Origin of the sequence: Burkholderia sp. MSMB2157WGS, assembly GCF_001532755.1 — a bacterium.
Classification (GTDB): domain Bacteria; phylum Pseudomonadota; class Gammaproteobacteria; order Burkholderiales; family Burkholderiaceae; genus Burkholderia.
In genome coordinates this window covers 1-42,145 of record NZ_LPJG01000031.1, presented here as the reverse complement: position 1 = coordinate 42,145, position 42,145 = coordinate 1, and the positions used below count along the sequence as shown (strand labels likewise).

Annotated in this window: 28 protein-coding genes; 19 read left to right on the top strand and 9 right to left on the bottom strand. The window is 66.3% G+C overall.

Annotated elements, in window-relative coordinates:
* Positions 1–86 (top strand): DUF3400 domain-containing protein (locus tag WT53_RS34450; RefSeq protein ID WP_156447904.1); only part of this gene is annotated, 86 nt, incomplete at its 5' end.
* Between the two features lie 50 nt (positions 87–136).
* Here the strand turns inward: WT53_RS34450 and WT53_RS32950 are convergent.
* Complete coding sequence (locus WT53_RS32950; RefSeq protein WP_179949048.1) at positions 137–1,057, bottom strand: thioesterase II family protein; 921 nt, start codon at positions 1,055–1,057, stop codon at positions 137–139.
* A gap of 136 nt (positions 1,058–1,193) precedes the next feature.
* Between WT53_RS32950 and WT53_RS25255 the strand changes: the two genes are divergently transcribed.
* From WT53_RS25255 to WT53_RS25225, 7 genes are all read left to right on the top strand, one after another.
* Positions 1,194–1,904, top strand: a complete 711-nt coding sequence (locus tag WT53_RS25255; RefSeq protein ID WP_034208808.1) for an ABC transporter ATP-binding protein — start codon at positions 1,194–1,196, stop codon at positions 1,902–1,904.
* On the top strand, positions 1,901–3,292 hold the full coding sequence (locus tag WT53_RS25250; protein WP_034208807.1) for an ABC transporter permease: 1,392 nt from the start codon (positions 1,901–1,903) through the stop codon (positions 3,290–3,292). Before WT53_RS25255 ends, WT53_RS25250 begins: the two co-directional genes overlap by 4 nt.
* A gap of 61 nt (positions 3,293–3,353) precedes the next feature.
* Entirely contained in the window at positions 3,354–3,788 is a 435-nt protein-coding gene (locus WT53_RS25245) for a FixH family protein (RefSeq protein ID WP_230624945.1), read from the top strand.
* A 59-nt stretch (positions 3,789–3,847) separates the two neighbouring features.
* Positions 3,848–4,990 (top strand): DJ-1/PfpI family protein, encoded by a 1,143-nt coding sequence (locus WT53_RS25240; protein ID WP_034208805.1) that lies wholly within the window; start codon positions 3,848–3,850, stop codon positions 4,988–4,990.
* A gap of 112 nt (positions 4,991–5,102) precedes the next feature.
* The gene (locus tag WT53_RS25235; RefSeq protein ID WP_034208804.1) at positions 5,103–5,885 is read left to right on the top strand and encodes an outer membrane lipoprotein-sorting protein; all 783 of its coding nucleotides are present in this window, start codon (positions 5,103–5,105) and stop codon (positions 5,883–5,885) included.
* A complete protein-coding gene (locus tag WT53_RS25230; protein ID WP_034208803.1) occupies positions 5,885–7,153 on the top strand; it encodes a hypothetical protein in 1,269 nt (422 codons plus the stop codon). The genes WT53_RS25235 and WT53_RS25230 overlap by 1 nt, the downstream gene beginning before the upstream one ends.
* Positions 7,154–7,220: 67 nt before the next feature.
* Positions 7,221–7,613 carry a RidA family protein gene (locus tag WT53_RS25225; RefSeq protein ID WP_034209439.1) on the top strand — a complete coding sequence of 131 codons (393 nt, stop codon included), beginning with the start codon at positions 7,221–7,223 and terminating at the stop codon, positions 7,611–7,613.
* A gap of 19 nt (positions 7,614–7,632) precedes the next feature.
* Here the strand turns inward: WT53_RS25225 and WT53_RS25220 are convergent, their stop codons facing one another.
* The 6 genes from WT53_RS25220 to WT53_RS25195 form a co-directional block, all read right to left on the bottom strand.
* Complete coding sequence (locus WT53_RS25220) at positions 7,633–8,856, bottom strand: cytochrome-c peroxidase (protein WP_230624943.1); 1,224 nt, start codon at positions 8,854–8,856, stop codon at positions 7,633–7,635.
* Positions 8,857–8,914: 58 nt separating this feature from the next.
* Positions 8,915–9,877 (bottom strand): amidohydrolase family protein, encoded by a 963-nt coding sequence (locus WT53_RS25215; protein ID WP_052100380.1) that lies wholly within the window; start codon positions 9,875–9,877, stop codon positions 8,915–8,917.
* Entirely contained in the window at positions 9,874–10,539 is a 666-nt protein-coding gene (locus WT53_RS25210; RefSeq protein ID WP_052100379.1) for a GNAT family N-acetyltransferase, read from the bottom strand. The genes WT53_RS25215 and WT53_RS25210 overlap by 4 nt, the downstream gene beginning before the upstream one ends.
* Before the next feature lie 13 nt (positions 10,540–10,552).
* Positions 10,553–11,578: a PLP-dependent cysteine synthase family protein gene (locus WT53_RS25205; RefSeq protein ID WP_052100376.1), complete on the bottom strand. Its 1,026-nt coding sequence runs from the start codon at positions 11,576–11,578 to the stop codon at positions 10,553–10,555.
* Positions 11,579–11,737: 159 nt separating this feature from the next.
* Positions 11,738–13,603 carry an alpha/beta hydrolase gene (locus WT53_RS25200; RefSeq protein ID WP_034208801.1) on the bottom strand — a complete coding sequence of 622 codons (1,866 nt, stop codon included), beginning with the start codon at positions 13,601–13,603 and terminating at the stop codon, positions 11,738–11,740.
* A 4-nt stretch (positions 13,604–13,607) separates the two neighbouring features.
* Positions 13,608–13,874: an acyl carrier protein gene (locus WT53_RS25195; protein ID WP_034208800.1), complete on the bottom strand. Its 267-nt coding sequence runs from the start codon at positions 13,872–13,874 to the stop codon at positions 13,608–13,610.
* A 173-nt stretch (positions 13,875–14,047) separates the two neighbouring features.
* On the opposite strand from WT53_RS25195, the gene WT53_RS25190 reads away from it, so the two are divergent.
* The 6 genes from WT53_RS25190 (at position 14,048) to WT53_RS25165 (ending at position 33,387) form a co-directional block, all read left to right on the top strand.
* Positions 14,048–14,794: a TenA family transcriptional regulator gene (locus WT53_RS25190; RefSeq protein WP_034208799.1), complete on the top strand. Its 747-nt coding sequence runs from the start codon at positions 14,048–14,050 to the stop codon at positions 14,792–14,794.
* Positions 14,795–14,807: 13 nt separating this feature from the next.
* A complete protein-coding gene (locus tag WT53_RS25185; RefSeq protein WP_034208798.1) occupies positions 14,808–16,316 on the top strand; it encodes an AMP-binding protein in 1,509 nt (502 codons plus the stop codon).
* A gap of 67 nt (positions 16,317–16,383) precedes the next feature.
* Positions 16,384–18,645, top strand: a complete 2,262-nt coding sequence (locus WT53_RS25180) for an AMP-binding protein (RefSeq protein ID WP_034208797.1) — start codon at positions 16,384–16,386, stop codon at positions 18,643–18,645.
* Positions 18,646–18,691: 46 nt separating this feature from the next.
* Positions 18,692–24,304 (top strand): type I polyketide synthase, encoded by a 5,613-nt coding sequence (locus WT53_RS25175; protein ID WP_080747840.1) that lies wholly within the window; start codon positions 18,692–18,694, stop codon positions 24,302–24,304.
* The gene (locus WT53_RS25170; protein WP_034208796.1) at positions 24,301–28,968 is read left to right on the top strand and encodes a condensation domain-containing protein; all 4,668 of its coding nucleotides are present in this window, start codon (positions 24,301–24,303) and stop codon (positions 28,966–28,968) included. Before WT53_RS25175 ends, WT53_RS25170 begins: the two co-directional genes overlap by 4 nt.
* A gap of 57 nt (positions 28,969–29,025) precedes the next feature.
* On the top strand, positions 29,026–33,387 hold the full coding sequence (locus tag WT53_RS25165; RefSeq protein ID WP_082727529.1) for a thioester reductase domain-containing protein: 4,362 nt from the start codon (positions 29,026–29,028) through the stop codon (positions 33,385–33,387).
* Here the strand turns inward: WT53_RS25165 and WT53_RS33660 are convergent.
* The gene (locus WT53_RS33660; RefSeq protein WP_155294491.1) at positions 33,377–33,694 is read right to left on the bottom strand and encodes a hypothetical protein; all 318 of its coding nucleotides are present in this window, start codon (positions 33,692–33,694) and stop codon (positions 33,377–33,379) included. The two genes, WT53_RS25165 and WT53_RS33660, sit on opposite strands and share 11 nt — an antisense overlap.
* Positions 33,695–33,885: 191 nt before the next feature.
* On the opposite strand from WT53_RS33660, the gene WT53_RS25160 reads away from it, so the two are divergent.
* The 5 genes from WT53_RS25160 (at position 33,886) to WT53_RS25140 (ending at position 41,149) form a co-directional block, all read left to right on the top strand.
* Positions 33,886–34,656 carry a hypothetical protein gene (locus WT53_RS25160; protein WP_034208794.1) on the top strand — a complete coding sequence of 257 codons (771 nt, stop codon included), beginning with the start codon at positions 33,886–33,888 and terminating at the stop codon, positions 34,654–34,656.
* A 421-nt stretch (positions 34,657–35,077) separates the two neighbouring features.
* Positions 35,078–36,328, top strand: coding sequence for a DNA repair exonuclease (locus WT53_RS25155; RefSeq protein ID WP_034208793.1), 1,251 nt, complete (start codon positions 35,078–35,080; stop codon positions 36,326–36,328).
* Positions 36,329–36,331: 3 nt separating this feature from the next.
* Positions 36,332–39,802, top strand: coding sequence for a YhaN family protein (locus WT53_RS25150; RefSeq protein WP_060262156.1), 3,471 nt, complete (start codon positions 36,332–36,334; stop codon positions 39,800–39,802).
* Between the two features lie 135 nt (positions 39,803–39,937).
* Positions 39,938–40,462, top strand: coding sequence for an HD domain-containing protein (locus WT53_RS25145; RefSeq protein WP_027786250.1), 525 nt, complete (start codon positions 39,938–39,940; stop codon positions 40,460–40,462).
* A 9-nt stretch (positions 40,463–40,471) separates the two neighbouring features.
* Entirely contained in the window at positions 40,472–41,149 is a 678-nt protein-coding gene (locus WT53_RS25140; RefSeq protein ID WP_060262152.1) for a DUF429 domain-containing protein, read from the top strand.
* 146 nt (positions 41,150–41,295) lie between these two features.
* Here the strand turns inward: WT53_RS25140 and WT53_RS25135 are convergent, their stop codons facing one another.
* Positions 41,296–41,733 (bottom strand): ATPase, encoded by a 438-nt coding sequence (locus tag WT53_RS25135; protein ID WP_236872850.1) that lies wholly within the window; start codon positions 41,731–41,733, stop codon positions 41,296–41,298.
* Positions 41,734–42,145 lie beyond the last annotated feature (412 nt).

Sequence of the window (42,145 nt, the reverse complement as noted above, 5' to 3'; positions counted from 1 at the left end):
TCGCCCGCCAGGTGCTCGGCGAGAACTGGATGGCCGACTACGTCGCACACGCGAACAATGGCGGGATCGAGCGCGTGATGCTGTGAGGAAACGACCTCGCAAGCCACGCGGGCGCGACGGGTGCCCTGTATCGCGACTATGCGTGTGCGGCCAGCGTCGCGACAACGTGATCCTGGAGTTCGCGCTCCCTGGCATGGATAAAGAAATGATCGCCGTCGAAACGATGAAGCGAGAACGGTCCGTCGCTGTAGCGGCGCCATTCGTGCAATGCGTCGATATCGACATGCGGATCGTGCAAGCCGCCAAATACGGTCAACCCGCAGCGCAACGCGAAAGGCGTATCGGCGCAATATCCTTCGGCGAGCGCCAGATCGGCTCGCAGCGCGCGCAGGAAATGCCGAAGCCAGTCCGGCTCCGACAGCAACGCATCCGGTGTGCCGCCCATCGTTTTCAGCCAATCGATGAGGTCCGCGTCCGACAACCGATGAATCGATAACGGACGAGGGGCAACATGCGGTGCGCGGTGCGCTGCGCAGAATGCGTGAATGGGCCCGCGAAGCCGTCGTCGATCGAGTTCCCTCAGCCATTCGATACCGACGACACTGCCGAAACTGTATCCGAAGGTGCCGAACGGCTTGTCGAGGAGCCCGTTCGTGGCGGTGGCCAACGCATCCGTCATCGCATCCAGCGACGTGGGCGGCGCTTCCGAGAAGCGCGTCTGGCGTCCCGGCAGTTCGACCGCAACGACTTCGATCCAGTCGGGCAGATCGAGCGCCCAGCGCCGATAGAGCAGCGAGCCGGCACCGGCGTACGGGAAGCAGAACAGCCTGTGCGTGGCCGCGGGTCGCGGGCGATGCAGGATGAACCAGGGCGTTATTTTGACTGGCATGCCGATTGAGAGCGGAAGTCGTGACGCGTCGCGGCCGCGATCCGTTCCGAGGCGGCGCGCCGATGACGGTGCAGCGTAATGGCAAGGGCCGGCGACGGGTGCCGTCCGACGGTACAGGTTGACGATCCGCCCCCGGCCGTGATTGTTCGCGAACGCGGGTCGCGACATGCCATCCCGGTAGCGGATGCGCGCCCGGATGCTGCCCCAACGAACAGGTTTTTCCCTACACGCAAGTTGGTATTCTGCGCTGCGCGATCGTCCTGCACCGTGCTGTCGCGGCCTGCCAACTTCGTATATCGAAACCATGAACGCCGTAATACTCGAAGCCGTTGAAAAGTCGTATCTGATGGGTTCCGTCAACGTGACCGCGCTGCGCGACGTCACGCTCGACATTCGCGACGGAAAACTGACCGTCATTGCCGGTGCTTCCGGCAGCGGGAAGTCGACGTTGCTGAATCTCGTCGGATGCGTGGACCGGCCCGACCGCGGCCGCATCGTCGTGGCGGGCGAAGAGGTCGGTCGTTTGTCGGACGACGCGCTGTCCGATTTTCGTGCTCGACGGCTCGGTTTCGTTTTCCAGAACTTCAATCTGCTGCCGGTGCTCACGGCGCACGAAAACGTCGAATATCCGCTGCTTCTCGCGGGCACGCGATTGACGGAGTCCGAACGTGCGCTGAGGGTGCGGGACATGCTCGATGCGGTCGGCCTCGCGGACAAAGCGCATCATCGTCCGGGACAGATGTCGGGCGGGCAGCGGCAACGCGTCGCGATCGCGCGTGCGCTCGTCGCGTCGCCTAACCTCGTGCTGGCGGACGAGCCGACCGCCAATCTGGACAGCAAGACCGGCCAGCAGATCATCGCGCTGATGCGGCGGTTGCAACGGGAGCGGCGCGTGTCGTTCGTGATTTCATCGCACGATCCGCAGGTCATCGCGGCAGGCGACGATGTCGTGCACATTGCCGACGGGATCGTGTCCGGCGTGACGCGCACCGACGACCAGGAGGCGTTCGCATGAAGACCTTTTTGCTCGCGCTCCGCAATCTGCTGCGCAACCGTCGCCGCTCGATCACGACCTTGCTCGCGATGATCGTCGGCGCGCACGCGGTGCTGCTGTTCGGCGGCTATACGCGCAACATCACGTACGGACTGCAAACCGATTACGTGAAGTACGGCGGCCATCTGCAGATCGAACGCAAGGGGTTCTACGAGTTCGGCAGCGGTAATCCTTCCGAGTACGGGATCGACAACTACGAGGCGATCATCGATGCGGTGAAGGCCGATCCGGAGCTGGCGAACATGGTGCTCGTCGCGACGCCCACGCTGCAGTTGCAGGGTATCGCGGGCAACTTCGACGCGGGGTTGTCGCGTACCGCGCTCGCGCTCGGCGTGCGCGTCGACGACCAGAACCGGATGCGCGCCTGGAACGACTACCACTTCCCCGTGACGATCCCGCCGATGGCGCTGACCGGCACGACCGGCGACGCAGCCGTGATCGGGACCGGCCTCGCGCGCGTGCTCGAACTGTGCGGGCCGCTCAAGGTACCCGACTGCAACCCGCCCAGGAAGTCCGCGGACACCACGCCTGCTTCGCCGCTTCCGGGCGACATCGCGGCCCTTGCCGAGGGTACGCGCGTCGCGCCGGCTGCCGGGACGGGCGGCCGGCGGATCGAACTGCTTGCGGCGACCGCGCGCGGGGCGCCGAACGTGGCGGAACTGCAGGTCGTGAAGGCGGAGCGACAGGGCATCAAGGAATACGACGACATGTACGTCGGCCTGCATCTCGCGCAAGCGCAACGACTCGTCTACGGCACCGAGCGGCCGAAAGCGACGGCGATCGTCGTCCAGTTGCGCCATACGTCCGATTTGCCGGCCGCGAAGGCCAGGATCGAGACGCTGCTGAAAACGAAATTCGCGGGTACCGATACGGAAGTCGTCGATTACACGGCGCTGAACCCGTTCTATGGTCAAGCGCTTGCGATGTTCGCGACGCTGTTCGGTTTTGTCGCGCTACTGATCGCTGCGATCGTGTTGTTCACTGTCGGCAACACAATGAGTACGGCGGTGTTCGAACGCACGGTCGAAATCGGCACGCTGCGCGCAATGGGATTGCGCCGGGCGGGCGTACGTCGCCTGTTCCTGTGCGAAGGGTTGCTGCTCGGCGTGATTGGCGCGGTGCTCGGCGTTGCCAGCGCGGCGTTACTCGCCGGCATCATCAACGTCAGCGGTCTGACGTGGACGCCGCCGGGCCGCTCTCCGGTGCCGCTGATCATTCGTGTGTGGGGCGAGAACGACCTGATCGTGGGTACCGCGATCGGCCTGCTCGTCGTGGCGATGCTTTCCGCGTTGCTGCCCGCGCGCCGCGCGTCGCGAATGGAGATTGTCGATGCGCTTCGCTATGCGTGATCGAGCGATCGGATCGGGCGTCGATGAAATGTCGATGAAATCTATTCGTCGGCGGATCGTCATGTTAGCCTTCGCCGGGAGTTGCATCGTCATGCTCGGCGCATGTGGCGCACCGGCCGAGCAGCCGGCACCCGCGGGTCTGAATCTGTCGCTGACGCAAACGACGGCGTCGGGCGCTTACGTCGTGACGCTCGAACCGCCGACGACACCGCCGCCGCTGAACCGGATCCACGCGTGGACCGTTATCGTGAAGCGTGCGTCGGGGGAGCCGGTGCGCGGTGCGCGCATCGATGTCGGCGGCGGGATGCCTCAGCACGGGCATGGTCTGCCGACGCGCCCTCGCGTGGTCGACGGCAACGGAAACGGGACGTATCGACTGCAAGGGATGAAGTTCAGCATGCCCGGCTGGTGGACGATCACGCTGAAGGTCCGGGACGCGCAGCGCGACGACGACGTGACGTTCAACGTCGTGCTGCCGCCGGCAGTGGCGTCGTGACGATCGACACGGGCGCCATGCCTGATTACTGGATGAGTTCCATACACGGAGAGGCTTCAATGCGAAAAGTCATGCTGTACTGGATGCTGTTGCTGCTCGCGCCGTTTGCATCGGGTATCGCGAACCTTGCCCACGCGGGGCCGGCGAGCGAAGCGTCGGCGCCGGGCGTCGCGGCGCCCGCGGCGGCACGCGCGGACCGGCTGCCCGCCTATCAGCCGCGCTTCGGGCGCACGCGCCCGATCGTCGCCGTCGTTGGCGAAAACTACTATACCGAGCTGACCGATTACGTCGTTCCCTATGGCATCGTGGCCGAATCGGGCGCGGCGGATCTCGTCGCGCTTGCGACGAAACCGGGCCCCATCCGGATGTTTCCGGCGCCGATGAACGTCATTCCGGACGAAACCACCGCCCAGTTCGATCAGCGCGTGCCCGAAGGGGCCGACTATGTGATCGTGCCGGCCGTGCATCGCGACAGCGATCCGGCGCTGCTGGCATGGGTGGCCGAGCAGGCGAAGAAGGGTGCGACGATCATCGGCGTGTGCGATGGCGTCTGGGTGGTCGCCCGTGCGGGGTTGCTGGAAGGCCGCCGTGCAACGGGGCACTGGTATTCGATGAACGATCTCCGCAAGAAGTTTGCCGATACGCGCTGGGTCGACGGCAAGCGTTACGTTGCCGATGGCAAGGTCGTCACGACGACCGGCGTCACCGCGACGATTCCGGTATCGCTTGCGCTCGTCGAGGCGCTCGCCGGGCGCGAACGTGCGCTGCAGGTCGCCGAGCGGCTCGGACGCCCTGCATGGTCGTCCGAGATCGCGAGCGACCGCTTCAGCCTCGGTTTGCCGGCGATGGCGACGATTGCAACCAACTACGTGTCGTTCTGGTCGCACGAGGATTTCGGTATCCCGATCGCGCCGGGTGTCGACGAAATCGCGCTCGTGCTCGAGGCCGATGCCTATTCCACGACGTTCCGCTCGACCGCCTACACGGTGGCCGCGAACCGCGAACCCGTGCGCACCCGGCGCGGGTTGACGATCGTTCCCGACCGCGTGGCCGGCGTCGACGCGCCGGCGCGGATGTTGTCTCCGCCGATCACGCGCTATCCGTTGCATGCGCTCGACGCATCGCTGAAGGCGATCTCGTCCGAGTTCGGCAAGCGCACGGCCGCATGGGTCGCACTGCAGATGCAGTATCCAGGCTACTGAGCTGCACCCCGCAGCGTCGCCCCGTTTCTCCCCAAGCTTGCCGGTTCTCCACCCGTTTTCGGGTGGGAGCCGAACTCGTCCCTGTCATTCCGTATTTGCCCCGGAGATTCCGATGCAGACGCATTCGATGGCGCGCCTGTGCGCCGCTGCGATCCTCGCACTTGCCTGCTGTACCGCACACGCTGCGCCCGATCCGCAACGCATCCTCGCCGCGAGCGATGCCGTTCGCAACCCGAGCGAACCGTTTACGCTGAACGTCACGCTGACCCAATACACCGATGGCAAGCAAACGGATTCGAATGCACTGACCGCTTATTCGCGGATCAACCCGACGAGCGGTCAGTTTCGCAGCCTGATTCGATTCGCCGCGCCGGCACGCGATGCGAACAAGCTGATGCTCAAGAGCGGCAACGATCTGTGGTTCTTCGATCCGGCGAGCAAGGCGACGATCCGCATTTCGCCGCAGCAACGGCTGCTCGGGCAAGCATCGAACGGCGATGTGGTCACCGTCAATTTCGCCCAGGGGTATCGTGCCCAGGTCGAGGCGGAAGAGGACGTGCAGGACGGCGAGCGCCAGATGCGCCGTGCCTACCGGTTGAAGCTGGTCCAGAGCGTATCCGACATGACGTATCACTCGATCGAAATGTGGATCGACACGACGGACTCGCGCCCCGTGAAGGCACGTTTCTTCAGCGAGAGCGGCAAGCTTCTCAAGACGGCATTCTATCGACGCTTTCAACAGCAGCTCGGTGCGTTGCGGCCCACCGAGATCGTGATCATCGACGGGCTCAATCCGAATCTCGTGACCGTGATGCGATATGCGGACTACGTGGCGCGGGAGATTCCGGATGCCTGGTTCCAGTCCGATTTCATGGCGCGTTTTCAGCCCGAATGATGACGCGCATCGGCATCGCCTGTATCGCGTTGGCCAGCATGGCGGGCGTATGCCATGCCAACGACGCGGAAGAGGCCGGGCTGGCGCTGGCCGACGCGACGCCGGTGCAGAAGGTCGACGACGGCAAGTACCAGTTCAGTCTGGAACCGGGCCTGCGTTTCGCCACCTTGCGCCCGGGCGGGACGCGGACGGCCACGCGCCTGTCGCTCGACCTCACTGCGCGTCATGCATTCTCGAACGGCTGGGGCATCAGTCTTGCAGACCGGCTCGACCTGAACGGTCCGTGGCGCTTCGATGGCGACTCGGGCGCGATCAACACGCTGAAGGAACTGTATGTGGACGGCCGCGTAGGCGGCGGCAGCACGCTGCTGCAGGCCGGCCGCGTCAATGTGCGGCTCGGCGTCGCGACCGGCTACAACCCCACCGACTTTTTCCGCGACAACGCGGTCCGTTCCGTGACCTCGGTGGATCCCGCGAGCCTGCGCGAGAACCGGCTCGGTACGGTGATGCTGCGCGGCCAGCAATTGTGGGCCGACGGTTCCGTCAGCGTGCTCATCGCTCCACGGATTGCGGATCGCGCAACCGACGCATCGTTCTCGCCGGACTTCGGCGCAACGAATCAGCGCACGCGCTGGATGCTTCAGTTCAGCCAGCGCGTCATCTCGGATCTGTCGCCGCAGATCGTGATCTACGATGACGGGAAGCCCGGCAGTTCGCCGCAATTCGGCGTCAACCTGGTCCATCTCGTCAACAACGCGTGCGTCGGATACGTCGAGTGGTCGGGCGGCCGAGGGCCGTCGATGCTCGCGCGTGCGCTTGGGCAGCCGTACAGCGATGTCGCGTTTCGTTGGAAACTCGCAACCGGCGCGACCTGCACGACGTCGCGCAATCTTTCCTTCACGCTGGAGTATGACCGGGACGGCGCCGCGCTCGATCGTGCGGGATGGCAGGCGCTGCGCAATGGTCCGCCGGCCGGTTACGCAGCGTATCGAACGCTGGCGGCCGCCCAGCAGGAACCCACGACCCGCGACGGGCTCTTCGCGATGGTCAGGTGGCAGGACGCCTGGATCCAGCGTCTGGATCTCTCCGGTTTCGTCAGGTTGAACCTCGCCGATCGCAGCCGGCTCACCTGGCTCGAGGCGCGTTATCGCTTCGCCAGAACCGATGTCGCGCTGCAATGGCAGATCAACGCGGGCACATCGGGAACCGAATACGGCGCGCTGCCGCAGTCGAATCTCTTCCAGTTGCTCGTCAAACACTATTTGTAACGCGGGAACGGATGCCGATCCGTTGCGCGTGACGGGCCGCGTCACCTGCATCAAGGAGAAGAACCGCATGAAACACTTTGTGACCTCGGGCAACGAATTGCCGCAGTGGCCGTCGCCGATCAGCCATGCGGTGGTCGCGAACGACACCTGCTATCTCAGCGGCCAGCTTTCGCTGGATGCCGACGGCCGCTATGTGCCCGGTACGCCGGCCGAAGAAGCGCGGCGCGCGTTCGCGAACCTGTTCCGTGCGATCGAAGCCGCGGGATTCACTCCACGGGATCTCGTGTTCGTCGACATCGCGTTTTCCGACATCGGCGCGCTCGCGGAGGTGAACGGTGTTTATGCCGACCTGTTTCCCGCGGATCGTCGGCCTGCGCGAACCGTCTATCAGGCGGCTGCGTTGCCGTTCGGCGGCCAGGTCAAGGTGATGGGCGTCGCCGTTCGCGACGCGTCGCGCTGACGAACGACGGCGCGGACGGTCAGCGCTCGACGACGGGGCCGGAAAACGCACCGAGCAGCGCTGCGAGTTGCCGTTGCTCCTCGTCCGACAACGCGATCCGCTTCAGTTCGCTATGCCCGATCGCGGCCGCGGGCGCGTCCGCGTAGTGGCGCATCACGGCCTCCAGCGACGCGAATTGCCCCGCGTGCATGTACGGCGGCCGTAGCGCGACGTTGCGCAGGCTCGGCGTCTTGAACGCGCCGAGCATTTGCGGGTCGTCGGTCGAGATGAATTGCAACTCCTCGCACTGTTCGGGCTTCGCGTCGCTGAACGGCCCCATGCAGTTGAATTCGTCGTGCAACACCTTGGCGAGCGCCGCCGCGCGGCCGGGATCGGCAGCCGTCCCGCTGCGCGGCGGTACGCCGATGTTGTGGAATTGCCGGTCGCTCAGCATGGGCCCGGTGTGGCACGTCATGCATTGCCCTTTTCTCACGAACAGGTGAAGCCCCGCTTTTTCGGTCGGCGTCAGCGCGGCGAGCTTGACCGGGTCGCCGGTCCGGACGCCGTCGACATAGGTATCGAAGCGCGAAGGCCCGTACTGCAGCGTCGCTTCGTACGCTGCGATCGCCTTGCCGAGATTCGCGAACACGCGCGACACGTCGGCGCGGGTGCGTTCGTCGAGCCCCTGCCAGACAGCCTTCTCCGTGTCGGTGCCGAGCGGGCCCCCGTCACGGGGCAGCGCGCTCAGGTCGGGCAGCGGTCCGAACAGCGGCTCGTAAGCATCGCGGTAGTGCTCGGCAAGCACATGGGCGGCGCGCAGCCGGGTGCCGCCGTGTTCGTTGTGATCCTCGATCGGCCCGATCGCCTGCGACCACACACTATCTTTGCGGCCGTCCCAGAACAGCCACGGCGCATCGGTCGTGCCGACGACGGGCATCGTGCGACGCATGCCGGTGCCCAGGCCGATCGCCAGCGGTCGTCCGTCTTCGAACTGGCGATCGGGCGTGTGGCAGCTCGCACAGGCGATCGCGCCGTTTCGGCTGAACCGCGGATCGGAGAACAGACGCTTGCCGAGTTGAGCCGCCGCCGCGGACGCGGCCACGCGATTCGACGGGTCGATTTTGACGACGTTCGCGGGCAGGCGCATCGATTCGAGCTGCGCCCGTTCGTCGGCGCGCCATTGGTCCGCCGCGTCGGCGGTTTCCGCCATCGCGTCGGCCCGATGCCCCGGCCATGCGGTCCAGACGAGCAGGGCGCCGATCATCGAGACAGCCGCGAGCCCGCAGTGCGTGCGGGACGGCCGTCGCACGCGACGGCCGGAATCACGCGATCGCATCGATCGTGCGCGATGCCGGCAGCAGCGCGCGCGTATTGCCCGACATCAACCACTTGCGTTGCAGCGGCGCGACCGCGGCGAGCGGGCCATCGGCGGCGAGGAACTGCTCCATGACCTTGCGGTGGCCGCCCGAGTTGCGAAAGACCGGCCAGTCGGTGCCGAACAGTATCTTGTGATTGATGTTCATGCGGAACAGCTCCGCGAGCGCGACCGACCACCCCTGCGGATGCTGGGAGCCGAGAAACGCGCTGACGTCGAGATACACGTTGGGTCGATACGCGCACTGTCTCGCGCACGCGTCGACGTGATGCACGGCGCCGTGCGCGAGGATGAAGTTCACGTCGGGAAAATCGAATGCCGCGCGGTCGAGCAGATCGGGGTGCGAGTACGCAAACTCGAGCGCCGGGCTGGTCGGCCCCACGTGCAGAAGAACCGGCAACCGGTGGGCGCGACAGATTTCGTACAGCGGGTACAGGCGCTTGTCGCTCGGGCTGTAGCCGCACGGCGGATAGAGTTTCAATCCGGAGAAGCCGTACTCGACGACGCCTTTCTCGAACAACGCGACACCATCCGCGCCCCAGCGCGGATCCATGCCGCCGAAGACGTGAAAGCGCTCGCCGTGACGCTGCAGAATCGCATGATGCTCGGCATACATCTCGGCGATCGTGAGATCGCTTTTCATCACGTACGTGAAATCGGGCAGCAACACCACGGCCTGTTCGATGCCGGCCGACGTCATGTCGGCCGCCAGTGCATCGCCGAAGTGGTCCTGGCTTTGCGCGAGGTAGGTATCGAGCAGTTCCGATCGCGATTTCCGTACGCCATTGGCGACGAGGCGGACATGAACGTTGGCGCAGAATCCCTCGAGGAACGCAGTGGGGATGAAGCGCGTCGACGCAATGTGGCAGTGCGAGTCGATGATCGGTCCGTCGTAGATGGCGTGGCTCATACCGATGCTTTGACGGGGACGGTGCGGCCGGCGTCGCGACCCATCAGCATGCCGAGCGCACGTTCCTTGAGATCCGCCACGCGCTGCATCATGAAGTGGCCGGCATGTATCTTCCCGTTCGCGCGGGCGTAGTCCGGCAACGTGCCCCACGTCTGAAAACCGTAGTGTTCCCATACGCGGTGAGCGGGCGTGCCGTCTCGCACGTCGAGCGTCAACAGTTCGACGTTGTCCCGATCGCATTGCAGCGCGATCTCGACGAAAGCGGCAGGCAGCACGCCACCGCCGCGACAGGCGTCGTGAATCATGCCTTTCGCGAGATCGGTGATATGGCGATTGTTTGGGTTCAGGTTGCGGCGCAACGTGCACAGGCCGATCAATTGCCCGGTGTTCGCGAAGATCGTCAGCAGGCGAACCTTTTCCGCGGCGAGATTCGAGCGAAGTTCCTCGAGATAGCGGCTCGCTTCCGCGTCCGTGATCGTTTCGGCGAAGCCGATGATCGGCGTGCTTTCGCTCGTGCGCCGCATCAGTTCGACGATCTGCGCGCCCAACGCGTCGTCGACGCCGTTCGTCCAGCGATAGGTGACGTGCGTGGCGTTGGCCTTCGGCAACGCGATCGGATACTGTGCGCCGTCGGCAAGCAAGGTACGGATGGAGTCGTTCATGGGTGTCCCTGGATCACGTGGTTTCGAGGGCCACGGCGCTTTCGGCGCGTGGCGGGGTCGGGGAGGTGTACAGATCGTCGAGCACGGCCTGGAGGCCATGATCGACCAGCCACTGATCGTCGTAGATCGTGTCGAGATACTTGGTGCCGCTGTCGGGCAGCACGAGCACGATGTTGGCCGGGCCTTGCAAGGTGGCGACGTAGCGGCGTGCGGCCTGCGCGATGGCGCCGGACGAACCGCCGAGCAGCAACCCTTCGTCGAGCGCGAGACGACGGCAGCCGGCGAATGCATCGCGATCGACGATGCGCATCGTTTCGTCGACGAGATGAATCAGGATGTTTCCGGGCTGAAAGCTGAGCCCCGCGCCATTCTGCAGATGCGGCCGGTACGTGCCGCCGAACACGACCGAGCCGTCGGGCTCGACACCGATCACGCGGGTGGCCGGATCGCGCTCCTTCACATAGCGTGCGATTCCGCTCAGATGGCTGCCCGTGCTGGCGGACACGATCACGGCGTCGAGACGATCGGCGAGCTGGGAGACGATTTCGGGCCCGGTGGAGTAATAGTGGGCGTCGATCGCGGCCGGATTGTTGTATTGATCGAGGTTCACGCAATTCGGCACGCTCGCGGCGATCGCTTTCGCGACCGCAATGCGCTTGCGCTGATAGCTGCCCGTCTCGTCGGGGTGTTCGACCATCTCGACTTCTCCGCCGAATGCCCGCACGAGATTGGCATTCGTCTTCGGTGTCTTCGGATCGAGCACGCAAATGAAGCGATAGCCGCGCGTGGCGCACAGCATCGCAAGCGCGTGCCCCATGTTGCCCGACGTCGATTCGACGATCGACCAGCCCGGCTTGAGGCCATGGCCGCGCTCGGCCTGGCGGAGTAACTGAAGCGCGCTCCGGTCCTTGACGCTGTTGCCGGGGTTGTAGCACTCGAGCTTTCCATACACGCGGATTCGCCTGTGTTCGTTCGACAGGCTTTTCAGATACAGCAGCGGCGTATCGCCGATCAGTTCGACAAGGCTGTTTGCGTACATTCGAAATCTCCGACCAGCGGGTTGGCGTTGGCTTGTGCGTCGTTCGCGCGTAGCGCGACGCGATCGGCCGCGTGTGATCCGGCTTGCTTCACAGTGCGACTTTAGTGATCGATGCCCCGAGCCTGTAACTGTCCGAACGGGCATCGGAAGGCTCGTGCGTCATAGTTCGCCCGACTCCATCTCCATCTCGCCACGGTCGGCCGCCGGGAGGACTCGCAGTCTCGGATGCGGCAGTGCGTCGGGTGTCAGCGCCCGATCGCGGACGAACGTGCCGACGAGTTGCGCCAGCAGCACCGCATTCTGGTGAACCATGTGATGACTGCCGGCCTGGAGCTCGACCCGGATCGGACGAAGCTGGGCCGACGTAATAGCTCGCGCACGTATCGCGCATGTCATTTCGTCGTATTCCCCGGTCACGAGCAGCGCAGGGATGCCGGCGATCGATCCGTCGCGTTCGGCTTCGATCCGATGGGCGCGAAAATTCAGCAATTGCTGGCTGTATTCGATCATGTTCGCCGCCGACACGAACGGCGCGTGCAGCCAGTGACGAGTTGCCGAATCGGGTAGCGCGAACATCGATGCGTGGCCGCCTTCGCGTACGTCGTTTCGCGCCCGCTTCTCCAGAAGTCCGATCATCGATTTGGCCATGCTGTCCGCTGCCTTCGGCATGCGCGCGACGAGCGAGCACATCGTATTGAGATTGTTCTCGTAGGCGCTGTCGGCGCCGTCGTAGTCCTGCGCGCCGGCAAACGACGGGGCGATCAGGCTCATCGACGCGATGCGGCCGGGCAGTGCGCGGGCCAGCGCCAGCGCATATCGGGCGCCTCCGCACCAGCTCGCGACGTGAATCGCGTCGATTCCCTCGACGTCGAGCAATTCAGCCACGCTTCGCGCGTAGCGGTTCGGTGCATCGGGGCTCGAATAATAGGCGCGTGTCAGCCCTGCATCGCCTGGCGCATCGCTTGCATCGTCCGCCACATAGAGCGAAAAATCCGGTGCCAATCCGGCCGCGAAGTCGTGCCACACGTCATGCGGGATGCCGAATGCGTTGATGAGCAACATGGCCCGCGGGCCGCGCCCGGCAGTGAGATACCCATGCCCGCTGCCGGTCGTGATCCGGCGCGCCGACGGCAGGTCGACCCATCGAGGAGCGTCGCGCCGCTCGTGCCGGGCCGCGTGAGCGGCAACGCGTGAAACGATCCGGGCTCCCCAGTCGAAGCCGTCGCAGTGCAGTCGGTGAGAAGGGATGTCGGCCGGGGGCACGTGCGCGTCATTCGCGTATCCGAGCATGTGCTCGGCATGCTTCAGGTTCGTTTCGAGTAGCGCGAGAACGGCATCGGAGCCGGCTTGGTCAGCATCGCTTCGCGTCGGAATGGGCGCACATCGCGAGACGCATTCAGCGAGTTCGCGCCACGCGATACGCCGATCGCCACGCACCACGTGAAGCCCGGGCGACGCTTCCGTCGCGAGCCAGGCCAGCACCGCTTCAGCCGTCAGCAGGCAGGCCGTGCCGGCAGTTTCGGCAGGCAACGCCAGTGGTTCTTGCTCGAAGTACGTGTCGGCGCGGCGACGTACCTCGAACACGGTTTCGGCGACAGCGTCGGCGAGCGTGTCGAGTGACGCCAGCGAGAGCGTATCGCCTTCGCCAATGGCCCTAGTGCCGTCCGCGAGCGGGTCGCCGAGCACGACGATGCATGCGTTAGCAACGGATGCGAAAGCAACGTCGAGCGCGGCCGACAGGATGCGGGGCAAGGACGCGAATGCGCGCGTGCGACGCATCTCGGGATCGTCGACGACGACGGCGAGTCGCCCGGAACCGGGCGCGTTCAATGCGTCGCGGAGTCGAGCGATGCGCGTATGCGCGTCGAGCGCCGCAGTCGCTACGCCGGCCGATGCCGCATCGCCGGCGGCATCGGCCGCTGCGCGCAGCGCGTCGAGATCGCAGGCATCCAGCAGGCAGACACGGTCGTAGCCGCCGGCCGTCGGCATCCTGCATGTGTCGAGCGGATGATCGTTCGTCGTCATCTCGTTACGCTTTCACCGACAACAGCATTTCCACCAGATCGACCGCATCGCCGATGGTTTCGAGGTTCGCGACCTGTTCCGTGTGAGATGCAAAGCTGATGCCGAGCCGATCCTCGGTCAGTGCCATCAGCGACAGCAGCGAGATCGAATCGAGCATCAGATCCGACGTCAGCGACGTTTTCCGCGTCAGCATGTTCGGCGCAATATCGAGCGCAGCAATCTGCGGAATCAGTTCGGTAAGCGTAGCGAACACGTTCGCGTGGTCGTCCATCGGATTCTCCAAGTGCCGTAGGGGTTCCGCTTTATAGCGTCAAGCCACCGCACTGCCTACCTGCACTCACGTACAGGGTTGGCGCAGCGATGGAAACAGTCGCCCGAACGGACAGGTTTCAGTCTTGAAAGCCGCCATTACATTGCCGGTTACCTCACCGACAGGGAACGATCATGACCCTCACCAAAGAAGCCGTGCTGATGGACAAAGCGACGTTTTCCCGCGCGCTGCGCGAAACGCTGGACGAGCAGCTCACACTCGATCATCCGATCTTCGCGGAGTTGTTCACGCCTCAGAAAAACTGGCGCTTGCTGAAGATCATCACGCTCGAGGGATACCAGATCACCCGGTACTTTCTCGAGTACATCGAGAATCTGTACTTCCGCTGCCCGTTTCCCGACCACAAGCGCCGGCTGCTGTACAACCTGTTCGAAGAGGAAACCGGGCGCTTCTCGAAAACGAAGAACCATGTCGAACTCATGGAAGACTTCATTCGCGCGCAAAACATCGGTGACGAGGAGCGCGATGCATGGACGCCGTCCGAGGCCACGCGCGAATTGATCGACTATCGCCTCGAGAACTGCAAGGGCGAGGGTACCTACCATATCGGCGCCGCCGCGGTGATGATCGCGAGCGAAGGGCAGAGCCTGGAAACCCGTGCGGGCGACGCGCGCCACTCGATTCTGGCGAAGTGCTACGGGCTCACCGAGGAGGACACGCGATTCTTCTCCGTTCACCAGAAAGAGGACGTCGCGCACGTCGCCGAAGGCATCTCGCTCGTGACCGACCTGTGCACGACCGTGGAGATGCAACAGGAAGCGCTGTTCGCGGTGCGCCACACGTGCAAGCTGTTCTGGAACATGTATGAAAGCGCCGCGCAAAAGTACTACGCGTCCGCGGAGGGCGTCGCGCACGCGTGACGGGACAACGCCGATGATGACCTTCGACGATCTCGTCGCGCGCTTGCGCGACAGCAGTCATACCCTGACCTTTGTCGACGACAAGGGTGCCGAAACCGTCCGGACATTCCACGACTTGTTCGAAGACGTGCTCGCCACGGTCGAGCGCGGCAAGGCAATCGGCCTCGTACCCGGAGCGCGCGTCGGCATCGCGGCGCCGAATGGTTATCCGTGGATGGTGTGGGATCTGGCGTGCATCGAGCTCGGCTGCGTATCGGTCGCTTTTCCGAACGATGGCCTGCTCGGCACGTGCGACGCGTTGATCGAGCGCTACCAGCTGAGCGTGCTGGCCGTGGACGCACGATGGCTCGATACCGCCGGCGCGATCGCCGGGCGCGTCGTGGATATCGATCCCGCCAGCCGCGGCGATTCGCACGCGCGTATCGAGCCGGTGCGGGTGGAGCATGTACCCGATACCCATTCCCTGGTGTTCAGTTCGGGCACGACAGGCAGGACCAAAGGGCTCGTGATGAGCCGCAGCGGTACCGCGCACTTGCTCGATCTGTATGGCGACGCATTCGGCGTCGCGCCGGGCGAGCGGTTCCTGACGTTCTTGCCGTTCGCGAACTACCAGCAACGGATGACGTACTACTTCTGTCTGTATCACGGGATCGACCTCGTGTCGGTACCGTTCCACGGACTCTTTCCGGGTCTCAAGCGACACCGTCCGACGTTCGTGATCGCGCCGCCGGTGCTGTACGAAACGCTGCATACGCTGGCGCGAGCGGCTGCCGGACCGGGCAGCGACCCATCGACGCTCGCCGAGCGACTGAGCGCGCTGACCGGCGGCAACATCCGCTACATGGTGACCGGGATGGCGCCGATCAAGCGCACGGCGCTCGATTTCTTCTGGGATTGCGGGATCGAGCTATACGAGGCATTCGGGATCACCGAGGCAGGCATGGTTGCATGGAACAAGCCCGGACGGGTACGCGTCGGGTCGGTCGGCCAGCCGGCGGAGCCGGGCAGCGTCTCGTTGCTGGAGGACGGTGAAGTCGTCGTCACACGGAATGCACTGCTGTCGCTCGGCTACTTCGATGCGCCGGAAGAGGATAGTCGCGCGACATTCATCGCGCCGAATGCGGTAGCGACGGGCGACATTGCCGAATTCGACCGAGACGGCTTTTTGCACGTCGTCGGGCGCAAGAAGGACGCGATCATCACGAGCAACGGCGAGAAATTCCATCCCGAACCGATCGAGGCGCTGCTGTATCGCGATCCGCGTGTCGACGTGGCCGTCGTGATGGCGGGCCCGCAAGCGGGGCTCGGCGTCGTTATCGCGACGCGCCGGCCGGACGATCCCGAAGTCACCGACGCGCTGCGCGAACTCGTCCGTGCGGTCAACGGCACGCTGCCCGCACAACGGCAACTGGTGAAGGTGATTTTCACCGACCGCGCATTCGACGTCGAAAGCGGATTGCGCACGCGCAACCTCAAGCTCAATCGCCGCGCGATCGCGGACGCGTTCCTGCGACACGCATGAGATTCCCCCCGTGTGCGAGCCGCCGCCTTTGCGCGACGGCACGCACCGACCTCATTCTGGACAGACCATGACGACGCATTCGAATCCGAACGTGTTTCAGATGGAAGCCGAACCGACTTCCATCATCGAGACGCTCGCCCATCACACCGAGCGGGACCCCGACCGTATCGCGCTGACCATCCTGCGCGACGGCGAAGCGATCGAAAGCGAAAGCACGTTCGGCGATCTGCATGCCGGCATGACGCGGGTGGCGCGCGGGCTCGCGCAACTGACCGAGCCGGGCGCTCGCGTTCTGCTGCTGTTGCCGACGAGCGCCGAGTTCGTCTGCACGTTCTATGGATGTCTGGCATCGGGGCGCGTCGCCGTGCCGGCCTATCATCCGCAGCAGGTACGCAAGGTCGCGCAATGGGCGAAGCTGCAAGCGATTGCCGACAATTGCGGCGCCGCGTTGATCGTGGCGCCGGCGACCTCGATCGATACCATCGAGACCCTGCGCGCGACGCAGCAGCTGTTCGCCGGCTGCAAGCTCGTCACGTACGAAGCACTCGTCGACGCCGGTGTGGACGACACGTCGGCGTTGCCGCGCATGCCGGCGCCGGATGATCTTGCGTTCCTTCAATACACGTCCGGATCGACGGGCACGCCGAAGGGCGTGATGATCACGCACGGCAACATCATCGACAACCAACGGTCGATCGCGCTGCTGATGCGACACGATCGCGACACCCGCATGCTGTCGTGGCTGCCGCTGTATCACGACATGGGACTGTCGATGCCGTTGCAACTGGCGTCGATCGGGTTGTCGGTAGTGTTGATGTCGCCCGTTGCGTTCGTCCAGCAGCCGGGCCGATGGTTGCGCGCGATTTCCGCACACCGTGCGACGACGTCCGGCGGACCGAATTTCGCCTATGCGCTTGCCGCTGCCGCGCTCGACGGAAGCGACGACGAGGGCCGCCTCGATCTGTCCAACTGGCGTGTCGCATTCTGCGGCGCAGAGCCGATTCATCGTCAGACCGTCACCGATTTTATCGACGCCGCAAGCCCGCACGGCTTCGCTCCGGGGGCGTTCTATCCGTGCTACGGGATGGCCGAGGCGACCCTGATCGTATCGGGTGTCCCTTACGGCGATGGCGCCCATTACCTGGACGTCGATAACGTGAAGCTCGCCGCCGGCCTCGTCGAACCGGTTCAGCCCGGCGCAGCGAACGCGAAGAGTCTCGTGTCGTGCGGCGGCACGGCGCCCGGCACCGAGATCCGGATCGCAGGCCTCGACGGTCGCCCGGTTGCCGACCCGAATGGCGTCGGCGAGATCTGGGTGCGCGGCGGCGCGATCGGCGTGGGCTACTACGGCAACCCGGAAGCGACACGGTCGACGTTCGATGCGCATTTCGACGGCGAACCTGGCGCACGTCCGTTCCTGCGCACCGGCGATCTGGGCGCGATCGTCGACGGCCGCCTGTACGTGACCGGCCGCGTGAAGGACATGCTGATCGTTCGCGGGCGCAACTTGTATCCGCAGGATATCGAGGCATGCGTGCAGGACGCCGTGCCGGCGTTGCGCCGCGGGTGCGGCGCCGCCGTATCGGTGCAAGCGGACGGTGAAGAGAAGCTCGTGATCATCCAGGAAGTCGGCCGCACCGCGCGCCGGACGCTGGACCTCGACGCCACGCTGCGCGCGATGGTGGTCGCGATCGGCGAGGACTTCGGGGTCACGCCGCACGCGATCGTGCTGGTCGAGCCGGCGACCATCGAAAAGACTTCCAGCGGCAAGATCGCGCGCGCGCTGTGTCGTCGTGCGTATCTGCAAGGCGAACTGCGCGCCGTCGCCAGCTGGACCGACGGCGCCTATGCGACGGGTGCGGGCGCTGTGCGGGACGGTGCGGTGGCGCCGGCTGCCGCCGAAGCCGCGACCCATTCCGAACCGATGCTGATCGAGCGCGAGATCGCGGACCGGATCGTACGGATCGTCGCCGAGCGGCTCGAGATCGCCGAGACGCAGGTGTCGCGCACGGCCGCGTGGGTCGAGATGGGTTTCGACTCGATGAGCGCGCTCCAGTTTTCGTTGAAGGTGCAGCACACGATCGGGCTGACGTTCGATGCCGCCGTGCTGTGGGACTGTTCGAACGTCGAGCAGCTTGCGGCGCATCTGGCGCGGATGCAGGGCGCGGCCGATGCGTTGAGATCGAGCGGCGCACCCGCATCGGCCGCCGCGCACGCGCATTCCGCGCCGATCGTCGGCGGCGCCGAGGCGCCGCATACCCGGGAGCAGCTTGCGGCGCTCTCCGACGCGCAGGCCGAAGCGCTGCTGCTGAAAGCGCTGCAGCGCTGAGCCGATCCCCGGCAGTCTCGTTCCGCGAACGTCTGGAGTGGTACACATGATCGAGTCCAATCGCGCGCCCGCCGCGCCCCTTACTCCCGTGAAGCAAGCGTTGCTGAAGATAGACGCGCTGCAACGCGAACTGGCCGAAGCGCGCAGCGCGATGAACGAGCCGATCGCCATCGTCGGCATGGGCTGCCGTCTGCCCGGCGGGGCGGATTCCGCCGACGCGCTCTGGTCGATGCTCGCGGACGGGACCGACGCCGTCGGCCCCGTGCCGGCCGATCGATGGACCGACGCGATCTACGATCCGCGGCCGGGCCGTCGCGATACGAGCTACAGCAGGCATGGCGGCTTCATCGACGATGTCGATCGGTTCGATGCGGGATTCTTCGGCGTGTCGGAGCGCGAGGCGCCGCATATCGATCCGCAGCAGCGGCTGCTGCTCGAATGCACCTGGCGTGCACTCGAAGACGCCGGCTTTTCGCGAGAAGCGATCGCGTCGTACCGAACCGGCGTGTTCGTCGGTTCGTCGGTCGACGACTACGCGCGCGTCAGCGAAGGCGTAGCGGGCGACACGCTCAGCTATGCACAGACGTCGCTCGGGACCGCGCGGCCCTTCGCGGCCGGACGCATTTCCTACTTGTTCGGATTCCATGGCCCGGCGTTGCATCTCGACACCGCGTGCTCGTCGTCGCTCGTCGCGGTCCATCTGGCTTGCCATAGCCTGCGCACCCGCGAGTCGGATGTTGCATTCGCGGGCGGTGTCAACCTGATGCTGTCGCCGGAGATGACGATCGCGCTGAGCGAGCTTCAGGCGCTGTCGCCGAGCGGCCGCTGCCGGACGTTCGACGCGGCCGCCGACGGTTACGTGCGCGGCGAAGGCTGCGGCGTCGTCGCGCTGATGCGGCTGTCCGATGCACGGGCGCAGGGCAGGCCGATCCGGGCGGTGATCCGCGGCTCCGCCGTCAATCACGACGGGCGCAGCAATGGCATGACGGCGCCGAATGGCCGCGCGCAACGCGACGTGATTCGCGAGGCGCTCGAGCACGCCGGCGTGTCGCCGGCCGACGTCGACTACGTCGAGGCGCACGGCACCGGTACGCCGCTCGGCGATCCGATCGAGCTGCGTGCCCTCGAGGACGTGTACTGCCGCGACACGAACCGCACCGGCGACCTGTACGTCGGCAGCATCAAGACGAATATCGGGCACCTCGAATCGGCCGCCGCGGTCGCCGGGCTGATGAAGGTCGTTTGCGCGCTGCAGAAGGGCGAATTGCCGCGACACCTGCATTTCGATACGCCGACCGCGCACGTGGACTGGCATGCAAACGGCATTCGTGTCGCGACCGAGCATGCGGCGTGGCCGTCGTCTCGACCGGGCCGGCGAGTGGCGGCGATCAGCTCGTTCGGCATGAGCGGCACGAACGCACACCTGATCGTCGAGGCGTGGCAAGAAGCGAGCGCGGCGGAACCCGATGCGGACGTCGCGCTGGCCGGTCACGCGCGTCACGACATCTGGCCGTTGTCCGCCCACACGGCGCCGATGTTGAAGCAGGCGATCGAAGACTGCGCGGCGCACCTGCGGGCAGACGTGTCGGTGGCGCCCGAAGCGGTCGCCAGCGCGCTGCGTCTCGCGCGCGACAGCCATCGGCATCGCGTGGCGATCGTCGCGAATTCCCGCGACACGCTGCTCGATGCGCTGTCGGACGCCGCGCGGGCCATGACGGTCCGGAGCGGGCAGCCCGGCAGCGTTCGCGACCGGCTTGCGTTCCTGTTTACCGGACAGGGCGCGCAGCGCGCCGGGATGGCTCGGCAGCTCTATCGGGATTTCGCGCCGTTTCGCGACGTATTCGACGCATGCGACAGCCAACTCGAGGCGCAAGGCGAACTGTCGCTCGTGGACGTGCTGTGGGGCGACCATCAGGACCGCATAAACGAAACGCGTTACACGCAACCTGCGATGTTCGCCCTCGAGGTCGCGCTCGCGCGCTTGTGGGTGCACTGGGGCGTCGTACCCGATGTCGTGATGGGCCACAGCATCGGCGAGTACGCGGCTGCGTGCATCGCCGGCGTGTTCTCGATCGAGGACGGCTGCCGTCTCGTGACGGCGCGCGGGCGTTTGATGGATACGCTCACCGCGCCGGGCCGTGCGCTCGCGGTGTTCGCGAGCGTACGTCACGTGGCCGATGCAGTGCGCGACTACCCCGGACGGGTCGCCATCGCCGCGGACAACGCACCGGAGAGCGTGCTGGTGTCGGGCGACCCCGACGCAATCGAGTCGATCGAGCGGCTGTTCGCGTCGCGCGACATCGCGACGAAGGCGCTGGCGACATCGCGCGCATTCCATTCGCCGCTGATGGAGCCGATGCTTGCCGAATTCGGCGCCGTCGCTGCGACCGTGCGGTATCGCGCGCCTGCGATTCCGATCGTCTCGAATGTGACGGGCCGATTCGAGGCCGAACGCCTGTGCGATCCCGCGTATTGGGTCGAGCATGTCCGGGCCACGGTGGCTTTCCGCGCGGGTGTCGACACCCTGCTCGACGACAAGGTGACGACGGTCGTCGAGATCGGGCCCGGCAAGACGCTTGCAGGCCTCGTCACCGCATGCATGACGGAGCGGGCAGAACAAGGCAACGTGATCGCGCTGCCGTCGATGAACAATGATGGGCGCGAGACCGAGCAGTTGTTGCGTGCATTGGCACATATCTATATGTGCGGACGTCGTGTCGACTGGCATGCATACGAGCGGTCCCGAACCGGTGCGCCGATGCGGCAAGCTGCGCGCCGCGGCGTGCTGCCGCCGTATCCGCTCGAGGCGCACCGCTACTGGGTGCATGCGCGGAAGCCGACGCAGCGGGCGAACGTGCTGACGAGCGCAGTCGTCACGCGTCGGACCGCCGGTCGCGGCGTGCTGGGCCGGCGTCTCGCGATTCCGGCGGCGGACCACCGTCGCTACGAGAGCGAGGTATCCGATCGGCATCTGCCGTTTCTGGACGGACACCGCGTGCACGGGCAACTCGTTTTCCCGGCGGCAGGGTTCGTCGAGGCGCTGCTCGATGCCGCATCGCGACGTGATGGCGCGGAGTCGGAATCCGGGAGCGAGCCGTGGCTGTTCGCGCGTGAAGTGTCGTTCGATAACGCGCTCACGCTGGAGTCCGGCAACGCGGTGACGTTCGGCACGGTCGTGCACGCAGGCGATACCTCGCATCCCGGCGAAGAAGGCGCGCGGATCGACATTCACGCCTGTCACGACACGGCAGCTTCCAAACCCGAATGGACGGTGCAGTGCGCCGCGCGGATCGGGACGACGCACTGCGTTCCCGACGCGCCGGCACTTGACGAATGGCGCACGCAATGCAGCGACACGTTGCCTGTCGACGGTTTCTACGAGCGCTTGCAAGCGACCGGGCTCGAATACGGCGGCGCATTTCGCTCGATTCGCGCGCTGTCGCGGGGCGGCGACGTGGCGCTGGCCCGAATCGAAATGGAGCCGGACGGCACGGACGGCCTCGTACGCATCGTTCATCCGGCGCTGCTCGACAATGTGTTTCAGACCGTCGCGGGTGCGCTATGGGATACGCAGCTGAACACTGCCTTCGTGCCGATCGGCATCGAGCGGATCACCTGCATCCCGATGCCTGACGTGCGGGCGGTGTGGTGCGCAGTGCGGGCCCGGGTGAAGCACAGCCTTGCAACCGCGGATCTCTCGTTATACGACGATGCGGGCACCTGCGTCGCCGTCGTCTCCGGACTGCGGCTGATGGCCGTCGATCCGCGCCGATTTGGCCGGACTGCGGAGCCAGTCGCGCTGAACACGCTCGTCTGGCGACCGTTTGCGGCTACACATGAAGCGGCCGACGCACGCGCGAACTTCGTGCTGATCGGCGACGGTTCCGCGCTGGACGCGATGTTGGCGCACGCATGTGAAGACGCTGGCAACGCGTGTGCAATCGCGGCGCTGACGATGGGGGACATGTTCGACGACGATGCAGGCGCTCGTTGCATTCGTGCTGCGCTCGACGACGATGCACTCGCTGGCCCGAATGCGCGACCTGCCGTGCTGCTCTACGTGTGGCCGTCGATAGGCGATGCAGGATCCGAAGACGAACTCGCTGCAGTCGGCACGGCTTACCGGCGCTTCGCGAACTTCTGGCGCGAAGTGCAGTCGACCCGCTGGCCGCAGGGCGCGCCGACTGTCTGCATCGTGACCCGGGCGGCGCAGCACGTGCCCGGCATCGACGTGCGCGTGTCGCCGTCTCAGGCGGCGGCTTGGGGCGTCGCCCGCAGCCTGATGCACGAGAGCGGCGACATTCCGGTGTGCGTGGTCGATCTGCCGGCGCCGGATGCGACGTCTTGCGCGAGCGCGCTGACCGCACTGGCGGGCGCCGCGGCGACCGGCGAGACGCAGTTCGTGTCATGTGGCGACACCGTATATGTCCCGCGGCTCGTCGCACGCGACGCCGGCGGGGCGCAGCCGCTTGCGCGCGGCGCCTATCTGGTGACGGGCGGACGCGGCGCAATCGGCACGCGGGTGATCGAGCAACTGATCCGGACCGGCGTGCCGAAGATCGTGTCCGCCAGCCGCCAGGTGCCGACTGACAGCGAACGCGCTCGCCTGGCCTCGATCGCCGGTGCGCACGGCACGATCGTCGAATTCGTGGCGGCCGACGTCGCGTCGGCCGCCGACACCGACGCACTCGTCCATGCGCTCGAAGCGGATTCCGCGCATCCGCTCGTGGGTGTCCTGCATGCGGCGGGCACGCTTGACGACGGCCTGCTCGCGACCCAGGCGATGACCGACGTATTGAAGGTGCTCGCGCCGAAAGTCGCGGGGACGTTGAATCTGCATCGTGCGACCGCGCATCTGCCGCTGCGGCACTTCGTATCGTTTTCGTCGATCGTGGCCTGCATCGGCTCCCCGGGGCAATGCGCTTACGCCGCCGCGAACGCCTACGTGGACGCGCTGACGGCCTTGCGCAATCAGGACGGCCTGCCCGGGCACACGATGAACTGGGGCCTGTGGGGCGGCAACGGGATGGTCGACCAGCTCGACGCGCGGCAACTGCGCCGCATCGCATCGTTCGGTCTCGAGCCGATCGAGCCGGACGCCGCATTGCGCCTGTTCGACACGCTGGTAGCCGAACCGGACGGGCAGACGCAGATCTGGAACGTGGAAGTCGATACGCTGATCAAGCGCAGCCCGAGCCGCGCGATGGCGACGTTGTTGTCGGAGCTCGTGCCGCCCGCGTCGCCGGCGAATCGCCCGACCGGTACCGGCCACGGCTTGCGTGAGCGCATCGCGGGGTTGCCGGACGACGAGCGCATGCAATTGTTGCGCGGACACCTGACCGACGCAATCGCCGCGACCCTGCATACGTCGAGCGCGCGGATCGCGCCGGATATCCCGTTGATCGAGCTCGGGCTCGATTCGCTGATGGCCGCGGAATTCCGCAATGCATTGCGTAGCGAGCTGGGCGTCGATGTTCCGTTCGGGCGATTGCTCGAGGGCGCGACCGTCGACGACGTCGTGCGCACGATCGTGGCTACGCTCGACCATAGCGAGTCGCGGTCGCTCGACGGAACACCACCGTCGCGCGTCGCGGACCGGATCGACGTGGTGTCGGGCGAAGCGACGTTCGGCGTGGAAATGGAAGGAGGGGAGCTGTGAGCTCGATCGAATTCATCAACGAACTGGCGGGGCGCGGAATCGAGCTCTGGACCCAGGACGGCAAGTTGCAATACAAGGCGCCGAAGGGCGCGGTGACACCTGCGCTCGTCGACGAGCTGAAGACCCATAAGGCGACGCTCATCGCGTTGCTCGAGCAATTCGCGGGAACGGCGGGCACCTATCCGCTCTCGTTCGCGCAAAAATCGCTCTGGTCGCTACATCAGCTCAATCCCGACAGCGCGGCATACAACGTGACGTACGCGACGTGCATCGACGACGATGTCGACATATCCGTGCTGCGTCGCTGCGTCGACTATCTGATCGCACGCCACCCGATCCTGCGCACCGCGTACCGCGTGATCGATGGCGAGCCGCGTCAGCAGGTAGGGTCGCAAGCGCGCGCGCAGTTCTCGGTCGATCGCGTGTTTGGGGCTGACGAAGCCGCCATCCGCCGATGGATCGACGAAGAGTCGAATCGCCCGTTCGACCTGACGCAATCGCCGATCCGGCTCAAGCTGCTGCTGAACGAGCGGGACGGCGCGGACGCGATTCGCACGGTGCTGCTGTTGAACGTCCACCATATCGCCGCCGACTTCTGGTCGCTCGAGATCCTGCTCAACGAGCTTCGCACGCTCTACCGGCTCGCCTGCGCGGGTGAGCCGCTGAAGTTGCCGCCTCTACCGGTGCAGTACAAGGATTGCGTCGAACACGAGCGCGCACGGCTCGACGGCGCGGACGGCGAGCATCTCGCGGCGTTCTGGCGGCGCGAGCTGGCACACGGATTCCCGGTGTTGAGCCTGGCAACCGACCGGTTGCGCCCGCCGCGCAAAACCGAGCATGGCCGCGTATCCGACCGGTCGCTCGGCGCGACACTGTCGCACCAGGTGCGCGACACGGCCAGACTGCTGCGCGTGACCCCATACATGCTGCTGCTCGCGGTCTACCAGTTGCATCTTCATCTGCATACCGGGCAGGGGCGGTTGATGATCGGCGCACCGACTTCCGGGCGCAACGCGCCGGGCAGCGAGAGCGTGGTCGGTCATTTCGTGAACACCGTCGTGCTCGCGTGCGAAGTCCGACCGGACGATTCGTTCGACGACCTGCTGCGGCGCACGCGCGAGATGATGCTGCGCGTGCTCGATCACCAGGATTATCCGTTTCCGCTGCTGGTCGATGCACTTCGTCCGGCACGCGATCCGAGCCGGTCGCCGATCTACCAGGTGATGTACAACTGGAACCAGGCCCGCGGCGATTTCGCTGCCGAAGGCGGGAGCGGCGTGCCGTTCTATCGCGAGCGTCTCGCCGCATCGAGCACCGGTACGCGCGGTGCGACACACGACCTGACGCTCAACGTACAGGATCTTGGTGACGAATATCTGACCGCCTGGACGTTCAATACGGATCTGTTCGACGACGGAACGATCGAGCGATTCGCGAGCCAGTACGCGCATCTCGTGGAGCAGGTGGTGGCTGACACCAACCGTTCTCTGCACCATTACACACTTGCGACCGCGCCGATCGACGATGCGCGAAACCGCATTGCCGCGGCCGTCGCATTCGTGCGCCGCGCGGCCCATGCCGAATCCGATGTGCAGCGCGATGCCTCGCGCGTCGTCTGGCAATTCGATCGTCGCGCGATCACCGACGGCGAGGTCCGCGATGCGGTTCGCGCCGTCCGTGCGCAACTGGATGCGCTCGGGATCGGTGTCGGAAAACGTGTCGAACTCCGACTGCAAAGTGTCGCCGAGCGCGCGGTCGCGTTGCTCGCGATCCGCGCCGTCGGCGCGTGCTATACGGTGTCGGCCGACACGGCCGACGCAGTGTGCCGCGGTCGTAGCGACGGGTGGTCCGGCTGGGAAATCGATGCGATCGAAGTGGCCCATGCGCGCGACGTCGCCGCGCGCGCCGACGGCGTTGCCGCAGGCAACGCGTCGGCGGTCGAGCCGCTGCTCGACTATGTCGGTCAATTGCTCCGTCTCGACGCCAACGCAACGGCGCTCATTCCGCATGGAGCGCATGACTGGCTGTCGGCAGCGGCACTTGCACAGGTCGTGCTTGTCAGCGGCACGGCTCGACTGTCCGAGCAGGCCGCCATTGGCGCGCTCGCTTCCGGCGACCCGGCGACCGCGAACATCGCGTACGCGGAACTCGATCGGTTGCTCGCGGGCGGCCCGTCGCTACTCCTGCCGTCGCTTCTGTTGCAACGTGCCGATGTCGCCGGCATGGAGCGGGCACGCACGCTGGTCGCGTACGGCGAGCATCCGCATACGTTGAAGTCGTTCGCCGCGGCCAACCGGATACCCGCAGCGGCGTACTTCGTCCCCGTTCGGCACGCGGACACCGGTTCGGCGCTGTGTGCGTTCGCGGCCGGTCCGGACGGCTGGCAATTGCTGGCGCCGTCGTATCCGGGACGCGTTGCGTTCGCGCTCGGATCGTCCGGCAGTTTCGCCGACGATCGTCAGGCCGGAACACTGCATTTCTTCGACGGCGCGTCGATCCGCGCGTCGGGTGCGGGAGCGCCGCTCGAAACCGCGCCCCCGGACAGGACGCTGATACCCACCGGCGTGTCGGTCGTCCGACGTGGCGCCGACTTGCTGTGCGCCGATCCTTCTGCACGGGTCGCGCGTCACCGGCCCGTGCCGACCGAGATCGGCACGGTCGAGCAGGCCATCTCCGCGATCCCCGGTGTGGCCGCCGTCGCCTGTGCGTGCGTCGTTCGGGACGCGCAGGAAATGCTGGTCGCCTATCTCGTCGCGGATGACGGCCCCGCGGATGCGCATGCACTCGAAAACGCGGTTCGTTCGGCATTGAAGCGTGCGTTGCCGGACTCGATGCACCCTGACGCGATCATGGTGCTCGACCGGCTGCCGCTCGACGCGGACGGCGCACTCGACGCAGGCGGGCTCCCATTGCCTCGCGCAAGCGAGCGGGCCGACCGTAGCGCGTCGACCGACATCGAACGCAAACTCGCCGCGATCTGGGCCGATGTCCTCGGCCAGCCGTCGGTCGGCGTCGATCGGGATTTCTTCGAATTGGGCGGCGATTCGATTCTCGCCGCGGTCATCGTATCGCGGGCCGCGCTGGACGGCATGTATTTGAAGCCGCAGGACCTCTTCCTGCATACGACCGTGGCGAGCCTGTCGACGGTGGTGCGCGAAACGCCGGGTCTCGATGTCGATCAGGGACCGGTGCATGGCGAGACGGTGCTTGGCCCGGCGGCGCAATGGTTCGTCGAGCGCGTCGACGTCGATCGTTCGCACTTCAACCAGGCGCTGCTCGTTCCGCTCGACGAGACGCCCGACGCGAACATCATGGCCGAGGCGATTCGCGTCGTCATGCGCCATCACGACGTGCTGCGCTCCCGGTTCGTCGCGCACGGCGACGAAATGCGGCACGTGTTTGCCGGCGACGGCGGCTCCGATGCCGTCGATTTTGCGATCGTTCGGTGTATCGACCCGGCTGGCCGGCATTGCGAACGCATGTGGCGCGGCGCGATCGACGCCGCACAGAGCAGCCTCGACCTCGAAGGGGGGCGGCTCATGGCGGTCAGGTGGCTCGAGAGCACCAGCGTGTCGAGCAGCCGGCTGTTGATCGTCGTTCATCACATGGCGATCGACGGTGTGTCCTGGAGCATCCTGCTGCAGGACCTCGCCGATTGCTATCTGCGGTTGCGCGCCCGCACGGCCGCGGCGTTGCCGCTGAAGACGAGTTCCGTGAAGGCCTGGGTCGACCAGTGGCTTGCGCTGGCGCAGGGCGACGCGCTCGACGACGATCGCCTCTACTGGCGCAATGTGAACGCACAGGTGCGCGACGCGCTGGGCGGGCCGAAGCGGGTGGCGCTGATGCGTCACGGGTTGACATCGATCGTTCAGCATGCTTATCAGGATTCGTCGCTCAGTTGCGCGATCACGCTCGATGCGGATCTGACGCACGCGTTTCGAACCACGGCGCCGCGTGCCTATGGCACCGACGCGAACGATCTGCTGATCGCCGCGTTGCACGCGGGTTTCCATGCATGGAGCGGCAGCGATGCGTTGCTGGTGGATGTCGAGGGGCACGGCCGGGACGCGCTCGGCGATGCGATCGACCTGAGCCGCACGGTCGGCTGGTTCACGTCGATCTATCCGGTGTTGATCGACACGCCGGTCAACGCCGCGGACCCGTCGGCGCTCGTCAAGTCGGTCAAGGCCCGGCTGCGCGAGGTGCCGAGAAAGGGGGCGAGCTATGGCGTTCTGCGCTATCTCGACACGAAACCGCAGGCCGGCGCCGATGCGCTGACGTCGTTTCCGCGTGCGCCGATCCTGTTTACCTACCTCGGTCAGCTGGAGCAATTGTCGGGGCCGTCGTCGCCGTTGTACGGCGGGCCGCCCGAACCGGCGCCGGGCATCCGCAACCCGCGCCAGCGGCGCACGCACCTGTTGGACGTCGTCGCGTATGTGTCGCGCGGCAGGCTGACCGTGGAGTCCAGCTTCTTCGGGGTGCCGGGCGTCGACGAAAGCATCGGCTGCCTCATGTGCCGCGTCGAAGAGGCGCTGACGATGCTGATTCGCCATTGCAGCGCCGACGGGGTGGGAGGTCTGACACCCGACGACGTTCCCCAACTCGATGTCGACCAGGACGCGCTTGACGCGCTGCTGGAAGAAATCGACGCACTCGAGCGCTGAACGCGGCGGCGCGCGATAGCGCGCGTTCGTCGAGCATGACCGCACCAGGAATCCAGGATGACCCGAAACGTCGACACCATTTACCCGCTTACGTCTCTGCAGCGAGGCATGCTTCACCATTCGCGACTCGACCCGGCCTCCGGCATCTACGTCGAGCAATTTTCCTGCGTGTTGCACGGCCCGCTGGACCTCGAGCGATTCCGCGGCGCGTGGGAAGCGGTCGTGCATCGCCACGACACACTCAAGACGCTGTTCATTCGCCTGCATGAAGAGAATCCGTTGCAGGTCGTCCGGCATAAGGTCGGATTGCCGTTCGAGGTGATCGACTGGCGCGATCGAGCGGCCGACGAGCAAGCCGATCGATTCGAACACCTGCTGGCGAGCGACCGCGCACGTGGCTTCGATTTCAGCGTCGCGCCGCTGATGCGCGTCACGCTGATCCAGCTCGGTCACGAACGGCATCGGTTCCTCTGGACCTATCATCACGCGATCCTCGACGGCTGGTCGATGCCGTTGCTGCTCGGCGAGGTTTTCCAGCGCTATTCCCGTCCGGATGCGCCGCTTCCTGCCCTCGCGCGGGACTATCGCGACTACGTTGCGTGGCTGCGCACACGCAATGGCGACAGTTCGCTCGACTATTGGCGCGATCTGTTGCGCGGCTATCGCAGGCCGGCAGGATTCGCGCCGTCGGTATTTCCCTCGCCGGCAAACGGTGCCGCCGGCGGCGCCGAGCCGCGTCGCACGCTGTCGGTTCGGGCCGACACGATGCCGGCCGGATGGATGGAGGCGGCCGGCCGCGCATGCCGCGCCGCCCGGGTGACGCTCAATACGCTTTGTCAGGGCGCGTGGGCGATGCTGCTTGCGCGCTACGCCGGTTGCAACGACGTCGTCGGCGGCATCGTCGTATCGGGGCGTGCCGCGGAGGTGGACGGTATCGAACGCATGGCCGGTCTGTTCATCAACACGTTGCCGTGGCGTGCGACGCTCGACGGCGAGCTCGATACGGCCGACTGGTTGCGACGCTTGCAAGCCGATACGCAACGGCTGGAACAGCATGCGCACAGTGCACTCGCGGACGTATTGAAATGCAGCGAAGTGCCGCGCCAGCAATCGCTCTTCGATACGCTTTACGTATTCGAGAACTATCCGGGCCGGGATGCGTTCGACCGGCTCGCGGCGAGCTGTGGGTGGCGGATCGACGACCCGCGCGCCGTCGAGGAAACGAGTTACGCGTTGGCGCTGATCGTATTGCCGACGGATACGCTGACGATTCAGTTGACCTACGACACGGCCCGATTCGACACGGCGTTTATTGAGCGCATGACGTCGCAATACCGCAGACTCCTGGAAGTCCTGGTCGACGCGACCCCGCGAAAAGTGTGCGATCTGGTGCTCGATGCGCGATCGTCGACGGGTACCGGCGCGACGCCCGGTGCATCCGCACCCGCGTCGATTGGCGACGCGACGTTGTCGGCGCATATCGCCGCGCATGCCGCTCGCACGCCGGATCGAATTGCCTTTTCCCGACTGGACGGGCGCGAGTCGCCGGATAGCGCGCACGGCGTCACCTATGGAACGATTGCCGATCGCGTGCAGCGTGCTGTTCGCCAATGGCGGCGTTTCGGCTATCGGCCGGGCGAGCGTGTGCTGATTGCATGCGATGACCCCGTCTCGGGGCTGGTGTTGCTGCTGTCCGGGCTGACGTATGGCATCGATTGCGTGATGACCGACCCGAATCTGCCGTCGTCCGCGTTCGATGCGATCGTCGATGGCGGTTGGTCGCCGGAACCGCTGCGAAGCTGCGTGACGACTGCGCAGCATACGCCGTTGACCGGCGTCATGTGTTATGTATTCGACGAGCGGGACCCGATGTACGGGCAAATCGACGGTGCGCTCGACGATCTTTCGGACCCGGTGCAGGGTGCCTGTTCGTTGCTGCGGCGCGATGTCGACGGCGATTGGCGCGTCATGCGCTATACGCACGCCCAGCTTGTCGAAGCCGCGCGCGCGTTCGGAGCGACGGTACCGGCCGGCGCATCACGGGACGTTGCGCTGGGCGACGGGCCGCTGTCGCATACGGCGTTGTGGACGGTACTGGGCGCGCTGAGTGCCGGACTGTCGCTGCACCAGATCTCGAACGCCGGCGATCCTGCGTTTCTGCGGCGAGCGGCGTCTCCGGATGCGCGCTGGAACGGTATCGTCCTGAGTCCGGAAGCGACGCGTCATATCGTCCGCGCCTCCTCGATGCTGTCGGGCGGCGCGTTTCGCACCGACTGGGTCATGGCCGATGCACGCTCGTTGACGCGTGAAGACGCCGCGAGACTCGCCGAGCTCGCACCCGGCGCAAAACGCTTCCGGCGATTGTGCTGGCCTGCGTGGTCGCTCCCGCATGCGGTTTCGTCGGCCGATGGATTCGATCGCGTCGAATCGGGCGTGGTATCGGCGAGCGAATCCGTGTTCGTCGCCGACACCCATCTGAACCCGGCGGGTGGGGATGCGCTCGGTACGCTCGTCGTGTCGGGGCATTCGGTGCCCGATCTGATGTTGCGCAACGGCAAGCCGGACCGGGACAGCCTGACCGTCACGCGCAACGGTACGTGGTTGCGCACGACGCTGGACGCGTGGCACACGGAGCATGGCTGTCATACGTGGCTGCCCGACCGACGCGCGTGTTCCGAAGAGACGACGGCGGACTGGCTCGATTTCGAGGCCGACGTTGCACGGCAGGCGGGTGTCGATGAGGTCGCGCTCGTGGAGCGGATCGCGGAAAACGGACAATGGGACCATGCGCTGTTCCATCAGGACGCGACGGCCGACGCCGCGGACATCGTGCGCCGACTGGCCGGGAAGCGCGGCATGCCGGCACTGTCCGCCGGCGCAATTGTCGCGCTCGCCGCTCTGCCGCGTTCCGCGAAAGGAACGATTGATCGCGTCAGGCTGCTTTCCGGTGACGTGGAGGTTCGCCAGCATGATCGCCATGCGGCGCCTCGCGACATCGTGGAAACGGCGATCCACGACATCTGGTGCGTGTTGCTCAAGCAGCCACGTATCGGCATTCACGACAATTACTTCGATCTCGGCGGCGATTCGCTGCAAGCGACCGTGATGCTGTATCAGATCGGCGAGCGGCTTCAGCACCCGATCGACATGGAAACGCTGCTGGCCGCGCCGACGATCGCCGGCCTGGCTGCCAGTATCGCGAATGGCGATGTGCGTCGCGATACGCCGGCCGTCGATTTGTCGGGTGAAGCGCGGCTCGACCCGGCAATCGAGACCCGGCAACCGTATGTGTTGCGCCCGTATCGCACGGTATTGCTCACGGGCGCGACGGGCTTCCTCGGCGTGCACCTGCTTCATACGCTGCTCGCGACGACCGACGCGCGCGTGATGTGCGTGGTCCGCGCCGACGATCCGGCCGCCGGCGTACGACGTATCGAGGCCGCGATGCGGTCGCATGGCTTGTGGGACGCGCAGTACCGCGAACGGATCGTGGCCGTGCCGGGCGATCTTGGCGAACCGAACCTGGGTTTGTCGGCGGCTGCATTCGACGCGCTCGCGCGTGAAATCGATGCGATCTACCACAACGGCGCGCTGGTCAACTTCGTTTATCCGTACGCGACGCTGAAGCAGGTCAACGTGCTCGCGACTCAGGATATCGTCAGACTGGCGAGCCTGCATCGAGTGACGCCGATTCACTACGTGTCCACGGTCGGCACGCTCGACCGTTATTCGGATGCGTTGCCGGAAACGCTCGCGGTGCCGTTCCACGAACACCTGACGAGCGGCTATGAACAAAGCAAATGGGTCGCCGAGCAGTTGCTCGCGCAGGCGCACGCGCGCGGCGTTCCCGTCACCGTCTATCGTCCGGCGCGGATCGTCGGGCATGCCGCGAGCGGGCGGATGAACCTGGACGATCTGTTCTGTCGGTTGATCAAGGGCATCATCCTGTTCGGAAAGGCGCCGCGCGACGTCGGGTTCGACAACATCCTGCCCGTCGACGTCGTCAGCCGGATCATCGTACGCGCGTCGCTCGACCCGACTGCCGCGGGGCATGGCGTGCATGTGATCAACCCGCGCTGGAACTCGCTGGACGCGCTCGTCGATTTCATCGAAGACGAAGGCTTTGCGATCGAACGGATGAGCTACGACGCGTGGCTCGCGGCATTGGCGGAACATGTCCGGCAGGATCCAGCGCATCCGCTTTCGATGCTGATTCCGGTACTCAAAAAATTGAATCCCGTTGCGGATCCAACGGTCGGGCGCATTCTTCCGATCGACGTCACCCAGCTGAAGCGGCTCGCGGGTGACGTGCTCGCATCGAGTCTGCGTCCAGCCAACGACTGGTTGCGCACGTTCTTCGATTACTTCTACGAAGACGGTTTTCTCGAGCAACCGCATGAAAGGCTGGTCACCGCATGAGCCGCGGTTCGCCCGTGCAGCCGAGCGCGAGACGATGATCTGAAGTCGGCGTCGTCGAATAGTCGATGCCGGGAGGGCGGGGCCGCCGTCGCGCCGGTTCCCGCATTGCGCGAAAGCGATGCGTTGCCGTCTTGCAAGTCGGGCGGGTCGAGCCGTCATCGAAACGGTGTCTGCCGACCGTGTTCTCGGATCGCGAGCGGTTGAAGCGCCTTCGACGGTGTGCGTGCGCAGGATCGCCCGGCAGCAACGCTTCCATCGGTGAAAAAATATCTCCAGCGAACATCACCAAGGTGCCGCGCTCGATCATTCCCGGATCGAGGGGCGCCCCCTGCCCAATGCCCGCGCGTCATGCTTAAATAGCGTGGCTCCCGGCCGCCGCGATGGCAGCGCCGGCCGGCATGGCCGGCATGTCCGATCGATACCCGTGACGACAGACGATACAAAAGTGCCGATCCGGCCTGCCCGGCGCGGTCCGATAACATTCCGAGGCATCACGTCATGACCTTTGTGTTCCGTCTTTTCGCGCTCGCTTGCGCGTTCTGGCTGGCCGCCTGTGCGGTGCCGCCCCCGCCGCCTCCCGGTACTACCGCGTCGGCCCCCGCACCGGACGGCAGCGAGCGCCGCGGGCTCGGCACCGCGTGGGGCGAGTCGGTGCGATCCGAAACCCGGCAGGTCGAATTCGAACGTGCTGATCCGACGTCGCCGACGGATCTCGCGTCGGTTTACTACAACGACGTGCTGCCCGGCCATCTTCCCGCGTCGCAGGTGCGCCGGCTGCCGACCCGCGTCGCGCTTGCGAACGGCGACATCGCGCTGTCGTTTGCCGACGAGAAGGGCGCGCCGCTGCGTCTCGCGCGCCGCGACGGCCGCTGGCACATGGCGGGCGGCGAGGGTTCGCGCTACATGATCGTGTTGCGCAACCAGGGGCGGCGCGCGTTCGAAGTCGTGTCGACGGTCGATGGGCTCGACGTGCGGTCGGGGCGGCCGGGCAGCTATGCGAACGGCGGCTACGTGCTGTATCCGGGCCGTACGCTGACGATCGAGGGCTTCCGCAAGAGCCGCGACGAAGTCGCCGCGTTCCGTTTCGCGGCCGTGCCGGACAGCTATGTCGCGAATTCGAAGTACGGCGATGCCGCGAACGTCGGCGTGATCGGCGTCGCGCTGTTCGCGCAGAAGGAACGCGACGAGGACGCGTTGCGCCGCAACGCGAATCCGTTTCCCGGCAACGATAGCGGCTATGCGCCGCCGCCGGTCCCGCGCGGCGACTGAGCGCCCCGCGGGCATCGTGACGCACGCGGGGCAATCCTGTGTGCTTTCCTGCTGCCCGTTCGACGCCGTTCCCGTTTCGTTTCGATTGAAACACGGTCCGGAGCGCGACCGGACGATCGCGCGGCCGTCTTTTCGTGCGCTGCCCGTTCTTCAGCGGCGCAGTATCGCTGCCTCCCGCTCGTGCTGCGGCACAATGTCGGTTCGCATCGGTATCGCGTGCTTCCCCGCCATCCGCACCGATGGAGAACGCATGTCGTTACCGCTTTCAGGTACCATCCCGACCCGCTTGCAGCGGGCAGCGCGACCCTGTCCGACGCGCGTCGCAAGTGCAGCGGCAAGCCCGGCGGCTACCGGGACGACGCACGACGGCATGGGCCGTGCGAGCGGCGTCGCCCGTTCGTCATGAAACAGAGGAACCTTCGTGAAGTTCATCCACGCGGCAGACATTCACCTTGACAGCCCGTTGCACGGCCTGAGCGCATATCCCGACGCGCCGGCCGCGCAGTTGCGCAACGCGTCGCGCGAGGCGCTGCGGCAACTCGTGGATCGTGCGATCGAAGAGGAAGTCGCGTTCCTCGTGATCGCAGGCGACCTGTACGACGGCGACTGGAAGGATCACAACACGGGCATCTTCTTCGGCCAGCAGATGGGCCGCCTGCGCAAGGCCGGCATCCGCGCGTTCGTGCTCGGCGGCAATCACGATGCCGAAAGCGAGATGACGAAGAAGCTGACGCTGCCCGACAACGTCACCGTGTTCGGCCACCGCAAGCCGGAAACCTTCAGGCTGCCGGAATTCGACGTCGCGCTGCACGGGCAGAGCTTCCAGGACAAGGCGGTCGTCGACAATCTCGCGATCGGCTATCCGGATCCGGTGCCCGGGTACTACAACATCGGCGTGCTGCACACGGCGCTCGAAGGGTATGCGGCGCATGCGAACTACGCGCCGTGCACGCTGGCCGAACTGCACGCGAAAGGCTACGACTACTGGGCGCTCGGTCACGTGCACGAATTCCAGCAATGGACGGGCGCGTCCACCGTCGTGTTTCCCGGCAACCTGCAGGGGCGCCATATCCGCGAGACGGGCCGGCGCGGCGCGGTGCTCGTGACGGTCGAGCAAGGCAAGACGCAGGTCGAGCGCCTGTATCTCGACGTGCTGCGCTGGGAAGCCGTGTCGGTCGATGCGTCCGATTGTGTGTCGGTTGCGGATCTGTCGAGAAAGATCGGTCAGTCGCTGGAGGCGCTGTTGACCGTCGACGGCCACGTGCCGCGCGCGGTGCGCGTCACCGTCACCGGGCGCACGCCCGCGCACGGTCTCTTTTTCGGCCGCGCGCCGCAGTTGCGTGCGGAGGTGCTGAACCAGATCGGCATCATCGGCAACGAGCGGCTGTGGCTCGAGAAGGTCCGGCTCGCGACGTCCGCCGCCGATCGGCAGCCGGGCGAAAGCGAACCGCTCGAGGCGCTGGAGGACCTGAAGCAGATCCTGGCCGATGCCGCGCACGATCCGGATTTCCTCGCGCTGCTCGAACGCGACCTGAAGCCGTTCGTCGGCAAGGTCCGCAGCGACGTGAAGGAGGACGTGCCGTTGCTGACGATGGCGCGTGCGGGCGAGCTGACGGCGCTGGTCGAGCAGGTCGGGCCCGCGTTGCTGGCGCGGCTGGCGAGGGGGGAGTAAGCGATGCGCATCGGCCAGCTCGATCTGATCAAGTACGGCAAGTTCACCGACGAGGCGCTCCGTTTCCCGTCGGCCCGCGAGGATTTTCATGTGATCGTCGGGCCGAACGAGGCCGGCAAGTCGACGATCCGCACGGCCGTGTCCGAGTTGCTGTTCGGCATGAAGCTGCAGACGCCGCTCGATTTCCTGCACAGCACGCCCGAGTTGCGGATCGGCGGCGTGCTGGAGAGCGGCACGGGCGAGCTCGCGTTCCACCGTGCGCGCGGGCGCAGTTCGTTGCGTACGCCCGCCGACGACAAGTTGCCCGACGACTATCTGACGTCGATCCTCGACGGCGCGACGCGCGAATTCTTCGAGCAGATGTTCGGGCTCGATCACGGGCGGCTGGTCGATGGCGGTCGCAGCATTCTCGACGCATCGGACAAGCTCGGTCAGGTGCTGTTCGAATCGGCGGCCGGTGTCGGCAGCCTCGGGCCGGTGCGCGAGGAGCTCGATGCGCGTGCGCTCGAATTGTGGGCGCCGCGTCGCAGCGGCAGCGCATTTGCGCTGGCCGAAACGGCGTTCAACGAAGCCGTGGCCGAACTGAAGGCGGTCCAGGTGCGCACGCGCGACTGGGTCGATCGCAAGGACGCGCGCGAAGCGGTCGAGCAGCAGATCGAGCAGGCGCGCGCGGAGCAACGCCGGCTCGAAGCGTTGCGCTCGAAGTTCGAACGCGTGCGACGGCTCGCGCCGTACCTGAAGGAGCTGACGGTCAAGGATGCCGCGCTGGCCGAACTGGGCGCGGTCGTCGAGTTGCCGCCGACCGCGTATGCGGATCTGCTGAAGGCGCAGGGCGATCTCGCGGCCGAGCAGAAGGTGCTCGAGGAGCGGCGCGCCGACCTGCTCGCGAAGCGGCAGGCGCGCGAGGCGATCGTCGCGGATGCCGACACGCTGGCGCTCGAAGCCGATATCGAGGCGCTCGATCGGCTGCGCGGTGCATGCATGAATCACGCGCAGGATCTGCTGTTGCTCGGCGCGGACGTCGAGCGGCATCTGTCCGCCGCGTCGTCGGCGGCCGCGCAACTCGGCTGGCCGACGGACGAAGCGTCGCTGCGCGCCGCGTTGCCGACGGCGCTGTCGCTGAAGACCGTCGCGAACCTGCTGCGCGAACATGGCGCACTGCATCAGGCGCTGGCCGGTGCGCGCGAATCGCTCGACGAACGCACGCGCGAACTGACGCAGGTCCGGGAACAACAGGCGCGCCTGTCGACCGTCGACGTGCCGGAAGCATTGCGCGCGGCGCTGGCCGATGCGCAAGGTTTTCGCAACAGCGGCCCGCGCGAGCAGGCGCTGGCGCACGAAATCGCGGCCGCCGAACGCACGCTGTCCGGCGCGCTCGACGCGCTCGGCCAGTGGCGCATGCCGGTCGAAGCGCTGCGTGCGCTCGACGTGCCGTCGGCGGCGCGGCTCGGCGCGTTGCTCAAGGAAGACAGCGAGCGGGCCAGTGCGGCCGCCGCCGCGCGCGAGGCGCGCGACGGTGCGCTCGAAGAGCTCGAACGCCTCGAACTGCAAGAAAAGCATTTCGCGGAGAACCACAAGGTCGTCACGACCGCCGACGTGCTGGCGGCGCGTGCGCGTCGCGATGGCGCGTGGGGCGATATCCGCAACGGCGCCGTCGATCTCGCCACGGGCGCACCGGCGCTCGACGACGCGATTCGCCTCGCCGACGAACTCGTCGATGCGCAACTCGGCGCGACCCAGGCCGCCGCGACGCTGCAATCCTTGCGTCAACAGGTCGAATCCGCGCGTGCGGGCGTGACGCGCCGTCAGGCTGCGCTGGACGAACGCGAGCGCGAGCTCGCCGCACATCGCGACGCCTGGGCCGCGCTCGCGACGGCGGCCGCGGTGCCCGGCATGCCGCTGGCGGCGATGGGCGACTGGCTGGCGAAGCGCGACACGGTGTTCGCCGCCCAGACCGATCTCGATCGTCAGCGTCGCGAACTCGATGCAATGCGCGCTGCCCGCGCCGGCGCCGAGGCCGCGCTGCGTGCGGCGCTGCTGACGGTATCGCGGGGCGGCGAATCGGACGGGCTGGCCGCGCTCCTCGCCGTTGCAGAGACGTTCGTGCAGTCGGCCGAGAAGGCGGCTGCACAGAAGGACAGCCTCGACGATCGCGCGCGGGAAGCCGAACGCGGCTGCGCGATCGCACAGTCGCGGGCCGGCCATGCGCAAACGGCTTACGATGCGTGGCAAGTGCAATGGCGCGACGCGCTGGCCGACGCGAAACTGTCCGCGAGCGCGACGACGCTGGCCGCGGCGGAAAGTGCGCTCGGGCTCGCGAATACGGTGACGGCCGAACTGGCCGATGCCGACGCGCCGCGCAACCGGATCGCCGCGATCCGCGCGGAGCTGGCCGCGCTCGAGGCCGGCGCGCGGCGGCTCGCCGAAGCGCTCGCGCCGGAGTGGCTGGCGAGCGGCGACTGGCCGGACGTGGCGCGCCGGCTGACGATGCGCCTCGTGGCCGCCCGGGAAATCGCGCGTGCGATCGAGCGGGCCGACGAGGCCGTGCGGCAGGCCGACGGCAAGGTTGCGGACGCGGCTGCCGCGGTGGCCGGCGCCGATGCGCGCATCCAGCCGCTGTTGCAACTGGCCGGCGTCGCGTCGATCGACGCGGCGCTGCCGCTGGCCGAGCGCTCGGATCGTCAGCGCCAGCTTCGACAGGCGGTCGATGCTGCGCACGAGGCGCTGGTGCGAGACGGAGACGGGCTTTCCCGGTCCGCCGTCGAGGCCGAGGTGGCGGAACAGGACATTGCCGACGTGCCGGCGCATCTCGAAGCGGTGAAGCAGTCGCTCGGCGATATCGGCAGGCGGCTGAACGAGCTGGCGCAGCAGCAGGTCGTGGCCGACCAGGCGTTCGGCGCGATCGACGGCCAGGCGAACGCGGCCGTTGCCGAGTCGAAACGGCAAGAGGCGCTGGCGGCGATGGGCGACGCGGCCGAACAGTATCTGGAGGCAGCCACGGCCAGCCGCTTGCTGAAGTGGGCGACGGATCGCTACCGCGACCAGAAGCAGGGGCCGATGCTGCGGCGCGCGGGCGAGATTTTCGCCGGACTCACGCTGGGCGAATTCGCGAAGCTGACCGTCGATACCGAACGGACGCCGCCCGCGCTGTATGCACGGCGTACCAGGGGAACGTCGGTCGAGGTCGCCGGGCTGAGCGAAGGGACGCGCGATCAGTTGTTCCTCGCGCTGCGGATCGCGGCGTTGGAGTTGCAGCTCGGCAGCCGTACGGCGCTGCCGTTCGTCGCCGACGACCTGTTCATCAATTTCGACGACGCGCGCGCGAAGGCGGGGCTCGATGCGCTGCGCGATCTGTCGACGCGCACCCAGGTGCTGTTTCTGACGCACCACGACCACCTGCTGCCGCTCGTGAAGGACGTCTTCGGCGCGCGGGTCAACGTGGTCGAGTTGCAGCGCGCGCCGGCCGGCGCGTGATGCGGCGCGTGACGCGACGGGGTACGCCGGGGTGCCGGCGCACGGGAACGGTCATCGCGTACAGGTAGTATGAGCGGTTCCGAAACGCACGCGGCCGGTTCGGCGGTCGCGGGTCTGGCCACACGAGGGGGGAATATGAAGAAGCTGGTAGCCGCGATTGCGTTCGCGGCGGACAAGCATCGCAATCAACGGCGCAAGGACGAAGAGGCGTCGCCGTACATCAATCATCCGATCGCGCTCGCCGACGTGCTGGCCAACGAGGCCGGCGTCGAGGACGAACGCGTGATCGTCGCGGCAGTGTTGCACGACACGGTCGAGGATACGGAGACGACCGAGCAGGAGTTGTTGCGGCTGTTCGGCAAGGACGTGGCGGACATCGTGATGGAAGTCACCGACGACAAGTCGCTGCCGAAGGACGAGCGCAAGCGTCTGCAAGTCGAGCACGCGGCCACCATCAGCCGGCGCGCGAAGCTCGTGAAGCTGGCCGACAAGATCTGCAACCTGCGCGACATCGCCCGGCATCCGCCTGCGGACTGGCCGCTCGAACGCAAGCAGGCGTATTTCGACTGGGCGAAGTCGGTCGTCGACCCGATGCGCGGCGTCCATCCCGGTCTCGAGGCGATCTTCGACACCGCGTACGCCGCACGGCCGGCTGACTGAGGCACGCACATGCGATCGGCCCGATCCGCCGCGCGAGAACCGGCTGCCGTGGCGGGTGTCGATGTCGGCGGCGACAGGAAGCTGTGCGATCTCGTGATCCTGCGTGGCTCGACGATCGTCTGCCGGGAAGCGCGGATCGCGCCCGAGTCGCTGCCTTCACTATGTCTCGCCCATGACGTCGTGGCCATTGGCGTCGACGCCCCGAGCTTGTGGTGGGCGGGGAGCGGTCGCCGCGCGGCCGAACAGGCGCTCGCGCGTGAACGGATCTCGTGCTTCCCGACGCCGTCGCGGGAGCAGGCCATCGCGAGCACGTCGGGCTTCTTCGACTGGATGTTCATGGGAGAGAGCGTCTACCGGGCGCTCGCGGACGCTTATCCGTTGCTGACCGACGCGCGTTACGCGGGCGGGCGCGTGAGCTTCGAAACCTATCCGTATGCGATTACCTGCGCGATGCTGGGCAAGGCCGTGGCGTCGGCGAAGCAGAAGCGCAATCAGCGCCGGCAATTGCTGGAGCGGCTGGGCATCGACGTATCGATGCTGCGCTCCGTCGATGCGCGAGACGCGACCCTGTGCGCGTTGACGGCGCAGTACGTGATCGACGGGAACGCGCATGCGTATGGCGATGCGGCGGGCGGATACATCCGCGTGCCGATGATGAGCGAGACGATTGCGCTGGATTCGCCGTAGGGCGACGTCCGGCTCTGCGCGCGGTGGCGGTTGCAGGGCCGCTTCGGGTGGGGAGGATGCGGCCGGCGCGGGGACGCAGATTGTCAGCTAGCGGTTGTTGGCGGGCACGACGGGGCCGGTGCACCGCGCGATTCCGGTGAGCCTGTTCAATCCTCGAGGATGGATTTCGGCACGCTGGACAGGTCGCAGGCCTGTGCATGCTCGAAGTAGCTGTCCGCATCGTCGATCATCACGACCGCGACGTCGATCAGCTCGTCCAGGCGTTGCAGCAGCGATTCCCGCCACTCGATGTCTTCATCGCGCTCGGGCGCCTTGTCCAGCTGCTCGATGATCGAGTCGGCCGTCTGCAGGAATGGAATCGCCTGCTGATAATTTTCGATCGAGACCAGCGCCGCATTGCGCGCGCCGACGAGCCGCTCGCGATGCGCGTCCGCCAGTTCGGATTCGCCGCTGATGCGCGGCAGCATGTCCGAGATGCGTTGCAGAAGCGGCGGGACCTGTTCTTCCAGTCGCATCGCGCGTTCGCGCAGGGCGGCATATTCGTCGCGAAGGTCGGTGTCGCCGGGTTGAGTCGTGCTGTCCATCATCGATATGAGTGCGTGGTTCGGTCGCGGCATGATACTCGACCGCGCCAGTTTCCTTGCGCGGTCCCCGTCCGCCTGTATACAGGGGGGAAGACGTGTTCGTCATATCTTTGGAGGGCGGCACGCGTTGCGATTTACGGCTCGTCGAATCCCAAAGCCCCCGTGCGCGGCAGCGCACGGGGGCTTTTTCAATCTTTCTTCACAAAGGGCTTGCGCGGACGGGGGCGGATGCATAGAATCACGCCTCTTTCGCGCCAACGGAAACACGGCGCGGGAGGAAGGGAAGCGGTGCTGTTGGAGTTCGGAAGTAGCGAGCCCGGCGGCGCAGAAAGATGGCCCCGCAGTCGCAACGATGTAGTGCAGAAAGTTGTTGACGAGCTGCGAAACACGGTTCATAATCTCGCTTCTCTGC

Coding starts and splice junctions, on each gene's coding strand:
- WT53_RS32950 (WP_179949048.1), bottom strand. CDS start 1,057: ATGTCGCGACCCGCGTTCGCGAACAATCACGGCCGGGGGCGGATCGTC.
- WT53_RS25255 (WP_034208808.1), top strand. CDS start 1,194: ATGAACGCCGTAATACTCGAAGCCGTTGAAAAGTCGTATCTGATGGGT.
- WT53_RS25250 (WP_034208807.1), top strand. CDS start 1,901: ATGAAGACCTTTTTGCTCGCGCTCCGCAATCTGCTGCGCAACCGTCGC.
- WT53_RS25245 (WP_230624945.1), top strand. CDS start 3,354: ATGTTAGCCTTCGCCGGGAGTTGCATCGTCATGCTCGGCGCATGTGGC.
- WT53_RS25240 (WP_034208805.1), top strand. CDS start 3,848: ATGCGAAAAGTCATGCTGTACTGGATGCTGTTGCTGCTCGCGCCGTTT.
- WT53_RS25235 (WP_034208804.1), top strand. CDS start 5,103: ATGCAGACGCATTCGATGGCGCGCCTGTGCGCCGCTGCGATCCTCGCA.
- WT53_RS25230 (WP_034208803.1), top strand. CDS start 5,885: ATGACGCGCATCGGCATCGCCTGTATCGCGTTGGCCAGCATGGCGGGC.
- WT53_RS25225 (WP_034209439.1), top strand. CDS start 7,221: ATGAAACACTTTGTGACCTCGGGCAACGAATTGCCGCAGTGGCCGTCG.
- WT53_RS25220 (WP_230624943.1), bottom strand. CDS start 8,856: ATGATCGGCGCCCTGCTCGTCTGGACCGCATGGCCGGGGCATCGGGCC.
- WT53_RS25215 (WP_052100380.1), bottom strand. CDS start 9,877: ATGAGCCACGCCATCTACGACGGACCGATCATCGACTCGCACTGCCAC.
- WT53_RS25210 (WP_052100379.1), bottom strand. CDS start 10,539: ATGAACGACTCCATCCGTACCTTGCTTGCCGACGGCGCACAGTATCCG.
- WT53_RS25205 (WP_052100376.1), bottom strand. CDS start 11,578: ATGTACGCAAACAGCCTTGTCGAACTGATCGGCGATACGCCGCTGCTG.
- WT53_RS25200 (WP_034208801.1), bottom strand. CDS start 13,603: ATGACGACGAACGATCATCCGCTCGACACATGCAGGATGCCGACGGCC.
- WT53_RS25195 (WP_034208800.1), bottom strand. CDS start 13,874: ATGGACGACCACGCGAACGTGTTCGCTACGCTTACCGAACTGATTCCG.
- WT53_RS25190 (WP_034208799.1), top strand. CDS start 14,048: ATGACCCTCACCAAAGAAGCCGTGCTGATGGACAAAGCGACGTTTTCC.
- WT53_RS25185 (WP_034208798.1), top strand. CDS start 14,808: ATGATGACCTTCGACGATCTCGTCGCGCGCTTGCGCGACAGCAGTCAT.
- WT53_RS25180 (WP_034208797.1), top strand. CDS start 16,384: ATGACGACGCATTCGAATCCGAACGTGTTTCAGATGGAAGCCGAACCG.
- WT53_RS25175 (WP_080747840.1), top strand. CDS start 18,692: ATGATCGAGTCCAATCGCGCGCCCGCCGCGCCCCTTACTCCCGTGAAG.
- WT53_RS25165 (WP_082727529.1), top strand. CDS start 29,026: ATGACCCGAAACGTCGACACCATTTACCCGCTTACGTCTCTGCAGCGA.
- WT53_RS33660 (WP_155294491.1), bottom strand. CDS start 33,694: ATGATCGAGCGCGGCACCTTGGTGATGTTCGCTGGAGATATTTTTTCA.
- WT53_RS25160 (WP_034208794.1), top strand. CDS start 33,886: ATGACCTTTGTGTTCCGTCTTTTCGCGCTCGCTTGCGCGTTCTGGCTG.
- WT53_RS25150 (WP_060262156.1), top strand. CDS start 36,332: ATGCGCATCGGCCAGCTCGATCTGATCAAGTACGGCAAGTTCACCGAC.
- WT53_RS25145 (WP_027786250.1), top strand. CDS start 39,938: ATGAAGAAGCTGGTAGCCGCGATTGCGTTCGCGGCGGACAAGCATCGC.
- WT53_RS25140 (WP_060262152.1), top strand. CDS start 40,472: ATGCGATCGGCCCGATCCGCCGCGCGAGAACCGGCTGCCGTGGCGGGT.
- WT53_RS25135 (WP_236872850.1), bottom strand. CDS start 41,733: ATGGACAGCACGACTCAACCCGGCGACACCGACCTTCGCGACGAATAT.